Here is a 47,422-nt window from a genome sequence, read left to right on the forward strand (position 1 = left end):
TCAGCTGGACGGTGCCGAGGAAGCCCTCGCCGTAGAGGGAGAAGTTGTGCGTGAGAACGTCCATGGGGGGTGGTCCTGAGCTCGATCGGAGACGGGTTTCTCAGCGCGGCGGGTAGCGGTCGACGTGGGGTGGCTTCGGGGCGGGCACGCCTGACAGGCCGAGGGTCGCGTTGTACGCCTTCCGCCAGTCGCCGTTGCGCTCATGGGCCTCGATGGCGCTGTCGAGGGCGAGGCGCAGCGCGGTGTCCTTCTTCGGCACGCCGATGCCGTACGGCTCCCTGGAGAACGGCTTGCCGACGACCTTCAGCTCCTTCGGGGCCTTGGCCGCGTAGCCCAGCAGGATGGTGTTGTCGGTGGTGACGGCGTCCACCTGGAGGCTGATGAGGTTGTCGACGCAGACCGAGTAGGTGTCGTACGCGACGGCGCGGGCCTGGGGGTAGTCGGTCTCAAGGCGCATCAGCGGGGTGGAGCCGGCCACCGAGCACACGGTCTTGCCGGCCAGGTCCCGCGGGCCGTGGATGTCGTTCTCGTCCGTGCGGACCAGCAGCGACTGGCCGGCCATGAAGTAGGGGCCGGCGAAGCCGACCAGGCGTTTGCGGAGGGGGTTGATGGTGTACGTGCCGACGTAGTAGTCGATCTGACCGTTCTGGAGGGCGGTCTCGCGGTTCGCGGAGGCGATGGTCCTGAACCTGATCGTCTTCGGGTCGAAGCCGAGGGAGGCCGCCATCATCTTGGCGATCTCGATGTCGAAGCCGGAGTAGCGGCCGGTGGCCGGGTCCTTCTCGCCCAGATACGGCTGGTCCTCCTTGACGCCGGCCACGAGATATCCGCGGCGCTTGGCCTTCCGCCAGGTGGGAGAGGCCGGCAGCCGGAAGCCGGTGGCCACCTTGTACGCGGGCAGCGCCCCGGGCTTGGGCCCCTTGGCCGGCGGGCTCCCCTCCTTGCCGCAGCCGCCCACGGCGGCAAGCAGCGCCAGTGCGAGGGCCAGGGCCGCGAGCGCGCGGCGGATGCGCGTCATGTGGTTCATCCTCGGGCTCAGTGCTTGAGGATCTTGGAGAGGAAGTCCTTGGCGCGCTCGGTGCGTGGCGCGGCGAAGAACTCGTCCGGCGGGCGGTCCTCGACGATCTTGCCGCCGTCCATGAACACCACGCGGTTGGCGGCATAGCGCGCGAACCCCATCTCATGGGTGACCACGACCATCGTCATGCCGTCGCGGGCCAGCTGGCGCATGACCTCCAGCACCTCATTGATCATCTCCGGGTCGAGCGCGGAGGTCGGCTCGTCGAAGAGCATCACCTTCGGGTCCATGGCCAGCGCGCGGGCGATGGCCACCCGCTGCTGCTGGCCGCCCGACAGCTGGGCGGGGTACTTGTCCGCCTGGTCGGCGAGCCCGACCCGGTCCAGCAGCTCGCGGGCGCGCCGCTCGGCTTCCTCCTTGGTCCGGCCGCGCACCTTGAGCTGGGCGAGCATCACATTGGCCAGCACGGACTTGTGCGCGAAGAGGTTGAAGGACTGGAAGACCATCCCCACGTCGGCGCGCAGCCGGGCCAGCTCCTTGCCCTCCTCGGGCAGGGGGACGCCGTCGACGGTGATGGCGCCGGAGTCGATCGCCTCGAGGCGGTTGATCGTCCGGCACAGGGTCGACTTGCCGGAACCGGAGGGGCCGATGACGACCAGCACCTCGCCGCGGCCGACGGCGAGGTCGATGTCCCGCAGGACGTGCAGCGCGCCGAAGTACTTGTTGACCTCGCGCAGCTCGATCAACGATTCGCCGACGGCCATACCGGGCCACACCCACTTTCAGCTGTGTCGGGCTCAGCGCAAACTATCCGCACATAAGGGGCACCTTGCCGACGACACGCATCAATGGGTGTTCAACCCCCCTAAGGGGCCGAGCGGGGGAACGCGGCTCAGACCTCGGCGACCTCCGCGTACACATGCGAGAGCTCGGGCGCGCCGTCGGCCGCCCACTCATGGCCCGCCTCCACGACGTCGATCTCCCGCCCGGAGACGAGCCGGACGACGGGCCGCCCGTTGGGCCACACCTGCCACAGGGCGCCGGGCACGGTACGGATGATCACCGTGCCCAGGTACAGTCCGGCGTCGTTGCCGAGCCACGGCAACTCGTCGGGATCGTCGCGCCAGCGCGGCAGCAGCTGGTCCAGCGCCTCCAAGGAGGCCGCCGAGTCGTCGAGCCCGACCCCCGCGGACGCCGCCCGGGCGCGCAGCAGCTCACACTCCGACAACAGCTGGGCCACGCCCTGCGGATCCACCTCCCGGGCGGTCATGACAGCCGTGCCGCGCGCCTGGTCGTGTCGCTTGCGCCAGTTGCCCAAGAACGGGATGTTCATACCACTCAGCGTGGCACCCCCGCGCCCACCGCACCACAGGGCGCGCGGGACTCCTGTGATCTGATCATTGTCTTGACGACACCCATCCGTCTCCCTACGTTCGTCCCGCACGTGTCGGATCGCCGGTTGGGTTGGTTGCGAGAGGGGACACGCATGCTCGTCGGGAGACGGTGGACAGCGACCGCGTTCGTCACGGGAGGTGTCGCCCTCTCCTTCGCCTGGACGGCGGCCCCCGCGGGCGCCGCCACGCCGGGGTCGCCCGGCGAAGTACACCGAAAGCCGCTCCCCTTGGAGCGGCTTTTCGACAACAGGGCGGTCAGCGACGACGCCAGTCCCGGCGGCGCGGACTTCGACGGGGCGGGCAACTCGCTGTCCGCGCAGGATCTGCGGGCCGCCGGTTGGGCCCCCGGCCGCACCCTCACCATCGACTCGGCCCGGCTCACCTGGCCCCGAACAGCCGACAACCCGCGCGCCGACAACGTACGGGCCGACGGGCAGGCGGTACGGCTGAGCGGGCGCGGCGACGCGCTGTCCTTCCTGGTCGCGGGCACCGGCGGCGAGGCGAGCGGCACCGGCGTCGTCCGCTACCGCGACGGGTCGAGCAGTACGTACACGCTCACCGCCCCGGACTGGCGCTCGGGCCCGACGGCCACCCGGGCCGTCGCCCTCCCCCACGTCAACAGCGGCGCCGGGCAGCGGGTGGAGACCGCGCGGCTGTACGCGGTGACGGTGCCGGTGGAGCGCGGCCGGGACATCTCCTCGGTGGTGCTGCCGCGCGACCCGGGCGCGGCCGATCTGCATGTGTTCGCCGCCTCGGTGCGCCGGGCCGCCGAAGGCTGGACGGGCAGCTGGTCGGCGAGCACCAGCGGCTATACGGCGGTCGGCCCCTGGACCGACCAGACGCTGCGGCTCGTGGTGCACACCAGCGCGGGCGGCCCCCGGGCCCGGATCCGGCTGGCCAACACCTTCGCGGAGGCCCCGGTGCGGATCGGCCGCGCCAGCATCTCCCTGCAGGCCAAGGGCGCGGCGGCGGAGGGCGGCCCCGTCCCGCTCACCTTCGGCGGCCGGGAGGGGATCGAGATCGCGGCGGGGGCACAGGAGTTCAGCGACCCGGTGGGCTTCGACGTCCCGGCGGACGCCAATCTGCTGGTGAGCATCCATCTGCCGGACACGGTCCAGGCGGTGCCGGTGCACAGCCAGGCCACCCAGCGCTCGTATCTGAGCCCGCCGGGCAGCGGCGACCACACGGCCGACGCGGGCGGCGAGGCGTACACCGGCACCCTGACCACCTGGCCGTTTCTGACCGGTGTGGACGTCGGGGGCGGGCCGGGGTCGGTGGTGACCCTCGGCGACTCGATCACCGACGGCACCAAGTCGACCACCGACGCCAACCGGCGCTGGCCGGACGTCCTGGCCCGGCGGCTGCTGGGCCAGTCCGAGGTCCCCGCGTACGGGGTGCTCAACCAGGGCATCTCCGCCAACCGCGTGGTGACCGACCGCTACCCGGGCGAGGGGGTGAGCACGGACACCGGCGGGGTGAGCGCCCTGCACCGGCTGGAGCGCGATGTGTTCGCCCAGACGGACGTCCGCACGGTCGTGGTCTTCCAGGGCATCAACGACCTGCGCTGGGGCGCCTCGGCCGAGCAGCTGACCGCCGGGCTGCGCGCCATCGCCCAGCGCGCGCACGAGCGCGGGCTGCGGGTGGTGGTGGCGACGATCGCGCCCTGCGAGGGCGAGTCCCTGTGCACCGCGGACGTGGACGTGCGGCGCACCGCCGTCAACGCCTTCATCCGTGGACACGGTGGGGACGGCGCGGATTTCGACGCGGTGCTGGACTTCGACGCGGTGGTGCGGGATCCGCTGCGGCCGCAGCGGATCCTGCCCGCGTACGACAGCGGCGACCATCTGCACCCCGGCGACGCGGGGCTGGCGGCGATGGCCGACTCGATCGACCTGCGGCGGCTGACCGGCTGACGGCGAGGAGCGTCAGACGTCGAGGTCGACGACGACCGGCGCGTGGTCCGAGGCGCCCTTGCCCTTGCGCTCCTCGCGGTCCACATACGCGTCGCTCACGGCCTTGGCGAAGACCTCGTTGCCGTACACCAGGTCGATCCGCATGCCCTTGTTCTTCGGGAAGCACAGCTCCCGGTAGTCCCAGTACGTGAAGGGGTGGTCGTACTTCAGCGGGCGCGGCATCACGTCGGACAGGCCCACCTCGCGCAGGGCGGCCAGCGCCTCGCGCTCCTTGGTGGTGACATGCGTCGAGCCCTCGAAGACGGCGCGGTCCCACACGTCCTCGTCGGCCGGCGCCACATTGAAGTCGCCGAGGACGGCGAAGGGGCGGCCGGCCGCCGCGTCGCGCGCGGCGGAGGTCCGCAGCGCCTCCAGCCAGCGCAGCTTGTAGTCGTAGTGCGGATGGCCGATCTCCCGGCCGTTGGGCACATACACCGACTGGACGCGGACGCCGCCGCAGGTCGCGGCGATGGCCCGGGGCTCCTGCTCGCCTTCGTAGTCCGGGCCGCCGGGCAGGCCCACGGTCACCTCCGCCAGGCCGGCCCGGGAGATCACCCCCACCCCGTTCCACCGGCCGGTGGCGTTGACCGCGGCCTCATAGCCGAGCTCGCGCAGCGGCTCGTACGGGAAGGCGCTCTCGGCGCACTTGATCTCCTGTATGCACAGCACGTCCGTGCCGCTGCTCTCCAGCCAGGCGAGCAGGCGGGGCAGCCGCGCGGTGATCGAATTGACGTTCCAGGTCGCGATGCGCATAGGGGACAACCTATCGCGCGGGTCCGACAACGCTCACCGCACGGGAGTCCCTCAGACCGTCACGCTCTCCCCCGGCACCAGGCGCACGTGCTCGGCGCCGATCCCGGGGCCCTCGGGCCCGAGCATGCGGTTGTAGACCAGCGGCGCGACGTCTGACAGCAGGGCGTCGTGGATGTCGAGCGCGCGGCTCGGCGCGACCTCGCGGACGTAGTCGACGATCTCGGCGAGCTTGTTCCACGGCGCGTGGACCGGCAGCAGCAGGGTCTCCACCGGCCGCCCGGGCACGGTGAGCGCGTCGCCGGGGTGGAAGACGGAGCCGTCCACCACATATCCCACATTGGTGATCCGCGGGATGTCCGGGTGGATGACGGCGTGCAGCTGCCCGTGGACCTCGATGTCGAATCCCGCGACGGTGAAGGTGTCGCCCTCTCCGACGGTGTGCACCCGTCCCGGGAAGGCGTCCGCGAGCTGCTCGGCGACGGCGGCGAGCGTCCAGATCCGCGCGGCGGGGTTGGCGTCGAGCGCGGCGCGCAGCCGCCGCTCGTCGAAGTGGTCCAGGTGCTCGTGGGTGACCAGGATCGCGTCCGCGCCGACCGCGGCGTCCTCCTCGCTGAACGCGCCGGGGTCGATGACGAGCGACTGGCCGTCCTTCTCCAGCCGGACGCAGGCGTGGCCCTTCTTGGTGAGCTTCATGGGGATCATTGTGCTCCCGGCGGCCGGGCCGGGCGCTCCCGGGGGAAACGTCACGCCTCGGGCGTGGTCTCCTCACGGATGACGCGCTGGGCCACGGAGAAGGCCGAGTTCGCGGTGGGCACCCCGCAGTAGACGGCGGTGTGCAGCAGCACCTCCTTGATCTCGGCGGGGGTCAGCCCGTTGCGCAGTGCGGCGCGGGTGTGGAAGGCGAGCTCGTCCAGGTGGCCGCGGGCGGCGAGCGCGGTGAGGGTGATCACGCTGCGGGTGCGCCGGTCCAGGCCGGGCCGGGTCCACACCTCGCCCCAGGCGTAGCGGGTGATGAAGTCCTGGAAGTCGCCGGTGAACTCGTCGGCGTTGGACTGGGCGCGGTCCACATGGGCGTCGCCGAGCACTTCCCGGCGCACCTTGATCCCCTTGTCGTACGCGTCCTTGCGGGTGTCGACGAGGGCGGAGCCGGGCTCGACGGCGTAGCCGATCTCTGCGACCGGTACGCCGCCCGCGACTCCGTTGACGGGGGCTCCGTTGACGGGGACGCCGGTGGGCGGCGCGGTGGCGAGCACCGCTCGGGCCGCGGGGGCGGGGATCGCGGTCATGCCGGTGGGCTGGTCGGCGGACTGCCAGGAGGTGGAGAAGTGGCGCACCAGAAGGTCGGTGACGGCGTTGGGCTGTTCGACGGGCGCCATGTGGGAGGCCCCGGGGACCAGCGCGAGCCGGGCGTCGGGGACCCCGGCGACGAGCACCCGGGCGTCGGCCGGCGGGGTCACCCCGTCGTCGGCGCCCACCACGACCAGGGTCGGCGCGCCGATGCGGCCGAGCTCGGCGCGGATGTCGAAGGCGGCCAGGGCCTCGCAGGCGGCGATGTAGCAGCCGGGGTCGGTGGTGCGGACCATCTGGACGGACCAGTCGACGATGGCGGGCTGGCCGGCGGCGAACGCGGGGGTGAACCAGCGCTCGGGGGTGGCGCGGGCGATCGGGTCGAGGCCGTTGGTGCGGACCACCACGCCGCGCTGGCGGAAGGAGTCGGCGGTGCCGAAGCGCGGTGAGGCGGAGACGAGTGCGAGGGAGCCCACTCTGAGCGGATGTCGTAGCGCGAGCTCCGCGCCGATGGCCCCGCCGATCGAGCAACCCGCGTAGCCGAAGCGGTCGACGCCCAGCCCGTCGAGCGTGGCCAGGAGACGCTCGGCGAGGTCGGAGACCGAGACGGCGGGGTGGGCGGGGGCGCCGCCGTGGCCAGGCAGGTCGAACCGCAGCACGCGCCAGTGGCGGGACAGCTCGGGTATCTGGCGGTCCCACATGTGCCATGTGGTACCCAGTGAGGGACCCAAGATCAGGACGGGAGCCTCTTCTGGCCCGTCAAAGCGGTATTGCAGGGTGTTCGACGGTGTCTCACTCACGCCCCAGACCCTCTCACGTCTCACAAAATCTCACACAGCCGGGGGAAGCCGACGGCTCGATGCATCCCTGGCTCGACTCGTCGGGCACTGCCGACGTCCTCGTCGATCGAACGCGCTGGAATCCGCCGTCGCCCGCCGCGGCCAGGTGGCCGGGTGCATTGTGCATTCGGATTCGTCCTCGACCGCCAAGTCTGGGCCACCCGGCAGGACTTGCGGATCGCGATCGTGACCTGGATCGAGCGCACCTACCACCGGCGCCGACGCCAGAGACGGCTGGCCCGTTTGACCCCCGTCGAGTACGAGACCATCATGACCCCACCCGCAGCTCTGGCTGCATAAACCCCGATGTCACCCGATCCTGCAGCAGTCCCGCTCAGCTGTACTGGCTATGCTCTGTCAAGTGCAGCAACCATTAGCCACCCTCCTCGCCTACCCGGCGTCCGAGGCTGCCGACGAACGGCTCATGGGCCACCGAGGCGGCGAACTGCCGCCGATCAGCGTAATCATCCTGGCTGCGGAGAAGGACATGGCCGGGCTGGACGTCTGTATACGGGGTGTACTCGCTCGCTCCCTGAACCCCGTGGAGCTGGTGCAGGTTGTCGCTCAGCGCCTACCGGCGCGGTCCTTCGACGATCTAGATTCGCGCGTCGTCTGGTTCGACGAACGAAGCTGCGCACCCAGCAGCCGGGATGTGCGTGAGTACCTGCGAGGCTTGGGCAGAGATCCGTCCACTGCCTCGTGGTACTTCCAGCAACTGGCGAAGCTGCAGTGTTTCGATGTCCTTCCCGCAGGCACGCCGGAACATGTCCTGGTGGTAGATGCGGACTTCGTGTTCCTGCGAGACATGGCATTCGTCGACGGCCAGGGGTCCTCCGTGTTGCCGTACGGCTATCCCCTCTCCTGGCGCCTGAACACCCGGGTGCACCGGCTGCCGGACCACCACACTGCGCTGGAGGCGGCTGGGCGGCTGATCCCGGGCTGGCTGCCTGTGGACGCCTACAGCGGCATGCAGCACCACATGGTTTTCGATCGCACCATTCTGGGCGAAATTATCCAGCGGGCCCAGAAAGCACACGGCATACCCTTCTGGCAAGCGTTCCTGCGCACCGCCGACCCCTGTAAGTGGACGGGCGCCTCTGAGTACGTCCTCTACCGGCACTTCGCCGCGCGTTTCTTCCCCGAACGCGTGCGCCATCGGCACGTCGACGCCGTCGACGTGATCCAGGCAGAGGGACACGGCGGCTTCGTCCTCCCTGAGGTGGCCGCTGCCGCCGAGGGCTCGTCGCTGCACGCTGTCGGCTGCCACCGTTTCCTCCATTACGCCGAGCGGCTCGCGACCATGGATTACATTCCCGCCGGCCTGCGCCGTACCGTGTGCGCCGAGCCGACACCTCTCCAACTGCGTCTGGACGGAGGACTGTTGGCCATTGGGAACGCGGTCCCGCCACTCACGCTCGCTTGAGGCCGCCTGGGTGCGTGGCCACTCGACTTTCGACGTTCTGACAGGTTTGGGGGCTCACACGGCGGCGTTGGTACTGGCGGCGGCCCATGCCTGCTGGACGGTGCGGATTTTTCTTGCTCGGTGGGCTGACCTGGGCGGGTGGGCATACATCGGGCGGCGATGATCACCCGGCGGAGCTTGGCGACCATGTCGGACAGCGAGGGGTCGGTCTTGGTGGTGTACCAGGGTGCGCGCTGGCAGTGCTCGGCCACGTCGCCGGGCTGGTGGCCGTGCAGCGCGTACCAGGCCACGGTGATCGTGTAGCAGTACAGCCCGGAGGGCACGGTGCGCTCGACGGCGGCGCGGGTGCGGTTGTGGGCCTGGCCGGTGCCGAGCAGGTGGCGGGCCTCGGCGAAGGTGACCTCGATGGACCAGCGCATCGCGTATCGGTGATCAGCTCGGCCGGGCTGCTGGTCAGGTCGGTGGTGACCAGGGCGAGGTCGTAGCCGGTGTCGGTGGTGTCATCCCGGAGCAGGATCACGCGCACAGTGCGGGTATGGAAGGAGTCGTACCACAGACAGGTGACCTCGGCCAAGTGCACGGTGTCGGTGCGTTGGTAGCGCGTGACCCGCACCGGAGTGAAGTCGGCGGCGGCCGCGAGCTGGGCGGGCGTGCCCAACCGCGTGCCCTTGAGCGCGGGACGCCCGCGTTTGCCGGTCGGGGGCGGGGCCAGGGCGAACAGCACCGAAGACGCGGGCAGCCGGGTGGTGAAGGTGCAGGTCGCGGGCAGATCGCGCAATGCTTTGCCGTGGTAGGCGGCGTCCGCGACGACGTGGATTCGTCGTCGGTGGTGGCAGGCGGCCAGCAACCGGATCATGGACGTGGTGATGTCGACCTTGCTCAGCTCCTGCTCCGGGCGCCACAGCGGGCCATCACCGGCAGGCACACCGGCCGGGCCAGGAAGGGCAGGCCAACGACCAGGCCGAGCACCACGAAGCAGGTCCCGCGCCCAACACCTCTGGGGCCGGTGGCCGCGCCATCGTGCTGGCAGGCCGCACCGAAGACCTTCTTCCCGCGCCGCTTGAACAACGTGTCGTCCACCGACACCATCAACACCGCATCTGTGGGGATGAGTTGGCGCCCGACCAGATGGGACACGGAGATGCCCAGCAGGTCGGGGTTCCGGCTCGCGCGCGAGAAGAACGCGTGGGCGCGGTCGTGGGACCAGGCGCGCGGCAACCCCGCGCCGGTGAGCATGCCCGTCACCGTGCCCCGGCCGGTCTGCGCGATCAGGCCCGTGACCAGCGCCGCGAAGGTAGTGAAGGCCGGCGTGGTGAAACAGCCCCGCAGGAACGCCAGCACCGCCAACAGCGAAGCGGGTACGGTCGAGTCCGGAAGCATCGGCGGGTCCCCTCACAACAGGTGACGTAAGCACCGCCGATGCTTCTCTGCTGCCCGGCTCCGCGCTGCCAGATCAGGCCCCCATCACTCATACGGGCGCCCCCACGACGAACACACGGTCTGCAATACGAGGCCGAACGGCCGGAGCAGCGCTGGAACCAGGACATCAGGTAGGCGGGGGCAGGAGTTGAGGGACCGGGCAACGCCCGCCCCGACTCAGGATTTCGCGAACTCACTGGCATCCCCGGCACCTTCTGTGGCAGGCTTCCGCGTGCCAGCAACGGGATCTCGCTCGTAGCCAGATCACCAGCTGCGCTTTAGCCAAGGAGTCTGCGGACGCACCCGGGCCACCGGCTTGTCTCTCACCTCATCTTTCACATAGCAGGCACGAGTCTGCGGCCGTGTTCCCTACCGTGCCCGCACTCGTTGCCCGCGCACCACACGGAGGCTCAGCCATGCCGGCACATTCCGCACCGTCGCATCTCTTCTTCCTGACCCAGCCCAAGGGCATCGGTGCCATCCTCTTCAGCATGCAGGGGACGCCCCGCGGACCGGAACTCTCGAAGATCGGGACGTTCGAGGATCGCGACGAATCCCAGCTGCTCGCCGCCACGCTCAACGCGGCTCTCCAGGGAGGCGGCCTCGCGAAGGTTCACCGGTGCTTGGCTTCCCTGCCTGGCCCCCTCCGGAAGGCGATCACTGACATCGCGGAGGAGATCGAGGACACACATCGTGACGCTCCACGAGCCCGGGCTGCGCGCAGGGCCGCGCGGGCCGTCACCGAGAACCTGGGACAGCTCAACGCGGCCGTGTTCTCGCTGTTCAGCGCATCCGACTGCGGGAGCTGCCTAAGCTGCGGCTGCACTGTGGCCGAGGACTGTGCGAAGTGCGCCGTCTGCGGCTCGTCCCCCCGGGGCCGCGGCTGTGGGGACTGCGGCGGCGTTGGGGTAACGCCCAGGACTGCATTCGTTCTCCATCGGCAGCTGAGGGACCTTGCGGACAAGACGTACCGCGCCGCTTATGACCCCGATTTTTGGGAACACAGCGTTCCGGTCAGCGCGGGGACTCAGTCGGACTGGTTCCTTCTTCACTGCGCTCGCGCGTACGACGACCTCGCGGCCGATCTGCTTGCCGGCGGTATCCCGGAGCCGCGCTGTCTGGCCGAGAGCGTGCTATTCGGCTACGCCGTGGATGGCATCGGCGGGTTCAGTATCGAGTCCGTCCACGCGGACGAGGTCTACCAGACCCTTCCGGCCTCTCGGTTCGACTATGACTGGGAGTTCCTCGCTAATGAGAGCGGGCTGCTCGACGTCAGCGACAGGGCGCACGACTTCCTGGAAGCAGACGTGGCCGAAGAAGACCTGTGGGACGGGTGGTTCAAGCCTTACACGGACGTCGAGCCCCGGGACACGACCCGCGGGTTCTGCTGCTGACGTTCGCCCGAACCCAAGCCATTGCCGGAACGAGCGTCCAGTCTGCTCGACTGGGCGCCCTCCCACGAGGTCCGGCTCGACATCAAGTCCCAAGCCGCATACGCGGACATATTCGCCACGACCGCACCCCCGCCCCCGGCCCCTCAACCGTGCTCACCTCCGACCCGGAGGGCCTCACCACCTTCTGCGGGACACGGGTCACCGTCATCAAGACCTGGCGGGAATCGCCCCAGCGTTCCGTCAGGGACAGAAGTCCGGCCGCAACCAAACCGCTCAGGCAGACGACGACTACCCGCAAGGCGGGAGGTCGCTTGATCTTGGGTCTTCCAAGATTTCGTAGGTGTTGGTCGAAACGGTCCGGGCTTCAGCCGAGCAGAATGCGCCGGTGGAGTAGTGCGTGGTCGGGAAGCGCCCGCGAACACCCCGGTTGCCGCCCGGCGTGAAGTGCAACTGCCGCGGTGACCGCATCCTCACATGGCCAGCCTTCTCCATACCGAGCGGGCCACCGAAGAGCGCTGACCGAGCCGGCGGCGCGACGGTACCCCGCCGCTCTCCCCGGGGCCGGCGGCTCAAGTCCGCTTCTTGCCGTGGTGAGGGCGGATCCACCGGTTCACGGTCGACCCCACCCCTCACACTCTCAGCCCGTTAGACCGCCCCTGCGTTCCCGCGTACGTTCGGCCTGGGTCGTGTCGTCGCCGATGAGCCCGGCGAAGACCAGTGCGCGCGAGCCGTCGAGACTGGCCTTGATCTGGGCCTGGATGATGTCACTGGCCTTGCCGCGGGTTCCGATCCAGCCGTCCTGCACGAGTTGGGTGAAGGTCGTGTTGTCGAGATACCGGGGCACCGTGTGGTAGCCGAACAGCTCACCCCCTTTCGGGCCGGTGGCCAGTCCGGGCCGCCCTCGCAGCCACTCGACGTGTTCGCGCGTGAGGTACATGCCGCCGATCAGCGCATCTCCCTTCGGCGCCACTTGTTCGGACGTGCAGAACTTGATCCAGCATGGCTGGTGAACGAAGCGGTAATCGGCCGGCGGATCCTGTTCCAGCCGCATACACGCCTCTTCTACCTGCCTCATGCGCTTGAGCTGGTCGTCAAGATCACCGTCCGGCACGTCGGTGATCTTCTTGACGACGTCCAGCTCGGCCGAGTTGCCGGCGTTGTGCGTCCACAGGGTGAGCGTGTGCCGCTGGCTCCTGACGAGCTGCCGCCGCTGCCGGTCGCACATCCGGCGACCAGAGCGGGCGCCGCCGCGACGGCTACGCGACGGTCGCTGTTCTTGGTGGTCGTCCCGCCGCCCGGGAGTTCTCCGCTCCGGGCGGCGGGACAACCGTCTATGGGCGCCGCACATCAGCCCTCAGCGGGCGCGCCGATGGAGGCACGCTCCTGAAGCGGCATGGGCACACGGTGTACGGCGGCTTCGAGCGGCCCCTCGCCGAGGATCAGCTCCACGGCGAGACGGCCGAGTTGGTAGTGCGGCAGTTTCAGCGTGGTGAGCGCCGGGCGCAGGACGGACGCGATGTCCTGGTCGTCGAAGGAGACCACCGACACGTCGCCGGGCACGGAAAGACCCGCCTCGCCGAGCGCCTGGTAGGCGCCGAAGGAGACCCGGTCGGTCAGGCACACCAGCGCCCGGGGCCGGTGGCCCGCCGTGAGGAGGGCGGTGACCTCCCGGTGGCCGTCGCGCGTGTCCCAGTCGCATTCGATGACACCGTCCAGGCGGGCACCGCCCGCCCGCAGGACCTCCTCCAGCCCGCGCATGCGCTCGTTGCCGGCGATGATCCCCTCGGGAGTGGCCGGAACGGCCTGGTGGCCGCCGATCGCCCAGATGCCCTCGGTATGGCCGGCGGCGAGCAGGGCACGGGCCGCGTCCCGGCCTGCCTCCAGCTCGTCCGGGACGACGGACGGCGCATCGAAGTCGGCCAGGCAGTTCAGCAGGACCACCCGGCGCCCGAACAGCTCCTTGGGCGGAGTCACATACCGGGTGAACATGGACGCGTAGATCACTGCGTCGACCTGGCGGTCCAGCAGCGCGTGCACCAGTGAGGACTCCGCGGCGCGGTCACCGCCCGCTTCCGTGATGAACAGCAGGTTGTCCCGCTGGCGGGCGGCTTCCATCGCGCCGCGGATCACATCTCCCGCGAACGGTGTCGTGGTGATCCGGTCCGACACGAACCCGATGGTCTGGGTCGACTTCGTCCGCAGACTGCGTGCGGTGACGTTGGGGCGGTACCCCAGCTCCCGGGCGGCCTCCAGCACGCGTTCACGGGAAGCGGCGGAAATGCGCATGTCAGTGCGGCCGGACAAGGCGAACGACGCGGTCGTCGGCGAGACACCCGCCCTGCGGGCAACGTCGGCCATCGTCACGCGGCGTTCAGGCATCAGCGGCTCAGCTCCGTTGTTAAATCGGATTAGCAAGGTTGCGACGAGAGTGGTGCGCTCCGCGTGCGACGTCAACACCCTGGACATCCCAAACCCGCAACAGCGTACTTTTGTGCCGCTATGTCCGATGTTCGGATAGCGCCACGGTAAATCGCTTCGTGTTAGCCCTTGCTTTAGCCGAGACGGCGCGCGAACGATGCCGAGTCACGTGGTTAAACCGATTTGGTACGGCGAGAACCCCGCCGTACCGTCCCAGGAGTCAGCCATGAAGAGAAGAACGGCCAAGAACGGCCCTCAGTGTCGTGTCGGCCGCCGTGGGCGGCGCGATCGTCCCGTTCTCAATCGCTGCCGCTCCCGCCGCCGCGCGGAGCCGGTCACCGCCCCAAAGCCCCACCGCCCGCTGGGACTTGGACCAGCGTGCCGGTACGGCTACCCGCGAGGCGGTGTCCGGCACCGCCGATCCTGTCGGCCACGTCTTCGACAACGCCCGCTACAAGCCCGACAGCGATCTTCTACGCAGCCGTGGGGTGCGCGGCCGGGCACTGCACTTCGACGGCCGCTCGACCATCATCACCGCACAGGGCCCGGCGGCCTCACCCTCGAGGTGTGGATCGCCCCGTACCCGTGCGCCGTCCTCACCCCGCCTGTGACGTCGTCGGCACAGCCGGCTGCTTCACCGCCGGCCTGCTCTGCCGATTCGCCACCCTCGACCACCTCGGCGGCCGACTCGACGGACTGAGCCTCGAAAACCTCACCGCCGCCTGCGCTTTCGCCGCCCACGTCGCCGCCCTGACCTGCTCTGTCCCCGCCGCGAACCCGCCCAGCGCGGCGAGGCAGCGCTGAAAGCCGACGTCGAACGGCTGCCGTCCCACATCTGAACACGGTCGCGTCAGTGCGTGCTTTGTCCGCCGCCACGCCGAGACAGAGTTATCCCGTCCGCCGGTTCTTACCCCCGGCGGTGAGGCTTTCGACTGCTTCTCGCGGGGCGGGCGCTGCCGCGGGGCGCCCGACGGCCTCGGCCGCAGCGCCCGACATGCCTGCTCCCCCATCACCCACAACCGGAGGTACGCATGCGCACACGCTCGCCAGCGAGGGGCGCAAAAAGGCCCTCGCTCAACGTTCTGCGACTGCTGCTCGCGCTCACGATATGTCTCGGACTGACGTCACCCCTGATGACGGCACCCGCCGACGCAAGCGAGAGCACCCTGTCCAATCCGGACTTCGAGACCGGCGACTTGAGCGGCTGGACCACCACGGGAACAGCGTTCAACGGAGCGGTCACCGACAAGCCGGGCTGGGGATGGGGCTGCTGCTTCAACCAGCAGGGCATCCACCACTTATGGGGCTTCGCCGCCGGCGGCGACGCACCCACCGGGACCGTCACATCCGAGCCGTTCACCCTGACCGGCACCGGAATGGTCAGCGCGCTCGTGTCCGGCGGCCGCAACGACAACGAACTGTACGTCGCCCTCACCACACTCGACGGAACCGTGCTCCACAAAGCCACCGGAACCGACGACGAGGCGTACCGCAGGGTTACCTGGGACGCACGTGAACACCTGGGCCAGCAACTGCGTATCACCGCGGTCGACCGCGCCACCGGCGGCTGGGGCCACATCAACCTCGACGACGTCAGAGTCGGGATCGACAAGGCGCCGGATCCCTCCGAAAGGGGACTCGCCGCCTACTGGGACTTCGCCGACGGCCAGGGCACCACGACCAAGGAAAGGATCAGCCAGGCCGCCGACCCCATCAGCTACGTCTTCAACGACGCGCAGTACAAGCCGGACAGCGATCCGCTCTGGCGCCCGAAGCACGAGGAGGACGGCGTACTCTCCGGCGCCCTCCTGTTCGACGGCTATTCCACCTGGGTCACGCGCGCCGCAGCGCAGACGCAGCTGCCCACGGACGGCATGACCGTCGAGGCGTGGGTCGCGCCGCGCGCGTTCGAGTGGGGTGACGAGGGCAAGCCGTCCGCCGTCGTCAACCAGCAGGACAAGGGGGCGAAGCGAGGCTTCTCCCTCGGTGTCGGCCGGCACGGAACGTGGCAGTTCGGTGTCGGAACCGGCGACGCGTGGTACGAGACGACGGTCCCGAAGTCGGCGGCCCTGGCCGCGGGCAAGTGGGCGCATCTCTCGGCGGTCTTCGCGCCGGGCGAGGGAGCGATCAGGCTTTTCCTCAACGGCGAGCAGGTGGCCGAGACCGCCATCCCCACAACCGCGCGGCTGGCCAAGGCCGATGTCCCGCTGATCATCGGCCGGCACAACCAGCCCGCCATCATCAACGGCACATTCGCCGTGAACATGTTCAACGGACTGATCGACGAGGTGAAGATCCACACCAGCGCACTCACCCCGGCATCGGTGACAGCCGGCCATCAGAAAGATGTGCAGTCCTTCGCCGGTGGCGTCACTCCCAAGGCCCGGATGGACATGGACCGTTCGCGCTACGACGGTGACCGGTACCGTCCTGGCTACCACTTCACCGCCCCGAACCACTGGATGAACGAGCCCCACGCCCCCATCCAGGTCAAGGGCAAGTACCACCTCTTCTACCAGCACAACTCCCACGGTCCCTACTGGCACAACATCAGCTGGGGACACGCGGTGAGCGAGGACCTGGTGCACTGGCGCGACCTGCCCGTGGCGCTCGCGCCCACCGACGGCAGCGTGGCACCCGACGGGGTCTGGTCCGGCGATGCCACCCTCGACGAGAACGGCGTGCCCGTCCTGCTGTTCACGGCCGGCAACGACTCCCAGCGCCCCAACCAGGCGACCGGTCTCGCACGCCCCGTCGACCCCGGCGATCCCGACCTGGTCGAGTGGAAGATGCACCCCACCCTCGTCACCAGCCAGACCGCCGACCTCGATGTCGGCGCCGGACGAAAGGTCCGCTTCGGTGACTTCCGCGACCCGTTCGTCTGGAAGGAGGGCGACACCTGGTTCCAGCTGATGGGCTCCGGCGTCCAGACCAGCGAGGGCAGGGACGTCGGAGGCACAGCGCTCCTCTACACCTCCAAGAACCTCACCGACTGGACGTACTCCGGACCGCTGATGGTCGGTGACGTGGCGGCCCACCCCAAGACCGGCCAGGTCTGGGAGCTGCCCACCTTCCTGCCGATCGGAAAGGACGCTCAGGGCCGCGAGCGCCGGGCCCTGCTCGTCAACCCAGCCTTCCCCGCCGGCCCCGGCGAGTACAGCAGCAAGTACGTCTACTACTGGGTCGGTACCTGGGACGCCCAGGCCCGCCGCTGGACACCCGACACCACAGAACCGAGGCTGATGGACTACGGCGACCACTTCACCGGCCCCAGCGGAACCGTGGACGACAAGGGGCGCTCGCTGGTCTTCAGCATCGCGCAGGACCGGCGGACCGAGCGCGCCCACTACGACGCGGGATGGGCGCACAACGCCGGCCTCCCCATCGAACTGGCCATGCTGCCCGACGGCGACCTCGGCTTCAGCCCCGTCGAGGAGATCTCACGCCTCCACGTCGGCGAACCCCTCGTGGACATCAGTGCCCCGACATCCCTCACCGACGCGAACGCGCGCCTGACGACCATCAAGGGGGACATGCTCCACATCAAACTGACACTCGAGCGCGGCAGCGCCGACACCTTCGGTCTCGACGTGCTGCGCAGCCCGGGGGATGAAGAACGAACACGCCTGTTCTACGACGCGCCCGCCGGACAACTGGGAGTGGACCGAACGAGGTCCGGGAACAACTCCAGCGCCGAGCCGAACCTCGGTATACAGAAGGGGCCGCTGACACTCTCGAACGGCACTCTGGCACTGGACGTGTTCGTCGACCGCTCGGTGATCGAGACATACGCGAACTCGCACAAGTCGATCACCACCCGCGCCTACCCATTCCGGCAGGACTCCCTCGGCCTGCGACTCTTCGGTGACGGCAGCGTCGTCAAGTCCATGACCGTCTGGAAGATGGGCAGCATGACCGACTGACTTTCGGCGCACATCGGGGTACACGCCGGACGCTGAACGCTGTCGTGACCCGCCGTACGCAGAAGCCCCGACCGGGATTCCGGCGGGGCTTCTGTGTGTCACTGACGCCCCTATAACGGGGGTCGGTCGTCACCGTCCTGACCAGGTTGAAGACCTCGCGGGCGGCATATCGCTCGAGGCATCGGATGATCTCACGCCGGGCCTTTCCATCCTGGGTGCGGCGTTCGTAGCACCTGGGTACGCGGGTCGTGGCGCAGCCGGGTGAACACGATGCGCTGCAAAGAGGCATTCGCCTGCCGGTCGCCACCATGGTCGAGCCGCCGCGCGCTCCGACCGCCCGAGGAGTACTCGATGGGGCTGACTCCGCACAGCGCGGCGAAAGACGCCTCGGTGCTCAGCCGCTCGGGATTGTCGCCCACGGTGATCAGGAGCGTGCCAGCGGAGTCCGGGCCGATGCCAACCGGCGCGAGCAGCTGCGGAGCATGGCGTTCAACGAGCCCGGTCAGGCGCTGATTCAGCTCATCGACCTGCCCGGTGAGCTGCTCGATGCGCTGAGCCAGCATGCTCAGGGTCATCTGACCGCGGAATCCTTGGCGAGTTTGAACATCCGCGCACTCTGCACAGGAATCATATCGATGCGGGGACATACGCCTTCAGGATGCTGGAGGAAGCTGAGGAGGATGCGCAAAGGGGGAATTCCTCCGCAATGCCGCCCGGGGAATCCATCAGATCTGGATGAGCAACCATCTGGGCGTGAGGCTGCCCCGGGTGGTCGGCTGAGATGCGGGGGCTCGGCCGAGAGCTGAGCGGGACCGGCCGCGCCCGGTACGGCAGCAGGGCCCGGACCGCGCGTCGCGGTCCGGGCCCTGCCCCGTGCGGTGCCGCCCTGCGGCGGCGGTGCGTCAGCTCTGTGCGGTGTCGTCGCCCGTCTGCCCGGCGCCCTCGGCTGCGTCTGCCTTCTCGCGCATCTTGCGCACCAGCTCCGCCTTCTGGTCGGCGGCACGCTGGCGGTCGAGGTTGCGGTGCGGACCGTTGTTCTGCCGTTCCGCGCGGGACAGCTTCTTGCGCTGGCCGCCGCCCATGCCCACGGGGTTGTTGATGTTCTTGCTCACGGGTTCTCCCGGAATGAGGTGAAGTGGTCTACGGCTTCATCGGTGGGGGACGGGCGCGGCGACGTCGAAGGACATCAGCAGGGGCCCATCACGCTCTCACTCGTAAATCGGCGTCTGGAAGAACATGACCAAGACGTTACCCGGTTCCGTCTGCCCCGCACACCAAGTTTTTCGCCGTCCTGGCGTCGGCCGGGCCCTCGGCGATCACGGAGCCCCGTCAGATGGAGGCGAGCCAGCCGGGGTTCTGCAGCGCCATTCCTGTCACGCCCCTATCACGAACCCCACGGACACCCTCACGTCACAGGGCTCTGACCTGGACCTACGTGCTCGCCATGGACCACCTGGACGCCCAGAGACGGTTTCTACGACATGAGCTGGAGTGGGACCACCTGGCCCCTGGAAGCGGCCAGCTCCGAGTGCCGTTGAACCGACCCTGGCACTGCCGGACAACCCTCTCCGACGATCTAAAGATCAACCACTTCATCGAACGCTTTCATGAGCCTTCTGTGCCAGGTCGGGGCACGTACCAGAAGGAGCATGATATTGATCGAGGAGCAAGTCGCCGCCGCCGGGCAGCAGCTGACGGGAGAATCACTGCGTGCCGTACGGCTACGCGTCAAGGAAATGCCGAGCTGGAGGTCGCTCGTTCCGAACGGCACGGACACCCAACTGCTCCTGGAATCGATCCTGTTGCAGCACATCGGCAACCCGCAGCGCTCCAGCCGCTTCCCACTCGGGATCGCCGAAGTCGTTCCCACATCGAGCCGCCTGGACATCCGTTTCGAGCACTCCGACTTGGTGCGCCCCGCCCTTGAGATGCTCCCCTACCGTGAACGGGGCCAGCGGACGGTTCACGGCACTCCCGGGCTGTGGGCGGGTACGGTCGGCAGCAGCATCGAGATCGCGTTCGCACCCCACCCTGCCGCAGGCGTCATCGCTCTCACCACACTGGACCGGTCCGACCATGTCGAAGGACTCCTCTCCACGTACGAAGCTTCCCTTTATGCGCAGCGGCGTGTACCCCTGTGGACCGCTGCCCCCGGCGCGCTTCCGCCCGAGAAGCACCGCACTGGGGGTCGGCGCCGCAAGCCCCAGCCCCGGACGATCATCGACGACCACAGCCCAGCGGTCGCGCTGCCCAGCGCGGTGCTACGCAGGATCCGGCTATGGGACCGGCTGTCCGGCCACGCCGGTCTGAAGGTGTCGGCCACATCCGCGGACGATGGCCTGGACTGGCACATCGTGCGCGAGGTCCACCAGGGCGTCTCCCTCCATGACGACCGGCTCGCCGCGATTCTCAGCGACCCCGTGGCCGGGCCAGGTCTGGTCACCGATGGGGAAGGCCACCACTGTGATGGCGACCGCTGTGTCATGGAGTTCACCGCGCCGGCCGACCGCACGAGCGGCTGGCGCGGCCTCCTGCGGGTGGAAACCGTTGCAGCGAGCACCCCGGTACCGCCAGTGCCGCAGCGGCCACGCCATTTCACCGCACTCGACGAGACCGCCTTCCCCAGCCACGGCGGCCTTCCTCACACCTCACCCGCCGAGCGCCACTGTTCTCAACACACCCGGGGCACCGACGGCAACAAGCCGACGGAGGGCCGCTCCACCCAGCTGCTTGCTCCTCGACTCAGCAGAAGCCAGTGGGAACTGACGGGAATGGCCATGAAAATCGGTGCGGCGTGGGCCTTGGACGCTGCACGGTCCTCGTCGTGACCCACTCCTTCGACGCCGACCGTGAGGTGCGCCGCCTGTACGAGCATGACGTGTTCGGATGGTCCATCCCGGACCGCCCGACCTTTGTTCCGTCCCTGCCCTGGCGCAGGGGCAGGCTGGTTCCCGGCGGCGGTGCGCTCTTCACCCACACGGTGTGCGGTTCCCGTGCGGACGTGGGCGCCCTGCTCCAGCAGGCACGCGCGCATTTCGACTGGACCATCTTTGTGGACTGCAACGACAACCTCGGTATGGGCCCCTACATCGAACGATCAGTGGACAGCCACTTCATCGTGGTCGATTCCTCCGGATACCCCGAGAGCTTCGTGACCGCGCAGGCACGCAACGGCGTCGCCGAGCACCACGAAGTGGCCGTCACCCCGGCTGCATCGGCCATGGCCTGGCGCCAGCAACACCTCACCGGGATTCCCCTGGACCGTGTCCCCATGTCCGGCCTCGTCCTGCGACAGTCCTCCCCCCGCGCCGGCAGCACCCCGTCACCGGACTTCACCGCACAGGTGGATGCAGAGCTCGCGCGGTTCGGGATCCCGGTTCTCTCCCGCCTGCCCGAAGATCCCGACGTGGCCCTAGGAGACTCGTCCCCCACCGTGCTGGACGCTGTCGAGGACGCTTCCCGGGCGGATTGGGTACCCACGTCGAGGTGTCGATCGTCGGCGAGCGGTCCGGCGCACCTACCGGCACCGACATCGCCCTGCTGCGCACCGCGCAGGAGGCCCTGGCCAACGTGGGCAAGCATGCCGACGCCACGACGGTGCGGGTCGAGCTACGGCACGATTCCGGCCTCATGGCGCTGGCCGTGACCGATGACGGCCGGGGCTTCGGCCCGCCCGCCGTCCGCGGTGGATACGGCCTGCTGGGCCTTCGCACTCGCGTCACCAGCCTCGGCGGAACCTGCACGGTGCGATCGACTCCTGGCCAGGGCACCACGATGCGGGTCGAGTTGCCGCTGGCCCCTGCCGAGCAGGCGGCGCGTAGCCTGCAGCCAGTGCTTGATCTCAGCTCCACACCCGACCACTGAGCGGGCGGAACCGGCTCGATGACTGTCCAGATCCTGATTGTCGATGACCATCCCGTCGTGCGCTTCGGCCTCCACGGCATGCTCGAGGCCTGCGACGACCTGCGGGTCGTCGGCGAGGCCGGCTCCGGCGACGAGGCGATCGTCCTTGCCTCCGCGACGCGCCCGGACGTCGTGCTGATGGACCTGCGGATGCCGGGTACCGACGGTGCCACCGCGACGGCGCGCATCCGTCAGGAGCATCCCGGCATTCGCGTGCTCGTGCTGACCACCTACGAAGGTGACGCCGACATCCTGCCGGCGATCGAGGCCGGTGCCACCGGGTACCTGCTCAAGGACACCCCGATCGGTACCCTGACCGACGCGATCCGGGCGGCAGCCCGCGGTGAAACCGTCCTCGCCCCGCCGGTGGCCGCCCGGCTGGTGACTTACCTTCAGGCGTCGGCCGGGGAGCAGCTGACCCCGCGCGAAGTTCAGGTACTCGGCCTCGTCGCGCGGGGTCTGTCCAACAGCGAGATCGGTCGGCAGCTGTACATCGGCGAAGCGACGGTGAAGACGCACCTGCTGCGAACGTTCGTCAAACTGGGTGTCAACGACCGCACCGCAGCCGTCACCGTCGCTCTGTCGCGCGGCGTCCTCACTTCACCGCAACGGTGACCTCCGCATGCCGGCCATTGCGTACGTTGGGCGACTCGCGCCGCCGGCCGGGCCAACCAGGACCGCCGCAACGGCACCGGATACGCCTACCTGCACACCGCCCTGGACGCCCACTCCCGCCTGGCCACACCGAGGACCTGCCGAGAAGGCCGCCACCTGCGCGACCTTCCTGCGACGGGCCACGGCCTGGTTCGCCGCCCGCGGCGTCCCCGTCGAGCGGGTCCTTACCGACAACGCCTGGGCCTACACCAAGAACACCTGGCGCCAGACCTGCCGCGACCTGGGCATCGGCCCGCGCTGGACCCGGCCCTGGCGGCCACAGACCAGCGGCAAGGTCAGTCACGTCCCTGACGGTCGCGGTTGTTCCGGTGGTACCGAGCTCTCGGCGACCGCCATCCACTGGTCCAGGTCGACCTGGGTGAACTCTGCCCACGGGGGGATCTCGGGGAGCTGGCGGAGGAGGTCGTAGGCCTCGGTACGAACAGCACGGCCGCAGCCGTCTCGCCACCGTCGAGGACGACGGCACCCTCTACCCCTGCCCCGGCACGGGGACACTTCTCGAGCTGATCCGGGCCGGTCCCGAGGCACTGCGCGAGGCGGGCAACGCAAGTCTGGACGTGCCGCGCGGCCCGCACGTCTCCCAGGTGCGACTGCTGCCGCCGCTCCAACCGCCGTCCGTACGCGACTTCGTCACGTTCGAGGAGCACGTCGAAGGTGTACGACGCAGCATCGACGGAGTCTCGGGCGCCCAGGACGCCTGGTACGACGCGCCCACCTTCTACTTCACCAACCCCTACGCGGTCATCGGCGCTCACGACGACGTCCCCGTGCCGCCCGGCAGCCGGGCACTGGACTTCGAACTCGAAGTCGCCGCGGTCATCGGCCGCGAGGGCCGCGACCTCACCCCCGAGCAGGCCCGCGACCACATCATCGGCTACACCATCTACAACGACTGGTCCGCCCGCGACCTCCAGTCCCGCGAGATGCAGGTCAGCCTCGGCCCCTGCAAGGGCAAGGACACCGCCACCACCCTCGGCCCCTACCTCGTCACCGCGGACGAACTGGAGCCCTACCGCGACAGCGACGGATTCCTGCGCCTGGCGCTGACCGCCGAGATCAACGGCGAGGTCGTCGGCAAGGACCTGCTGTCCAACATGAGCTGGACCTTCGAGGAGATGACCGCATACGCCTCCAGGGGCACTTACGTACGCCCCGGCGACGTACTCGGCTCCGGCACCTGCGGCAACGGCGGCTGCCTCGCCGAACTCTGGGGGGGTACGCGGCCGCCAGGACCCGCCGCCGCTGAAGCCCGGCGACACCGTCACCCTCACGGTCGAGGGCATCGGCACCGTCTCCAACACCGTGGTACCCGGTGCCGAACCGGTGACCGTCCCTCGCGCCCGTACGCGCCCGCGAACGCGCCCGTGAACCGCGCGGCGGAGAGCAGGCCGGCCGACAAGGTCGTCGTCAGCGGGGCCGCGCGGGCAGGGCACGGTCGAGGCGCCGGCCCGGGCGGGTGCGACTGTGACCGCCACCGATGCGACACAGGCACCCGGCCAACTGGGTCATCCCCGGGAAGATGATCAAGGGCATGGGCGGTGCCATGGACCTCGTCCACGGCGCCCGCCGCGTCATCGTCCTCATGCATCACACCGACAAGGACGGCAGCCCCAAGATCCTCGACGAGTGCACCCCCTGCCCCTCACGGGCCAGGCCTGCGGCCACCGCGTCGTCACCGACCTGGGCGTCATCGACGTCACCGACAACGGCCTGATCCTTGTCAAAACCGCCCCCGGCGTCGCCCACCACGACGTCACCGCCGCCACCGCCGCGAACCTGCACACCGCCGCTTGAGGCAGGTCAACGACGACCAAGGCTGAGGAATCCACCATGAAGAAGCTTCCCGCCCAGCGCGGCCGCGTCGCCGTCATCGGCGCCGGGCCCGGTGGCATGGCCGCCGCACTCTCCGTCCATCAGGCCGGCCACGACGTCGTACTGTTCGAGCGCTACCCGCACGCCAGACCCGCCGGCAACATCCTCAACCTGTGGCCGCCCCCCATCAAGGCACTCCGGCTGCTCGGAGTGAACACCGGTCCGCTCCCCCAGCTGATCGCCGCGACCGACCCCGCGCACGTTCAGCGCTGGGTGATCCGCGACCGCAAGCCGCTGAAGCAGTGGCCCAAGGGCCGCGCCACCCTCGTCGGCGACGCCGCTCATCCCACCTCCCCGTACGCCGGGTACGGCGCCGGTATGGCCACCGAGGACGGCTATTTCATCGGCCGCCGCCTGGCAGGGGTGGACCTGAGCGACTACGCCGCTGTCCGCCAGGCACTCGACGCCTTCGAGACCCCCCGCAAGCCGCACACCGCCCGACAGTCCCAGCACGCCTACGCCCTCGGGCAGGTCTTCCATCACGCGCCGCGCGCTCTGCAACCGATCCGGGACGCGATCCTGGACCGCACCCCACTGATGCAGAAGGTGGTCGGTGACTCCACCCCCATATCGATCCTCACTCAGCTCGGTGAGATCGACCGGGCCGAAGCCCACTTCACCGCGCTCCTCGGCCTCGGCGGGACACACGACACCGCTTCCTGAACCACGTGGCTGGGGCCGCGCCCGCGCCTGGCGGGGCTGGCGCTGTCCCAGAACAGCAGGCCGCCCGACGCACGCCCCGGCACAGAACGCCAAGCGTTCATCGGGCAGTCGAGAACACCTCCCCTACGCTCCGCGACCGTCGGTCAACGCATCGCCGGATCCGCTCGGAGGTGGCCGAGCGCGGACTGGGGTTCGCCACCGACAACTCGGCCACCAGCCGGGTCACGGGTACGCCGAGCAGCACGGCGATCGAGAACAGCGTGTCCACCATGGGATTGCCCGCGCCCTGCTCCAGATTCGAGAGCGCCTGCTTCGCCAGCCTCGCCTGCCCGGCCAACTCCGCCAGGGACAAACCCCGTTGCCTACCCCCGTGGCTCCAGGAGGCAGGGGACCTTGGTGAAACTATTCCGTCAGCGTGCCCATCGCACGGTCGAGCAGTACGGCCAAGGGAACGGCGCCCCCACAGGCCACCCAGCCCGTCGCGGCCGCATCCAGACAGGCGAGCGCGGCCCCGGAAAGCGCGTTCGGCCCGACCTCCTCCGGCTGGTCGGCGCTGACGCCCAGCCGCCGGGCGATCTCCGGCTCCAGCATCGCCTGCCAGCTCAGCTGCTTCTCGAAGTGCCGGGCGCGCAATGACGGAGTCTCCTGGAGCATGCGCAGATAGCTGAGTGTCTGCTCGGGCGCCTGCTCGTTCGCCTGCGTGAGGACGTCGAACGCCCTGCGCAGCGCCTCCCAGGGACCCTCGGTGTCAGGGCGGGCGGCGAGCGCCTCCGCGATCTGACCGCCGGTCTCCTCCAAGCCCTGCAGGACCATGTCTTCTTTGGTGCCGAAGTACCGGAACAGGCTGGCACGCGACAGCCCGACCTCACCGGCGATCTGGTCGACGGTCGTCCCGTCGAATCCCTGCTCGATGAAGAGCCGGAGCGCAACCTCGACGACTTCCTTCCGGACCGTCGCGCGCATACGCTCCCGCAGGCCGGGCGGTTTGGTTGCGGACTGGGCGGAGGCGCGGGCGGAGTCGGTCATGAGTAAAGAATACAACAGCGGCTCAATCTGATACTGAGCATCAGAAACATGGGATCCCGGCGGCCACACTGTCCACGCCGGCCGTTCAGGTCACTCCTACGGAGGGCGTCAGCGGATGCGAGGCGAGGGTCCACTTGACCCGGAGGACCTGCCCGGCCGCACCCAGTCCGTCCTCGGGGACGGCAGCGCATACGACGAAACGCTGGGCCGCGCGCAGGGAACGTGACGGTGACCGCAGGCCCGCTGGGCGCTCCCGGCCGGGCGGACCGGCCGCGCCGAGGTCGGCTGCGACTCCGGCACCTGCCCCGAAAAGTTGACCCTCCTCGTACGCACGCACCCCCGTCATGCTTTCTGCGGTCCCACAAGGGCGCCGCTGCCCTCCGGGCCCGGCATGACTCTCTGTCCCCTGTCGAACGGATGACTCTGGACGCGGATGGGGTCGGGCCCGGCTGGGGTTCCGGTCGGTGGTCAGGCGACTGGACGGCCACCGGCGACAGAAGGGGAGGATGACCGCCCCGCACCCGCCCGGCCCTTCCCGTCACCTCGCCGGGAAGGGCCTACAGTGCGCCGCGGGCCGCCCGGGACACTGCGGGAGCCGCGAGTGGCTCCTGACCACCGAGCCCGCCTTCATGTCTGCGGGCTGCCGCCCGAACCGTCCACCTCGTCACGGATCGGCCCGCGGCGTCTCGTTGCCGCGCGCGGCTCAGGCCGCGGCGCCCTCGGCCTCGGCGGAGACCGCCGCCCATTCCTGCCAGGTCTTGAGGCGTTCGGCGTAGATGTGGGGGACGAGGTGGAGGGGGGCGGTGCCGAAGAAGACGCGCAGGGGCGGGTTGTCGGCGTCGACGATCTTCAGCAGGGCGGGGCCGGTTGCGGCGGGGTCGCCGGACTTGACGTCGCTCCAGGCGGCGGCGACGGCGGTGCGCAGGTCGTCGTAGGCGGGCAGCTGTGCGGCGAAGGTGGCGGAGGAGCCGGCCCAGTCGGTTTCGAAGCCGCCGGGCTCGACGAGGGTGACCCTGATGCCGAAGCCGGCGACCTCCTGGGCGAGGGCCTCGGTCAGGCCTTCAAGGGCCCACTTGGAGGCGTTGTAGCCGCCCAGGTTGGGGAAGGAGGCGACGCCGCCGACCGTGGAGATCTGCACGATGTGGCCGCTGCCCTGGGCCCGCAGGAGGGGCAGGGCGGCCTGGGTGACCCACAGGGCGCCGTAGAAGTTGGTCTCCATCTGGTCGCGGACCTGCTGTTCCGTCAGCTCCTCGACCGCGCCGAACAGGCCGTGTCCGGCGTTGTTGACGATCACGTCCAGGCGGCCGAAGTGCTCGTGCGCCCGCTGGACGGCCTCGAACGCGGCGGCCTTGTCGGTGACGTCCAGCTTCAGCGGCAGGACCGCCTCACCGTGGGCGGCCACCAGATCCGCCAGGGAGTCGGTGTTGCGGGCGGTGGCCGCGACCTTGTCACCACGCTCCAGGGCCGCCTGGACGAACTGACGACCGAAGCCACGCGAGGAACCGGTGACGAACCAGATCTTGCTCATAAGGACACTCCCGTTCGAAACGAACTTGCAATACGAGACTCTAGCCATTGCTGATACTTAGTATCAAGTGGTTCCTCTGTAGATTCTTGAGCATGAGTAACTACGCTTCGACACAGCTCCCGGCCCAGCCATCGAGCCTGCGTGGCACATGCGAGCGATGGCTCAGGCGGAGGCGACCGAAGTAGCGATCCGGCTCTCGACCACCCGCTGCTGCCCTGCGTCAGCACCCTGCACGACCTGCAACGCGCTCACTCGCCGGGCATCCGCTCCGTGCGCGTGGCCACCCACTGGCCCGAGGCCGGCATCTCCGCCCAGCACATCGCCGCGGCCCGCGGGCTGGGCATGGATGTGGCGGGCTTCCTGATGATGTCCCACTGGCCGAACCCGCCGAACTGGCCCGCCAGGCCAAGCTGATGGAGTCCTACGGCGCCCACTGCGTCCGCACCACTGGCCCCGCTGGCGGCTCGCTCCCGGCTATCACCGTGAGCCCGCTCCGGGCCTGGTCATGGTCCGCCGCCCGGCTCGGCTCGGCGTCTTGCCCTGATCTGAGCGGAGCTTTCTCCCGAGGACGGCACCGTACTCATCGGCTACGGCGCGCTCGGCAGGCCGGAAGACCGTTGCCCGCCACGAGGGCGTCGGCCGGGCCGCGGAGCAGCTCAGGGCGGACAGTCGACGCTCACCACGCGATCAGCCGGGACGGTCATCGAGGGGGTGTGCTTGCCCGCAGAACGACGTTCGTGGCGACCGGTACGATCCGCGGGGTGTCATCGTCGGAGAGCGCGAGCTCCATCGCACGGAGCGCGACCTGCTGCAGAGGAACGTTCACGGACGTCAGCTCCGGGACGACGTCCACCGCCGGGCCGATGTCGTCGAAGCCGGCGACGGCGATGTCCCGGCCAGGGACAAGCCCGGCGTCGCGGAATGCGGTCATCACACCGATCGCCATGACGTCGCTGACCGCGAAGACGAGTTCCGTGCCGTCCAGTCCCTGCTGGAGGAGCTCCCGGGCCGCAGCACGCCCCCCTCGGCGACTGAACTCGGCTTCGACCACCAGCCGCTCGTCGACGTCGATGCCGAACTCGCGCAGGCCCTCCACGAAACCGCTGCACCGGTCACGGGACGTCCTGAGGCCGGTCCCCGCCCGGACCACCGCGAGCCGCCGGTAGCCGAGCCCTACCAGCGCGCGGGCAAGCTGCCGCGCTCCACCGTAGTTGTCGATGCTGACGGTGTGGAACGGCAGGTCGTGCTGGCTGATCAGGACCACGCTGCCGCCCGCTTCCCGGTAGGCCTGGAGCTCCTCGACGAGAGCGTCGCGGGCATCGGCGCCGTCGACGCGGCTGCCGGTCATGATGATGACGCGGGGGCGCATGCCGCGCAGCGTCCCGACGATCTGGAGTTCCCGTTCCGGGGAGCGGTCCGCAACCGCCATGGTCACGATGAGTCCGGCGGCCTCGGCTGCCTGCGTCACACCTGCCGCGATGGACGAGAAGTACGGGTCGTCGACACCGCTGACGACCAGCGCGGCGATGTTCGTCGAACCCCGCGCGATCGCCTGGGCGGACAGGTGCGGCGCGTAGTCCAGTTCCGCGGCCGCGGTGAGCACCCGGTCGACGTTCTCCTGCCGGACGTTGCGGACGCTGCCGTTGAGCACCCGCGACGCCGTCGCCTGTGAGACGCCCGCTGTCCGCGCCACATCATGCAGGGTCACCTGGCGCCCCTCGGATACGGCCTCCCCGCGACGCCCTACGGGCGCTGCCGCTCCATCTCCCATGCCGCACATTGTGCACCGAGCCGCTGGCGCCTGGAAGTCGCGGAATCACTACCGAGGGTCACTCCGCAGGCCGGTGCGCTTACTGCGCCGCACATGCCTTGCGAAATCCGACCGGGCCGACGCGACCACCTTCCAGCCGGGCGCCCGTATCCCGAGTCGGTCCGGGCGACTGTATCCCGAGTCGGTCACCGTCACTTTCGTCCGCACCTCCGCGGGCCTGGCCGGGGATATCCTCGGGTAGCGTCGACGGCGGCTCGTTTTCGTGGTGCGGGAGGGACGGCGCGATGCCCCATTCAGCCAGGCCGACCGTAACCCTGCGTGACGTGGCGGCTGCCGCTGGTGTGTCGGTTTCGACCGCGTCGCGAGTGCTGGGCGGCAGTTCCCGGACGGTCGCGGAGGAATACAGGCAGCGGGTCGTCTCCGCCGCGGCCGCGTTGCGCTACACCGCGGACGCCGCGGCCCGGGCGATGCGGCGCGCGAACGACTCGATCGCGGTCGTCGGCGACGATCTCACGACCCCGTCGATGGGAATGGTCGCCGCGGCGATGGAACGGCGAGCGCGTGACGCAGGTGCGTTCGTGACCGTCTCGTCGACCCACGGCACCGCCGAGCGGCAGCTCGAAACCGTCCGGTTGCAGCGTGCTCTGCGGCCGCGTGCGCTCATTCTGACCTCGAGCCGCCTCGACACGAACGCCCTCGGCGGGCGCCTCCTCGACGAGTTGCTCGGCTACGAACGCGAGGGCGGCCGGGTGGTGATCGTCGGTGACACCGACATGCCGTTCGACTCCATCAGTTTCGACAATCACAGCCCTGCCAAGGAATTGGCCACCTACGTCGCCGGGGCGGGGCATCGGCACGTGACGATCCTCGCCGGCGCGCGCGGGCAGGGGAACGTCTCGGCCCGTACCGCTGGCTTCATGGCCGGTCTCCGCGACGGCGGCGTCGAGGAGCGGCACATCCGGATCTCGCACTGCACGGTGAGCCGCCAAGGAGGGTTCGACGCGGCGCGGCGGCTGGTCGCCGAGGGGCTGGAGCCGCCCCACGCGGTCCTCGCCGCCAACGACACCATCGCCATCGGTGCGATGTCCGCCTTCCGTACTGCCGGGGTGGCGGTGCCGGACGAGGTCTCGGTGACCGGTTTCGACGACATCGAGCTCGCGATCGACGTGACACCGCGGTTGACGACCGTGTCGTTGCCGCTGGCGCAGGCAGGTGCCGAGGCGGTACGCCTCGCGCTCGCGGACCGTACGGAAGCAGAGCATCTGATGATGCGCGGGCAGGTCGTGGTGCGCGACAGCACGGCGACCCGCGTCGTCTGAACCGCCCTGAGCCGATCACTCCCGCCGACGCGCACAGCGCCTTCGGGCCACCAGAACCTGCCACGTCAAAGCCGCATTTTCCCCGCTGACCGACGCTTGACGCCTTCGATCACGGGTGGACACACTGCACGGAATACGATTTCCCACTGAGGAATGGTCGCTCCACCGGGCGGGCCCCGCCTCTGCGATCCACGCGACGGGCCCCGCACCGAGTCTCAGTGCAAGCCGCACCCACACCCGCACTCACTCCTAGGAGGATCTCCCGTGCACCACGTCATTGGCCTGCCTGACAGGCACATCAGACGGTCGGCGGCCCTGGCCGCCCTCCTCATGGGACTGGCCCTGCTGACCGGCCGAGCACTGTCGCCCGCGTACGCCGCCACCAACACGGCGATCACCGTCGACGGCACCAGCGCAGGACGCACCTTCGACGGCGTCGGCGCGATCAGCGGCGGCGGTGGCAACACCCGCCTCCTGGTCGACTACCCGGCCACCCAGCGCAACCAGATCCTGGACTACCTGTTCAAGCCCGGTTACGGCGCCGCCCTGCAGATCCTCAAGGTCGAGGTCGGCGGCGACGTCAATTCCACCGACGGCTCCGAGATCAGCTTCGAGCACACGAAGGGCGACATCGACTGCGACGCCGGCTACGAGTGGTGGGTGATGGAGCAGGCCAAGGCCCGCAACCCCGGCATCAAGCTCTTCGCCCTGGCCTGGGGCGCCCCCGGCTGGATCGGCAACGGCAACTTCTACACGCAGGACAGCATCGACTACATGATCGACTGGCTGGGCTGCGCCAAGCAGCACGGCCTGTCCATCGACTACATCGGCGGCCTGAACGAGAAGACGTACAGCGCCTGGTTCTACCAGAACCTGAAGTCGACCATGGCGGCGAACGGCTACGCCTCGACCAAGCTGGTCGGCGGCGACGAGACCGTCTGGCACATCGCCACCGGCATGAAGAACAGCACCGCCCTGTACAACGCCGTGGACATCGCCGGCGCGCACTATCCCTGCACGTACCAGTCCGCGATGACCACCTGCTCCTCCTCCGCCGACGCCCAGTCGCTGGGGAAGCCGATCTGGGCCAGCGAGAACGGCTCTGAGAACGCCGAGACGGGGGCCGGTCCGGTCGCCCGCGCCATCAACCGCGGCTACCTCGACGCCAAGATGAGCGCGTACATCAACTGGCCCATGGTGGCCTCCGACTACCAGAACCTCTTCTTCCACGACCAAGGCCTGATCACCGCCAACCAGCCCTGGTCCGGCGCCTACAGCGTGTCCCGCACCGCTTGGTCCATCGCCCAGACCACGCAGTTCACCTCGCCCGGCTGGAAGTACCTCGACACCGCCTCCGGCTACCTCGGCGGCGACCGTGCCAACGGCAGCTACGTCAGCTACGCCGCGCCCGACAAGAGCGCCTGGAGCACCGTCTACGAGACCCTGGACGCCACCGCGTCCCAGACGGTCACCTTCGACGTCGCCGGCGGCCTGCCCGGCGGGGCCCTGCACGTGTGGTCCACCGACCTGTCGCAGCCCGGCGGCGCCACTCCACGCATGCTGCGGGGCAGCGACCTGACCGCCGTCGGCGGCACGTACACCCTCACCCTGGAACCCGGTCGGGTCTACACCGTGACCACCACCACCGGTCAGGGTGCCGGAACCACCACCCCGCCCGCCCGCAACCGGCTCTCCATGCCGTACTCGGACTCCTTCGCCGGATACAGCACCGGGCAGGAGGCCAAGTACTTCGCCTCGATGAACGGCGCCTTCCAGGCCGCCCCCTGCACCGGGGGCCGCAGCGGCCAGTGCCTGCGCCAGACCGCACCGATGAAGCCGATCATCTGGTGGGCGCCAGCCTCGAACGACGTCCAGCCCTACACCCTCATGGGCGACGTGGGCTGGAGCAATTACACGGTCAGCTCCGACGTACTGCTGGAGAAGAGCGGCAGCTCCGCGGAGATTCTCGGCCGCGTGGGCACTCAGTCGAAGTTCAGCACCGGGCTGAACGCCTACCACCTGCGCCTGTCCGACACCGGATCCTGGGCGTTGCTGAAGACCGGCACCACCGGCACCAACTCGTGGAACTGGACCACCCTGGCCAGCGGTTCGGTCACCGCGCCCGGCACGGGCACCTGGCACAAGCTGGCCCTGACCTTCCAGGACAGCACGATCACCGCCAAGATCGACGGGACCACCGTCGGCACGGTCACCGACACGAGCTACGGCGCGGGCCTGGTCAGCCTGGGCACGGCCGGCTACTACCCCGTCGAGTACTCCAACCTGTCCGTCACCCACGAAACCGTCCCGGACCTCTCCGGCACCTACAAGATCATCAGCGTCGGCAGCGGCAAGGCGCTCACCGCCTCCAACGGTGGAACCAACGACGGCACTCCCATCGTCCAGAAGACCGACCAGAACAGCGGCAGCCAGCAATGGAAGCTGACTTACACCAGCGGCGGCTACCTCACCATCACAGGTGTCACCAGTGGCAAGGCCCTTGACATCAACGCGGCTTCCACCTGGCCCGGCACCCAGTTGCAGCTGGGGAGTTCCAGCGGGAGCGTCAGCCAGCAGTGGCTGATCTCCCCGGCCGGCAGCGGCACGTACACCATCGAGTCCCGTTCGAACGGGTACAAGGCCGACGTGTACAAGACACAGACCACCGACGGCACACCGATCGACCAGTGGTTCACCAACGGCAGCACCAACCAGCGATGGAAGCTGGTCAAGGTCTCGTGACCGACTGAGCACCCGACCGATCCCATGGGCGGGGCAGGCCCCCATCGCCGGCCTCCCCGCCCATGCGCCAGGAACCCTGAACGGCCTGCGCTCCCCCGCCCGCCGGGCGACGGGTACTCGAGCGGCCAGTGCGCAGCACCATTCGACGGCAGACCGGGCTGCCGCACGACCCGCTTTTCGAATGGTGCCGTCGGCTTCCGGCGGAGCCCCCACAGCGTTGCCGCGTTCATCTGCTCGAAACCTTGACGCACTCGAGGTCCACTGGGCACACTGCGCGGAATACGTTTTCCCAGTACGCCCGCCAGGACAAGCACGGGGCTTCCAAACGGTCGGCTTCACATCCGGGAGGGCACTGTGACACCGCTATCAAGACGCCTGGAGCCGCCGGCGATCTCCGCTCCCGACGGGGCATGTCCGGCCGGCCCGGTTCCCATGTCGTCGAGCATCCGTCGGTGCGTCCACCGCACGGTCCCGAACTGTCCCCGCCCTGGGTCGTTACGCGACGCCTCGGCTGGAGGCGTCATGACAGGAGCCAGTACCTCACCACCGCAGACGACAAGAAGAGGACCATGGCCGTCAATCGAAGACTTGTGTCACAAGCAACAGCCGCCGCACTCTGCGCGCTGGCAGTCGTGCTCGCGTCGATCGTGCTCATACCCGCGCAGCGGGCCTTCGCCGCGGGCACCACGTACTTCGTGAGCGCGAACGGCAGCGACAGCAACGTCGGAACCAGCAGCAGCGCGCCCTGGCGCTCGCTGAGCAAGGTGAACGCAACGACGTTCCAGCCCGGCGACACGATTCGCTTCGAGGCCGGTGACAGCTGGACCGGCCAGCTCTGGCCGAAGGGGTCCGGTGCCGACGGCGCCCCGATCGCCATCGACAGCTACGGAACGGGCGCCAAGCCGAAGATCGCAGGCCAGGGCACAGTCGGCGACGCGGTGCGACTGAACAACCAGCAGTACTGGGAGATCCGCAACCTCGACGTGTCGAACGCGGTACCCACCGGGACGACAGACGGTTCGAAGCTCGGCGACTTCCGCGGCATCGGCGTGCACGGTGACAACGGCCAGACCCTGCACCACTTCGTGATCGACTCGGTGGACGTGCACGACGTCACCGGCGAGGTCAAGTGGGTCGGCGGCAGCACCGCCGACAACAAGCCGGGCATCACCTTCCAGCAGGGCTGGGACCGCTCGAAGGACACCGGCGGCATCGCCTTCCTCACCGGTGTCCAGGACATCACCGCGCCCGGTGCCCCGACGGTTCTCGACGGCATCACCGTGGAGAACTCCACCATCAAGAACACCTCGTTCAGCGGGATCGTCACGAAGCAGTACGCCGGTGACGCGCCCGGTGCCGTCTTCACCGGCTGGGGCAAGCGCGCCACGGCCACCGACCCCGCCTACACGCCGTACACCGACGTCACGTTCCGCGGCAACTACATCACGCAGGCGAACACGCCCTACGGCTGCAATGGCATCTACCTCACTGGCGTCCGCGGCGGACTCGTCGAGGGCAACGTGATCGACCGGGTCGGTGTCTCCGGCGTCGAGACCAACATGGCCGACAGCGTCACGGTCCAGCACAACGAGATCATGGGCACCCACCTCTCCTCGGGCGGTGCCGACCAGAACGCCCTGGACCCCGACATCGGCACCACCAACCAGGTGTTCCAGTACAACTACCTTCACGACAACGGCGACGGCATCCTGCTGTGTGCGTGCAACTCCGCGGTCAAGTTCGGCAGCGTGGTGCTCCGCTACAACGTCATCACCGGCAGCACGCGGTGGAACATCCACATGTCGCAGCAGAGCGGCACGGTGGCGAACATCTACAACAACACCATCGCCAACACCAATTCGCAGAACATGGTGACCGGCGGTGTCTCCGGCAAGGCGACGTTCACCAACAACCTGTTCGTCTCCGGTCAGTCCGCCCCCCAGTTCATACAACCGTCGAGCATCACCTACAACAACAACGGATACTCGTCCAACCTGACTACTCGGCCGGCGTCGGACGCGAACGCCGTGGTCGGCGCGCCGCAGTTCGTGGATGCCTCCGTCACGGGGCCGTACGGCGACGAGAACGGCCCGAGGCTCGACACGGCGGCGAACTTCGCGCTCCAGTCGGGATCAGTGTTCGTCGACGCCGGAGCCACAGTCACCGGCAACGGCGGCCTCGACTACGCCGGAGCAACTGTGCCGATCGGGAACGGTCCGGAGATCGGCGCCTTCGAACGCGGCGCGCCCGACATCGCGTTCACGGACACGTTCGACGGCCTGGCGACCGGCGCGCTCGCCAATGGGACCAACGGATGGCGAGTCATCTCGACCAACAACGACGTCTCCGTGGTGGAGACGCCGTCCGCTACCGACAAGAGCGTCCGGCTGACCCGCACCATCGAAGGCGGCGGGACCGACGGAACCAACCTCGCCCGGCTCTTCAGCACCCCGATGCAGGGCGTGGTGACCATCGACACGCAGGTGATGCGCAACGACACTCAGGCCGGCTGGTTCGGGCTGCCCTACGTGTACAACGCCAGCGGTGCCCCAGCCGTCAGCGTCGCCTTCGCCCGCGGCCAGATCCACGCGTACAAGGGAACCACGGACACGGTGATCGGTACGTACACCAATGGCAAGTGGTACCGGGTCACGCTCACCGTGGACACCGTGAACCAGCGATTCGACCTGGACATCGACGGCCATCGCGTGCTGAACGACGCGGCGTTCCGCACCTCGATGCCGGGGATCGCAAAGGTCGCGTGGTACTCGAACGGGGGTGAGCGCGGGGCGGTGCACGTGGACGACGTCCGGATCTCGCGCGGCACCGGATTCGGCCAGTGAAAGCCAGGGCCAGTCTGGTGGCGTGAGCATTTCGGTAAGTGTACCGATCTAGTAAGCGCTTCCTCGTCCGCCATGATGCTCAGCTCAGGCTGACTTCATGAAAATGAAGAAGGATCTGCCTGGCCGATATCGGTCAGGCAGATCCGATTGCCTACTGATCAACGTGATGAAATCTGCTGCAGCGTGGCGCTCACCACCGGCACATAGAAAGTGGTGATACCCGCCTCGTTGGGATGTGTTCCCGATCCCTCTGCGCCAGGGAAACCGTTGACCAGGTCGTCGAACGTATATTTCGCACGCTGGGTGTCGTCACGCGTGTCGAACGTGGTCTCCCCGAAGACGTCGGCGACGGCGATGTCCCACTTGCGGCAGGCTTCCAGGGTCGCCTCGCGCAGCGCCACCTGAGTGTCCCAGTCCCGCGAACCGAGCTTGTGGGCGGCGACGTACACGATACGGGCAGTCGGCCACTTCCGCTCCATGGCGTGCAGCGTCTTCTCCAACTCTTCGGCGTAGGTGCCGACCGTGTACGCGCGGTCCCTGAAAATGGACTGCGCGTCGTTGGTGCCTCCGTCGAAGACGACGAAGTCCGGCGCAACGTCGGTCACTTGCTCGACCTGCGTGAGTATCTGTCCTCCGGAAGCATGCGGGTCGGCGCCATGGTCGCGCCGTTCCGGGCGAACTTGGTGAGGGCCATACCCTCGTGCTCTGCAACTACGTCCACGAAACTGTGCGGATACACATGTCCGTACACAATGCTGTCGCCGAAGGCATAGACGCTCTTACCTACCAAGCCATTGCTCACATCGTCCTCCTTGCGGCTTCGCTATTCGGGTCTGATTTTAGACAGAACATTGACCAGTTGGGCTACCGGCACGTAAATTAGGAGGAATAGAAAGCGCTTACTGCATGGAACTGGAATGTTGACACACACATGAACACAACCAACACCGGATTGCCCGGGGGCGTCGCCATCTCGCATCTGTCGGTGTACGACTGGCCTGCCGCCGACGGGGCGTGCGGCGGCACGCCTCACATGCACCTGGCGTGTTCAGAGGCTTACGTCGTCACCGGCGGACGCGGGGCCGTGCAGACGCTGACCTCTTCCGGGTACGAGGTAACTCCGCTCCAGGCCGGCATGGTCGCCTGGTTCACGCCGGGCACCATCCACCGGCTGGTCAACGAGGGCGATCTGCGGATCACCGTTCTGATGCAGAACAGCGGACTGCCGGAGGCGGGGGACGCGGTCCTCACGCTGCCCCCGGAGTACCTGACCGATCCGGAGACGTACGCCCGCGCCACCGCCATCCCGGCCGACGCGCCCGAGGAGGAGCAGGAGCGCGTCGCCCGGGCCCGGCGGGACCTCGCTCTGGAGGGCTACCGGGCACTTCGGGAGGCCGACGGGCCACAGGCCCTGGCCGCGTTCCACCGTGCCGCCGCCGCGCTCGTACGGCCCCGCATCGCCGAGTGGCGCGAGCGGTGGCGACACGGCGCCGAAACCTCCGCCGCAGCCACCGGGGCGCAGCTCGACTGGCTGGAGCGGGGGGAATCCCCTCACCTCGCAGATGCCGCCGTGAGGTCTGAACAGCCCGCCGCCCGTGGGAAGTTCGGGATGTGCGGCCGGCTTGACGTCTACGCGAACTGAGGGCGATGCGCACCTGAGGACGCGCGGCGTGCGCGGCCGGTTCGGCCCGCACCCACGGCCGGGCCGGATGGGCGCTGCAGGCGAAGGAGACGGACACGGTCCGCCTGCTCCGCGCCCACCCCGGCAGCGGCGCTGGTCACCGCCTGCGACTGAGACGCCCTGCCGCAGGCGGCTCGGCCGTCGACTCCCGCCAGACGATCCGGAACAGGGAGCCCTCAGCCGTCTCGGGCGCGCTGTCCCTCAGACCCGCGATCAGCTTGGCCATAGCCGTACTGCCCAGTTGTTCGAGCTCCACGTCGACGGTGGTCAGCGACGGGGTCATGAACTGTCCGACCCCGGCGTTGTCCCAACCGGTCACGCTGAGGTCTCCGGGCACGTCCCAGCCGCGCTCCCGGGCGCCCCGGACGACGCCGGCTGCGACGAGGTCGTTGGCCGCGATCACTGCGGTCGGCCGCGCATGGCTCGGCAGCGACCGTATCGCCTCGATGCCGGACTCTCCCGACCAGTCTCCGTCGAAGACCCCGACGGACTCGACCCCGAGGCGTTCGACGGTCTCCAGATAGCTCTGCTTGCGCGCCCTCGCGGAGGCGAACTGCGCGTCGCCCGCCACATGGAGGAACCGGGAGTGACCGAGCGCCGCCAAGTGCTCGATCATCCGCACCAGGGGCGTGGCGTCGGCCAGCTGCCCGATGCCGCGCATCTCGTCGTCGAAGTCGGCCGAGATCACCACGGCCGTCCTCTGGTGCAGCTTGCTCTCCACGGCGGAAAGCACGGGGGCGAGGGAGAGGATGCCCTCGTACTGTCCCGAATCGGCGAGCTCCAGCAGGCGGTCGCTCCTCGCGCGTACGCCGCCCCCGGCACTCACGACATCCACGAAAAACCCTGCGTCCTGCGCCGTCGCGCCGGCACCCGCCAGCATGCGTGAGGGGTTGAAGGCCATGGCAGGCATGAGGATGGCCAGTCGGCCGGTCTTCCGCGTGCGCATCGACCGCGCCACCAGGTTGGGACGGTAGTCCAGCTCCCGTATGGCCTTCTCCACCCGTTCCAGGGTCGCCGGCTTCAGCCCGCCGTTGAACCGCAGATACCGCGACACCGTCTGGGGTGACACACCGGCGAGCCGCGCCACATCGGTGATCGTAGGCCGTCGTCGCGCCGTGTCAGCGCCGTCCATCCGCTTCCCCCACCCTTCCACCAACGTTCGGTGAAGTCAGAGACTACACACTCTTGACGCAAAAAGTGATCGTTCACTGTGGTCCTCGCAACCCACAAAGTGAACGATCACTTTTCGGGTGACGCGTGGCCCGGGACGGGCCCGCACCACTGTGTGTCGATGCCGCCCCTCAAGGGAGCAGTGTCGTGAGCTCCATCAACGAACTACGCCGGCTGCGCGGGTCCCAACGGGGCACGCGACAGCAGAACAAGGCGGCGTTCTTCTTCCTACTGCCATGGTTCGTCGGGCTCCTCGGGATCACTCTCGTCCCGATGCTGGCCTCGCTCTACCTCAGTTTCACCAAGTCCAACCTGTTGCAGCCGCCGCAGTTCAACGGAATCGACAACTGGACGCGCATGCTCGATGACGAGCGTCTGCACAAGTCGCTCGAAGTGACGTTCAGCTACGTCCTCGTCTCCGTCCCGTTGCAGCTGGCGATGGCCCTCGGGCTCGCTCTCGTGCCGGACAAGGGAGTACGGGGCCTTGCCTTCTACCGCTCCGTCTTCTATCTGCCGTCACTGATCGGCGGCAGCGTGGCGATCGCCGTACTGTGGCGCGCGATGTTCGGGACCAATGGCCTTGTCAACGAGGCCCTGGCCCTCGTCGGTGTCCAGGGGCAGGGCTGGATCTCGGAGCCGGGAACGGCGCTGTCGACCCTCGTCGTCCTGAACGTCTGGACCTTCGGCTCACCCATGGTGATCTTCCTCGCCGGGCTGCGGCAGATTCCGACCTCCCTCTACGAGGCGGCCTCCGTCGACGGCGCGAAGCGCTGGCGCCAGTTCCGCAGCATCACCATTCCCCTGCTGACGCCCATCATCTTCTTCAACCTGGTGCTGCAGATCATCCACGCCTTCCAGACCTTCACCCAGGCCTTCGTGGTCTCCGGCGGTAACGGAGGGCCCGCCGACTCCACCCTCTTCTTCTCGCTGTACCTGTACCAGCGCGGGTTCGGCCACTTCGACATGGGGTACGCGTCCGCGCTCGCGTGGGTCCTGCTCCTCATCGTCGCGGTCTTCACCGCCGTCAACTTCTGGGCCTCAAAGTACTGGGTGTTCTACGATGACTGACCGCACCGAAGCCGTACCTCCCTCGCTGCCCGCCCCCGCCCTCACGCGATACGCCGGGTCAGGCGCGCCGTGCGCGCCCCTCTCAAGCACTGCCTGTTGGCCCTCTGCGCCCTCACGATGCTGTAGCCCGTCCTGTGGATGGTGGTCAGCTCGCTGCGTCCCAACAGCCAGATCTTCCGCAGCGCGGGACTCGCCCTGACGCACCCGCGCTTCGAGAACTACAGCAACGGCTGGAACGCCTTCTCCCAACCGTTCAGTCACTACATGATCAACTCGGCGATCGTCGTCACCGGCGCGATCCTCGGGAACCTCCTCGCCTGCTCCCTGGCCGCGTACGCGTTCGCCAGGCTGGAATTCCGGGCGAAGCGCGTGTTGTTCGCCATCATGCTGCCGATCCACGTGATCATCGTGCTTCAGTACGTCCTCTACTCGGAGCTCGGCTGGGTCAACACGTTCCTGCCCCTGATCGTGCCGAAGTTCCTGGCGACCGACGCCTTCTTCATCTTCCTCATGGTGCAGTTCATCCGTGGCATCCCGCGCGAGATCGACGAGGCGGCGCGGATCGACGGCGCCGGGCACGCGCGGATCTTCTTCCACGTCATCCTGCCGCTGATGGTCCCGGCCCTGGCGACCACCGCGATTTTCACCTTCATCTGGACCTGGAACGACTTCTACACCCAGCTGATCTACCTGACCGACCCGGACATGTACACCACACCTCTCGCGCTGCGCACCTTCGTGGACCAGCAGAGCGCGACGGACTGGGGCTCGGTGTTCGCCATGAGCGTCGTGTCGCTCGTACCCGTCTTCCTCGTCTTCCTCGCAGGGCAGCGCTTCCTGCTGCGAGGCATCGCGACCACCGGCGGCAAGTAACCGCGGGGGCTACTGCCGGACACGCGGAGGCGACCGAGTCATGGCCGTTCGGGAGCACCGCAGCCACCGATCCGACCCACTTATCAGCCACAGGAGAACCACATGAACCCCAGCCCCTTCAGACGCGTCGCGATCGGGGCGGTCGCCTCACTCTCGCTCGTACTGACCGCCTGCTCCGGCGGCAGCACCGGCGCCGCTCCCGAGCTCGGCGACAAGCCGGTCACCATCCGTGCCACCTGGTGGGGTGCGGACGCCCGCGCCCAGCTCACCGACGAGGTCATCAAGGCTTTCGAGAAGAAGTACCCCAACATCACGGTCAAGGGCCAGTACAAGGACTGGAACGGCTACTGGGACGCGCTCGCCACGACGACCGCGGCGAAGGACTCCCCCGACGTCGTCCAGATGGACGAGCTGTACCTCGCCTCGTACGCCGACCGCGGAGCGCTGTACGACCTCGGCAAGGCCAAGAAGATCCTCAGCACCTCGCAGTTCGACGACCAGGCCCTGGCCACCGGACAGATCGACGGAACGCAGTACGCGCTTCCCGTCGGCGTCGGCGTCATGTCCATCCTCGTGAACACCGACATGTTCAAGAAGTACGGCGTGAAGGTTCCCGACGACAAGACGTGGACGTGGGACGACTACGCCAAGATCGGGAAGGAGCTGACGGACAAGAGCGGCGGCAAGATCCACGGTGCGGCCGGCGCGCCCGGCTTCTCCGCCGGCGATGTCAAGTACTGGGCTCGTCAGCACGGTGAAAACCTCTTCGACAAGGACGGCAACGTCTCGCTGAAGCCCGAGACGCTCGCCGGCATGTGGAAGTACGGTCTGGACCTGCTCTCCTCCCGGGCCAGCGTCAATACGTCGACGATGGTCGAGGACCTGACCGCGGGTGTCACCGCCGGCAGCTTCGCCACCGGCAAGGCGGCCATGATGGGAGCGTACAACACCCAGATCACCGCGATCCAGCAGGCCGCGGGCGCCCATGTGCAACTGCTGCAGATGCCTCGTGTCGGCAACACCAAGGCGAACTTCTTCAAGCCCTCCATGTACTGGGCGGTCTCGAGCCAGAGCGCCCACCCGGCCGAGGCGGCCGCGTGTATCAACTTCATGCTCAACGAGCAGAAGGCCGCCGACATCCTCAAGACGGAGCGCGGCATCCCCGCCAACAAGGCGATGCTGAAGCACCTCCAGCCGGGTCTGGCCGGGACCGACAAGGCGGCGGCCGACTACATGAACGCCGTGACCCCGGGTGAGTCGCCGGTCGTGACCCCCAACGGCGGAAGCGGCATCGAACCGGAGCTGCAGCGCTACAGCCAGGACGTCTACTTCAAGAAGACCTCGCCCGAGGCCGCCGCGAAGGCCTTCATCAAGGAGCTCCAGGGCGAGATCGACGCGGCCAAGTGACCTCCTTCCGGGGGCCGTCGCCGCTGCCCACGGCTCCCGGTAGCCCCACGAGAAGTGAGTCAGGAACCAAGAGAGAAAACACTCATGCCCAGCCCCCGGCCGCCGTACCGCGTGGCCATCATCGGCACCGGCGGTATCGCCCACGCTCATGCCGAAGCCCTCGCCGAACTCTCCGAACGTGCCCGGCTGGTCGCCGTCGCCGACCTCGACCCCAGCCGTGCCGCCGAGTTCGCCGACCGATTCTCCGTGCCGCACGTCTTCAACGACCCGCAGGCTCTGCTGGAGAGCGAGGACCTCGATCTCGTACACATCTGTACGCCCCCGCAGACCCACGTACCGCTGGCATCCATGGTGATGCAGGCCGGCGTCACCGCCTTGGTGGAGAAGCCGACGGCACTGAGCCTGCGCGAGATGGACCAACTGGCCACGGTGCAGGAGCAGACCGGCTCCAAGGTTCTGACCGTCTTCCAGCACCGCTACGGCGCGGCGGCGGTACGCCTGCGCCGGCTGGCCCGCTCCGGCGCACTGGGTCGGCCACTGGTCGCCACCTGCGAGACCCTCTGGTACCGGCCCGACGCGTACTTCGAGGTGCCGTGGCGGGGACGCTGGGACGTCGAGGGCGGCGGCCCCACGATGGGACACGGCATCCACCAGTTCGACCTCATGCTGTCGGTCCTCGGCCCCTGGTCCCAGATCGCTGCACTCGCCGAGCGCCAGGCCCGGCCCACGGACACCGAGGACGTCTCGATCGCCGCCGTACGGTTCGACAACGGAGCCCTGGCCACGGTGGTCAACTCCCTGCTGTCCCCCCGGGAGACCTCGCGCCTCCGCTTCGACTTCGAATACGCCACGGTCGAACTCGAGCACCTCTACGGCTACCGCGAGGAACACTGGCGGTTCACCCCGGCCCCCGGCCACGAGGGTCTCTCGGACCTCTGGACCGACGGTGACGAGCCGGACATCACGAGCGGCCACAGGCTCCAGATCGAGGCCGTGTTCGACGCCTGGGAGACCGGACAGGAACCCGGCGTCTGTCTGCAGGACGCGCGCCGCACGCTGGAGTTCGCAGCGGCGACGTACGCCTCCGCCTTCCGCGGTGTCCGCGTCGCCGCGGGCGAACTGACCGACGACGACCCGTTCGCGCTCAGCATGGACGGCGGCGCCGTGCCGTGGGAACGGGTCAAGGAGGCCCTCGTATGAACGCTCTTGAGATCCGCCACGACCTGGGTACCTCGGTCACGGTCCGCGACGGCGGCACCGAGCTGTTCCGCTACGTGTACCAGCCGGACACCGTCCAGCTGGAATCACCCAAGCCCTACATCCATCCCCTGCGCACCCGGGCCGGCAAGGTCGTCAGCCTGTTCCGTCCCCACGACCACGTCTGGCACAAGGGCATCGCCTGGTCCCTGCCCCACGTCGGCGAGGAGAACTTCTAAGGCGGCCCCACGTACATCCACGGACGCTTCTACGTCCAGCTGGAGAACAACGGAACCCAGGCCCATCGCCGGGTCGTCGACCTGGACAGGGCCGATGGAACGGCGACGTTCGCCCACGACCTGGCCTGGACCACCCAGTCCGGCGCGCTGTTCTTCACCGAGCGCAGGACGCTGCGAGCGAGCCTGATCTCCCCGCACGCCTGGGCGTTGACGTTCGAGACGCGGATGACGAACGTCTCCGGAACGGACGTCGCCATGGGATCGCCGACCACCAAGGGACGGGAGAACGCCGGCTACGGCGGCCTGTTCTGGCGTGGCCCCCGGTCGTTCACCGGCGGGCAGTTCGTGACCGAGGAAGGCCTGGGTGGCGACGAGGTCCGCGGGCGGCGCATGGAGTGGATGGGCTTAGCGGGCCGCCACGACGAGACGGACGCACAGTCGCTCGTCCTCATGGTCGACGACGCGGCCAACCCGAGTCACCCGCCGCAATGGTTCGCCAGGACCGAGGAGTTCGTCTGCCTCAACCCGGCACCGTTCTTCAGCGAGGAGCTGACCGTCGAGGACGGCGCGACCGTGCGGTTCCGCTACGGCGTCGGGATCGCCGATGCCGACGCGAACGCGGCTCCCGCACTCGCCGACGCGGTACGCCGGGTGCTCACACCGTCGGACACGCCGTCCGCACATGCCGCAGAATCCTCTGCAGGGCGCTTCGGGACGGAGTGATCCGCCCCTGCTCGCTGTGCAACCCCCCGGCGTGCACTCCCCGCTCACCAGGGAGTGCACGCCATTCCTCGCCACCCCGGCTGCTGCGATCGCCGTAGACGCCACTCGTGACGGGCATCGCAACGGCCGGCGCCTGCTCGACGAACCGTGAGACGGCGGGCGTCCTGACGCTGCTCAGTTCCTGCTCGCCTCGAACCGGACGAGGTAGCCGTGGCTGAGTTCGCGTACCTGTTGATGGCTGTCGGCCAATCCCTGCCTGTAGCCACTGCAAGCGAGCGAAGCAGGAGGACAGTCCCGCGCGCAGCGCCGGCCTGTGGTGGGCGAGCAGCGAGGAACTCGGTCCTGAGCGCGGAGCTTCGCGGTTCACTGCTGGTTCCCCGGGGCACGCACCGGCCGTAGCTCCTCCAGACCTCGCGCGTCCGCCTCCGCGCCTGAGCACGCAGTTCGCAACGCGGCCCAGGTCGCCGGGTCGAGCCCGAGCGGGTGGCACTCACGAGCCGACTGAAAGGCCGGTTTCCCGGGCGGACTCGCCCCGCCCGCGTCCGCCGTGACTTCCGGCACATTCGCTGCAAGACCGCCCACCCTGCCCGAGCACCTCCCCAGCCCGGATTTCCCTCCTGACCGTCCACTTGGCCTCTCGGCCGGTGAGGGGGCCTCGGGCTGCCAGGCGTTTCGCTGAGAATAGTGTGTTGCGGGTGTAACAGGTGATGCTTGGCCCGGACGCCACGGATACGGTGCTTGGTTGTGCTGGTCCGGGGGGGCTGAACCTGATCGGCAGTGCACATAGGAGAGGGCGCGGGGCGTGGAATTGCTGGACGAGTCGGATCCGGGGGCTGTTGGGGGTTATCCCCTGCTGGCGCGGCTCGGTGAGGGTGGCATGGGGCGGGTGTATCTGTCCCGGACGGTGTCGGGGCGTCCGCTGGCTCTGAAGACGGTGCGTGCCGAGTTCGGACGGGAGCAGGGGTTCGAGGAGCGGTTCGCGCGGGAAATCCGTAACAGCGACCAGGTGCGCTCCCCCTGGACGCCTGCGGTGGTGGACTACAGCCCGGTGGGGCAGCGCCCGCAGTGGCTCGCCACCGAGTACGTGGCGGCGCCGTCCCTGGCGGAGTGGGTGCGGCGGTACGGCCCGCTGCCCGAGCCGTGCGTACTGGCACTGGCGTCCGAACTTTTCGTGGCGCTGGGAGCGGTACACGGGGCCGGGCTGGCCCACCGGGATGTCAAGCCGTCCAATGTGCTGCTGGGCCGCCGTAGTCCGTTGCTCATCGATTTCGGGATCGCCCGCGCGAGGGAGGACTCGCGTCACACGAGGACCGGTGGTGTGATCGGCACTCCCGGCTATCTGGCGCCGGAGCAGGCGAGTGCCGGGGAATCAGGTGCGCTCGGTGATGTGTTCTCGCTGGCTGCGGTGCTGGTGTACGCAGCGACGGGACGGGGCCCGTTTCCCCGTCCGAACGAGGAGTTCTCGCCCGCGGTGCAGCTCTACCGCATCGTGCATCAGGAGCCGAACCCCGACGGCGTTCCGACGGCCCTGATCCCGTTCTTGCGGTCCTGTCTGGCCAAGGACCCCGAGCAGCGGCCCACGCCCGGCACTGTCAGCGTTCTGTTGGAACGCCTGGGCGGTCGGTGCGGTACTTGGCCGCAGTTGCTGCCCGAGGCGCTGGAAATAGATCTCGCCGTGCGGGAGGAGGAGGCGCACGCGTTGATCTCCACGACAGTGCGATCGCCATCCGTGCTGGCTGTGTCACGTGAGCCCGAAGACGGCCCGGCTGCGGCCGACGCGGGGACCGCCGTCCTGCCGCCTTCCGACGCTGTGCGACGGTGGGTGTCAAGCCGCACCGGCCGGGTGGTCGTCGGGACCACAGCCGCGACCTTGATGGCCACGGCAGGCACGTTCGTGGTGCAGCGTTTCTCCGGCGATGACGCGTCCGGCGGAACGCCTTCGCCGTCATCCGCGGCCACATCGCTTCCCGCGGCCTGGGCAGGTGCATGGGTCGGCACCGGGCCGGGCAATCCCACCCCCGAGTCCACCAAGGGCACTCCGCCTTCCCGATGAGGCTGGGCCACGAGTGGACCGGTCGCGTGGCGGCGGTCGGCGCCGGGGTCGACCCCGCGTGGGTGGGCCGACGGATCATGGGCGACACCATGCTCGGCTGTCGCACCTGCCGCCGCTGCCTACGCGGCCACCAGCACATGTGCGAGATACGGCAGGAACTCGGCATACGAGGGGAGCAGGCAGGTGCCCTCGCGGAGCAACTCGCGGTGCCGGCCTCCTCGTTGCACATATGCCTGACTCCGTCGACGCCGTACTGGGCGCGCTGGTGGAGCCGGGCGGCAACGCCATGCGCGCCGCCCGGGCCACCGCCCCGCAACCCGGAGACCGCGCCCTGATCCTCGGCCCGGGAACCATCGGCTGCTGGTCGCGATGTTCCTCCGCGCCGCCGGTACGGAAGTGCATCTGATGGGCCGCACCCAACGCTCGCTCGCCTTGTCCCGCGAGCTTGGCTTCGCGCACGTATGGACGGAGGAATCCGTTCCGGACCTGCCGTTCGACGCTGTCGTCGACACGTCGAACGCCACCCATCTACCCGACCTGGCACTGGACTTGGTCGAGCCGGCCGCGTCGTGTACGTGGGACTGGCCGGGGAACCCAGCAGCATCGACACCCGCACGCTGGCACTCAAGGACGTGACGGCGGTCTGCATCCTGTCGGCCTCCCCCGGCCTCGACGACACCATCCGGGCCTATGCCGGCGGATCGGTCGACCCCAGGCCGCTCGTCGCCGCGACCGCAGGCCTGGAACAGTCCGGTCCCGTGCTCGCCGGTGAACGTCCGGCCGACGCCGGGCCGGGCCCAAGGTCCATGTCGACCCGCGGCTGGGCTGAGGAGGCGAGGACCGGGCCGT

38 protein-coding genes and 7 pseudogenes (1 of these 45 running past the window's edge) are annotated in these 47,422 nt (G+C 68.8%); 25 read left to right on the forward strand and 20 right to left on the reverse strand.

All coding sequences use genetic code 11. The features are described 5' to 3' along the window. From PV419_RS25305 to PV419_RS25320, 4 genes are all read right to left on the reverse strand, one after another. Positions 1-64: the 5' portion of an amino acid ABC transporter permease gene (locus tag PV419_RS25305; protein ID WP_319692488.1), read on the reverse strand. The gene continues 581 nt to the left of window position 1, outside the view; only the first 64 of its 645 coding nucleotides appear in the window; it begins with the start codon at positions 62-64; the stop codon falls past the left edge of the window. A gap of 36 nt (positions 65-100) precedes the next feature. Then, complete coding sequence (locus PV419_RS25310; protein WP_319692489.1) at positions 101-1,027, reverse strand: glutamate ABC transporter substrate-binding protein; 927 nt, start codon at positions 1,025-1,027, stop codon at positions 101-103. 8 nt (positions 1,028-1,035) lie between these two features. Beyond that, entirely contained in the window at positions 1,036-1,782 is a 747-nt protein-coding gene (locus PV419_RS25315; RefSeq protein ID WP_319692490.1) for an amino acid ABC transporter ATP-binding protein, read from the reverse strand. 128 nt (positions 1,783-1,910) lie between these two features. Then, positions 1,911-2,351, reverse strand: a complete 441-nt coding sequence (locus tag PV419_RS25320) for a DUF6278 family protein (RefSeq protein ID WP_319692492.1) — start codon at positions 2,349-2,351, stop codon at positions 1,911-1,913. Positions 2,352-2,504: 153 nt separating this feature from the next. Between PV419_RS25320 and PV419_RS25325 the strand changes: the two genes are divergently transcribed. Then, positions 2,505-4,325: an SGNH/GDSL hydrolase family protein gene (locus PV419_RS25325; RefSeq protein WP_319692494.1), complete on the forward strand. Its 1,821-nt coding sequence runs from the start codon at positions 2,505-2,507 to the stop codon at positions 4,323-4,325. 12 nt (positions 4,326-4,337) lie between these two features. Here PV419_RS25325 and PV419_RS25330 read toward each other — a convergent pair whose 3' ends face one another. The 3 genes from PV419_RS25330 to pcaC are packed head-to-tail and all read right to left on the reverse strand — an operon-like array spanning position 4,338 to position 7,204. Next, a complete protein-coding gene (locus PV419_RS25330) occupies positions 4,338-5,117 on the reverse strand; it encodes an exodeoxyribonuclease III (RefSeq protein ID WP_319692496.1) in 780 nt (259 codons plus the stop codon). Positions 5,118-5,168: 51 nt separating this feature from the next. Further along, positions 5,169-5,810: an MBL fold metallo-hydrolase gene (locus tag PV419_RS25335; protein WP_319692498.1), complete on the reverse strand. Its 642-nt coding sequence runs from the start codon at positions 5,808-5,810 to the stop codon at positions 5,169-5,171. A gap of 50 nt (positions 5,811-5,860) precedes the next feature. Next, positions 5,861-7,204 carry a 4-carboxymuconolactone decarboxylase gene (pcaC, locus tag PV419_RS25340; RefSeq protein WP_319692499.1) on the reverse strand — a complete coding sequence of 448 codons (1,344 nt, stop codon included), beginning with the start codon at positions 7,202-7,204 and terminating at the stop codon, positions 5,861-5,863. Positions 7,205-7,378: 174 nt separating this feature from the next. Between pcaC and PV419_RS25345 the strand changes: the two are divergent. Next, a pseudogene (locus PV419_RS25345) lies at positions 7,379-7,543 on the forward strand (IS3 family transposase); the annotation flags it as partial. Positions 7,544-7,604: 61 nt separating this feature from the next. Continuing rightward, the gene (locus PV419_RS25350) at positions 7,605-8,666 is read left to right on the forward strand and encodes a DUF6492 family protein (protein ID WP_319692500.1); all 1,062 of its coding nucleotides are present in this window, start codon (positions 7,605-7,607) and stop codon (positions 8,664-8,666) included. A 163-nt stretch (positions 8,667-8,829) separates the two neighbouring features. On the opposite strand, the gene PV419_RS25355 is transcribed toward PV419_RS25350, so the two are convergent. Together PV419_RS25355 and PV419_RS25360 are read right to left on the reverse strand one after the other, a co-directional pair. Next, entirely contained in the window at positions 8,830-9,591 is a 762-nt protein-coding gene (locus PV419_RS25355) for a hypothetical protein (RefSeq protein ID WP_319692502.1), read from the reverse strand. Beyond that, positions 9,546-10,046, reverse strand: coding sequence for a transposase (locus PV419_RS25360; protein WP_319692503.1), 501 nt, complete (start codon positions 10,044-10,046; stop codon positions 9,546-9,548). The genes PV419_RS25355 and PV419_RS25360 overlap by 46 nt, the downstream gene beginning before the upstream one ends. Positions 10,047-10,501: 455 nt before the next feature. Here PV419_RS25360 and PV419_RS25365 point away from each other — a divergent pair, with 455 nt between their 5' ends. Next, complete coding sequence (locus tag PV419_RS25365; protein WP_319692504.1) at positions 10,502-11,479, forward strand: hypothetical protein; 978 nt, start codon at positions 10,502-10,504, stop codon at positions 11,477-11,479. 637 nt (positions 11,480-12,116) lie between these two features. Here PV419_RS25365 and PV419_RS25375 read toward each other — a convergent pair. Together PV419_RS25375 and PV419_RS25380 are read right to left on the reverse strand one after the other, a co-directional pair. Then, positions 12,117-12,704, reverse strand: coding sequence for a hypothetical protein (locus PV419_RS25375; RefSeq protein ID WP_319692506.1), 588 nt, complete (start codon positions 12,702-12,704; stop codon positions 12,117-12,119). 122 nt (positions 12,705-12,826) lie between these two features. Further along, entirely contained in the window at positions 12,827-13,858 is a 1,032-nt protein-coding gene (locus PV419_RS25380) for a LacI family DNA-binding transcriptional regulator (protein ID WP_319692507.1), read from the reverse strand. Positions 13,859-14,464: 606 nt separating this feature from the next. On the opposite strand from PV419_RS25380, the gene PV419_RS25385 reads away from it, so the two are divergent. Together PV419_RS25385 and PV419_RS25390 are read left to right on the forward strand one after the other, a co-directional pair. Beyond that, a complete protein-coding gene (locus PV419_RS25385) occupies positions 14,465-14,701 on the forward strand; it encodes a hypothetical protein (RefSeq protein WP_319692509.1) in 237 nt (78 codons plus the stop codon). A gap of 329 nt (positions 14,702-15,030) precedes the next feature. Further along, the gene (locus PV419_RS25390; RefSeq protein ID WP_319692511.1) at positions 15,031-17,820 is read left to right on the forward strand and encodes a GH32 C-terminal domain-containing protein; all 2,790 of its coding nucleotides are present in this window, start codon (positions 15,031-15,033) and stop codon (positions 17,818-17,820) included. A gap of 191 nt (positions 17,821-18,011) precedes the next feature. Here PV419_RS25390 and PV419_RS25395 read toward each other — a convergent pair whose 3' ends face one another. Together PV419_RS25395 and PV419_RS25400 are read right to left on the reverse strand one after the other, a co-directional pair. Next, a complete protein-coding gene (locus PV419_RS25395) occupies positions 18,012-18,395 on the reverse strand; it encodes an IS110 family transposase (RefSeq protein ID WP_319692513.1) in 384 nt (127 codons plus the stop codon). Positions 18,396-18,722: 327 nt separating this feature from the next. Further along, a complete protein-coding gene (locus PV419_RS25400) occupies positions 18,723-18,932 on the reverse strand; it encodes a DUF6243 family protein (RefSeq protein ID WP_319692514.1) in 210 nt (69 codons plus the stop codon). Positions 18,933-19,475: 543 nt separating this feature from the next. Here PV419_RS25400 and PV419_RS25405 point away from each other — a divergent pair. The 7 genes and pseudogenes from PV419_RS25405 to PV419_RS25435 all read left to right on the forward strand — a co-directional run bounded on the left by PV419_RS25405 (position 19,476) and on the right by PV419_RS25435 (position 24,933). Next, positions 19,476-20,648, forward strand: coding sequence for a hypothetical protein (locus PV419_RS25405; RefSeq protein ID WP_319692516.1), 1,173 nt, complete (start codon positions 19,476-19,478; stop codon positions 20,646-20,648). Positions 20,649-21,306: 658 nt separating this feature from the next. Next, positions 21,307-21,684, forward strand: a complete 378-nt coding sequence (locus tag PV419_RS25410) for a sensor histidine kinase (RefSeq protein WP_319692518.1) — start codon at positions 21,307-21,309, stop codon at positions 21,682-21,684. 18 nt (positions 21,685-21,702) lie between these two features. Next, complete coding sequence (locus PV419_RS25415) at positions 21,703-22,338, forward strand: response regulator transcription factor (protein WP_319692519.1); 636 nt, start codon at positions 21,703-21,705, stop codon at positions 22,336-22,338. Then, a pseudogene (locus tag PV419_RS25420) lies at positions 22,339-22,675 on the forward strand (DDE-type integrase/transposase/recombinase); the annotation flags it as partial. Between the two features lie 88 nt (positions 22,676-22,763). Further along, positions 22,764-23,766, forward strand: a pseudogene (locus tag PV419_RS25425) (fumarylacetoacetate hydrolase family protein). 127 nt (positions 23,767-23,893) lie between these two features. Continuing rightward, positions 23,894-24,192 (forward strand): annotated as a pseudogene (locus PV419_RS25430) (CoA-transferase); the annotation flags it as partial. Positions 24,193-24,228: 36 nt separating this feature from the next. Beyond that, positions 24,229-24,933, forward strand: a complete 705-nt coding sequence (locus tag PV419_RS25435) for an FAD-dependent monooxygenase (RefSeq protein ID WP_319692521.1) — start codon at positions 24,229-24,231, stop codon at positions 24,931-24,933. Between the two features lie 97 nt (positions 24,934-25,030). Here PV419_RS25435 and PV419_RS25440 read toward each other — a convergent pair whose 3' ends face one another. From PV419_RS25440 to PV419_RS25450, 3 genes are all read right to left on the reverse strand, one after another. Continuing rightward, positions 25,031-25,285: a helix-turn-helix transcriptional regulator gene (locus PV419_RS25440; protein WP_319692523.1), complete on the reverse strand. Its 255-nt coding sequence runs from the start codon at positions 25,283-25,285 to the stop codon at positions 25,031-25,033. 50 nt (positions 25,286-25,335) lie between these two features. Continuing rightward, positions 25,336-25,959 (reverse strand): TetR/AcrR family transcriptional regulator, encoded by a 624-nt coding sequence (locus tag PV419_RS25445; protein ID WP_319692525.1) that lies wholly within the window; start codon positions 25,957-25,959, stop codon positions 25,336-25,338. A 703-nt stretch (positions 25,960-26,662) separates the two neighbouring features. Then, positions 26,663-27,487, reverse strand: coding sequence for an SDR family oxidoreductase (locus PV419_RS25450; protein ID WP_319692526.1), 825 nt, complete (start codon positions 27,485-27,487; stop codon positions 26,663-26,665). Positions 27,488-27,694: 207 nt separating this feature from the next. Here PV419_RS25450 and PV419_RS25455 point away from each other — a divergent pair. Next, positions 27,695-27,948 (forward strand): annotated as a pseudogene (locus PV419_RS25455) (4-hydroxy-2-oxovalerate aldolase); the annotation flags it as partial. 239 nt (positions 27,949-28,187) lie between these two features. Here the strand turns inward: PV419_RS25455 and PV419_RS25460 are convergent. After that, entirely contained in the window at positions 28,188-29,195 is a 1,008-nt protein-coding gene (locus PV419_RS25460; RefSeq protein ID WP_319692528.1) for a LacI family DNA-binding transcriptional regulator, read from the reverse strand. A gap of 386 nt (positions 29,196-29,581) precedes the next feature. On the opposite strand from PV419_RS25460, the gene PV419_RS25465 reads away from it, so the two are divergent. The 3 genes from PV419_RS25465 (at position 29,582) to PV419_RS25475 (ending at position 36,162) form a co-directional block, all read left to right on the forward strand. Next, complete coding sequence (locus tag PV419_RS25465; RefSeq protein WP_319692530.1) at positions 29,582-30,577, forward strand: LacI family DNA-binding transcriptional regulator; 996 nt, start codon at positions 29,582-29,584, stop codon at positions 30,575-30,577. A gap of 264 nt (positions 30,578-30,841) precedes the next feature. Beyond that, the gene (locus PV419_RS25470) at positions 30,842-33,319 is read left to right on the forward strand and encodes an RICIN domain-containing protein (protein WP_319692532.1); all 2,478 of its coding nucleotides are present in this window, start codon (positions 30,842-30,844) and stop codon (positions 33,317-33,319) included. 590 nt (positions 33,320-33,909) lie between these two features. Further along, positions 33,910-36,162 carry a right-handed parallel beta-helix repeat-containing protein gene (locus tag PV419_RS25475; protein WP_319692534.1) on the forward strand — a complete coding sequence of 751 codons (2,253 nt, stop codon included), beginning with the start codon at positions 33,910-33,912 and terminating at the stop codon, positions 36,160-36,162. Between the two features lie 158 nt (positions 36,163-36,320). On the opposite strand, the gene PV419_RS25480 is transcribed toward PV419_RS25475, so the two are convergent. After that, complete coding sequence (locus PV419_RS25480; RefSeq protein WP_319692536.1) at positions 36,321-36,767, reverse strand: SGNH/GDSL hydrolase family protein; 447 nt, start codon at positions 36,765-36,767, stop codon at positions 36,321-36,323. Further along, positions 36,764-36,964, reverse strand: coding sequence for a hypothetical protein (locus PV419_RS25485; RefSeq protein WP_319692537.1), 201 nt, complete (start codon positions 36,962-36,964; stop codon positions 36,764-36,766). The genes PV419_RS25480 and PV419_RS25485 overlap by 4 nt, the downstream gene beginning before the upstream one ends. A 129-nt stretch (positions 36,965-37,093) precedes the next feature. Here PV419_RS25485 and PV419_RS25490 point away from each other — a divergent pair, with 129 nt between their 5' ends. Then, positions 37,094-37,804, forward strand: a complete 711-nt coding sequence (locus tag PV419_RS25490) for a cupin domain-containing protein (protein ID WP_319692539.1) — start codon at positions 37,094-37,096, stop codon at positions 37,802-37,804. A gap of 136 nt (positions 37,805-37,940) precedes the next feature. On the opposite strand, the gene PV419_RS25495 is transcribed toward PV419_RS25490, so the two are convergent. Then, positions 37,941-38,975, reverse strand: a complete 1,035-nt coding sequence (locus PV419_RS25495; protein ID WP_319692540.1) for a LacI family DNA-binding transcriptional regulator — start codon at positions 38,973-38,975, stop codon at positions 37,941-37,943. 185 nt (positions 38,976-39,160) lie between these two features. On the opposite strand from PV419_RS25495, the gene PV419_RS25500 reads away from it, so the two are divergent. The 7 genes and pseudogenes from PV419_RS25500 to PV419_RS25530 form a co-directional block, all read left to right on the forward strand. Next, complete coding sequence (locus PV419_RS25500; protein ID WP_319692542.1) at positions 39,161-40,081, forward strand: sugar ABC transporter permease; 921 nt, start codon at positions 39,161-39,163, stop codon at positions 40,079-40,081. Between the two features lie 138 nt (positions 40,082-40,219). Continuing rightward, positions 40,220-40,954, forward strand: a complete 735-nt coding sequence (locus tag PV419_RS25505) for a carbohydrate ABC transporter permease (RefSeq protein WP_319692544.1) — start codon at positions 40,220-40,222, stop codon at positions 40,952-40,954. A 102-nt stretch (positions 40,955-41,056) separates the two neighbouring features. Then, positions 41,057-42,361, forward strand: coding sequence for an ABC transporter substrate-binding protein (locus tag PV419_RS25510; protein ID WP_319692546.1), 1,305 nt, complete (start codon positions 41,057-41,059; stop codon positions 42,359-42,361). 84 nt (positions 42,362-42,445) lie between these two features. Beyond that, the gene (locus PV419_RS25515; RefSeq protein WP_319692547.1) at positions 42,446-43,561 is read left to right on the forward strand and encodes a Gfo/Idh/MocA family oxidoreductase; all 1,116 of its coding nucleotides are present in this window, start codon (positions 42,446-42,448) and stop codon (positions 43,559-43,561) included. After that, a pseudogene (locus PV419_RS25520) lies at positions 43,558-44,520 on the forward strand (PmoA family protein). Before PV419_RS25515 ends, PV419_RS25520 begins: the two are co-directional and overlap by 4 nt. Positions 44,521-45,322: 802 nt before the next feature. After that, the gene (locus tag PV419_RS25525; RefSeq protein ID WP_319692549.1) at positions 45,323-46,573 is read left to right on the forward strand and encodes a serine/threonine-protein kinase; all 1,251 of its coding nucleotides are present in this window, start codon (positions 45,323-45,325) and stop codon (positions 46,571-46,573) included. Beyond that, positions 46,543-47,402: pseudogene (locus tag PV419_RS25530) on the forward strand (zinc-dependent alcohol dehydrogenase); the annotation flags it as partial. The gene PV419_RS25525 and the pseudogene PV419_RS25530, both read left to right, overlap by 31 nt. Between the last annotated feature and the right edge of the window lie 20 nt (positions 47,403-47,422).

This window comes from Streptomyces sp. ME19-01-6 (assembly GCF_033793745.1).
Taxonomy (GTDB): Bacteria; Actinomycetota; Actinomycetes; order Streptomycetales; family Streptomycetaceae; genus Streptomyces.

Coding starts and splice junctions, on each gene's coding strand:
- PV419_RS25310 (WP_319692489.1), bottom strand. CDS start 1,027: ATGAACCACATGACGCGCATCCGCCGCGCGCTCGCGGCCCTGGCCCTC.
- PV419_RS25315 (WP_319692490.1), bottom strand. CDS start 1,782: ATGGCCGTCGGCGAATCGTTGATCGAGCTGCGCGAGGTCAACAAGTAC.
- PV419_RS25320 (WP_319692492.1), bottom strand. CDS start 2,351: ATGAACATCCCGTTCTTGGGCAACTGGCGCAAGCGACACGACCAGGCG.
- PV419_RS25325 (WP_319692494.1), top strand. CDS start 2,505: ATGCTCGTCGGGAGACGGTGGACAGCGACCGCGTTCGTCACGGGAGGT.
- PV419_RS25330 (WP_319692496.1), bottom strand. CDS start 5,117: ATGCGCATCGCGACCTGGAACGTCAATTCGATCACCGCGCGGCTGCCC.
- PV419_RS25335 (WP_319692498.1), bottom strand. CDS start 5,810: ATGAAGCTCACCAAGAAGGGCCACGCCTGCGTCCGGCTGGAGAAGGAC.
- PV419_RS25360 (WP_319692503.1), bottom strand. CDS start 10,046: ATGCTTCCGGACTCGACCGTACCCGCTTCGCTGTTGGCGGTGCTGGCG.
- PV419_RS25365 (WP_319692504.1), top strand. CDS start 10,502: ATGCCGGCACATTCCGCACCGTCGCATCTCTTCTTCCTGACCCAGCCC.
- PV419_RS25375 (WP_319692506.1), bottom strand. CDS start 12,704: ATGTGCGACCGGCAGCGGCGGCAGCTCGTCAGGAGCCAGCGGCACACG.
- PV419_RS25380 (WP_319692507.1), bottom strand. CDS start 13,858: ATGCCTGAACGCCGCGTGACGATGGCCGACGTTGCCCGCAGGGCGGGT.
- PV419_RS25390 (WP_319692511.1), top strand. CDS start 15,031: ATGACGGCACCCGCCGACGCAAGCGAGAGCACCCTGTCCAATCCGGAC.
- PV419_RS25395 (WP_319692513.1), bottom strand. CDS start 18,395: ATGACCCTGAGCATGCTGGCTCAGCGCATCGAGCAGCTCACCGGGCAG.
- PV419_RS25415 (WP_319692519.1), top strand. CDS start 21,703: ATGACTGTCCAGATCCTGATTGTCGATGACCATCCCGTCGTGCGCTTC.
- PV419_RS25435 (WP_319692521.1), top strand. CDS start 24,229: ATGAAGAAGCTTCCCGCCCAGCGCGGCCGCGTCGCCGTCATCGGCGCC.
- PV419_RS25445 (WP_319692525.1), bottom strand. CDS start 25,959: ATGACCGACTCCGCCCGCGCCTCCGCCCAGTCCGCAACCAAACCGCCC.
- PV419_RS25450 (WP_319692526.1), bottom strand. CDS start 27,487: ATGAGCAAGATCTGGTTCGTCACCGGTTCCTCGCGTGGCTTCGGTCGT.
- PV419_RS25490 (WP_319692539.1), top strand. CDS start 37,094: ATGAACACAACCAACACCGGATTGCCCGGGGGCGTCGCCATCTCGCAT.
- PV419_RS25495 (WP_319692540.1), bottom strand. CDS start 38,975: ATGGACGGCGCTGACACGGCGCGACGACGGCCTACGATCACCGATGTG.
- PV419_RS25505 (WP_319692544.1), top strand. CDS start 40,220: ATGGTGGTCAGCTCGCTGCGTCCCAACAGCCAGATCTTCCGCAGCGCG.
- PV419_RS25510 (WP_319692546.1), top strand. CDS start 41,057: ATGAACCCCAGCCCCTTCAGACGCGTCGCGATCGGGGCGGTCGCCTCA.
- PV419_RS25515 (WP_319692547.1), top strand. CDS start 42,446: ATGCCCAGCCCCCGGCCGCCGTACCGCGTGGCCATCATCGGCACCGGC.